Source organism: Novosphingobium sp., from assembly GCF_041905565.1.
Lineage (GTDB): Bacteria > Pseudomonadota > Alphaproteobacteria > Sphingomonadales > Sphingomonadaceae > Novosphingobium.
This window is the reverse complement of record NZ_JAYRKX010000010.1, coordinates 1-55,757: the sequence shown is the minus strand read 5'-3', so window position 1 is coordinate 55,757 and position 55,757 is coordinate 1. Positions and strand designations below refer to the sequence as shown.

Here is a 55,757-nt window from a genome sequence, read left to right as displayed (position 1 = left end):
TTCCTTGGACTTTTCGGGGTGGTTGCGGACGCGCTTGAAGGTGATGTCCTGCAGGGTGATGTTCTTGAACCGGGTGATGGCATAGGCCAGCTTTTCCGGCAGGAACTTGCGCAGCGTGTTGGCGATGGCATCGCGCGCCGGGCGGCTGACCATGTAGGTCGGGGTGCGCTGCAACTGGGTGACGTGGGCCGCGCCCGAATTGGCCATGGCCGGAACGATGGTTACCGCCGTGGCGCCCGATCCGATCACCACCACCTGCTTGCCGGTATGGTCGAAGTCCTTCGGCCAGAACTGGGGATGGATGATCGTGCCCTTGAACTTGTCGCGGCCGGGGAAGCCGGCGTCATAGGGATCGTCGTAATCGTAGTAGCCCGAACCCAGGAACAGGAACCGGCCCAGCACGCGCTGGCGGGTGCCATCGGCGGCTTCGGTGACCACGGTCCAGCGTGCGGTGGCGCTGTCCCAATCGGCCGAGACGACCTTCTGGCCGAAGCGCATCTTGTCGCGCAGGGCGTATTCGTCGGTGATGTCTTCAAGGTATTCGAGGATCGCCGGGCCGTCCGCGATCGACTTTTCGTGCTTCCACGGGGCAAAGGCAAAGCCCAGCGTGTGCATGTCGCTGTCGCTGCGGATGCCGGGATAGCGGAACAGGTCCCAGGTCCCGCCGACCTGGTCGCGCCGGTCGAGGATGACGAAGCGTTTGTCCGGGCAGTCATTGGTCAGGTGCACGGCCATGCCGATGCCGGAAATGCCCGCACCGACAATCACCATGTCCAGCACGTCCTCGATTGGCGCGATCGCGTTCATCCCATCTCTCTCCCAGTCCGGGCGCTTACACCCGTGTCAGTATCTGATCGCCTGCCTAGGCGATTCCATTCCCGATTGCCAGTATCATGCCGGTTTGGCACTGACTGGCAATGACCATTGTCGCTGCGCGCCGCTATTGTGGCGGGAAACTGATCGATCCCGAGCTGCCGGTGGACGGGGCAGAGCGTCCCGCGCTGCCGCCGCACAGCTTCGACTGGGTGGGCCTGGCCGAGCCGGACGCGGCGCAGATGGAGCTGGTGCGCCGCCAGTTCGGCCTGCATCCGCTGGCGGTCGAGGACGCGCTCAACCCGCTGCAGATGCCCAAGGTCGAGGTCTATGGCCCGACGCTGTTCATCGTTACCCGCACCGCGGCGATGCATAACGGCGAGAACATCGACTATGGCCAGACCGCGCTGTTCCTGGGCAAGGATTTCATCGTCTCGGTCCGCTTCGGTTCGACCCGCGCCCATACCGAGCTGCGCACCCGGCTGGAGGCTGATGACGAGCGGCTGGCCGAAGGTCCGGACTATGTCGCCCACGCGATCATGGATTTCGTGGTCGATGGCTATGTCCCGATCCTGGAAAAGCTGGAAAGCGGCGTGACCGCGATCGAGGAACGCGCGATCGACAGCTTTCCCGATCCGTCGACGATCCGCCGCATCTTCCGCCTGCGCCGCCAGCTGCGCCGCTTCCTGCGGGTGATCGGCCCGACCGACGAGATGGTCGAAAAGCTGGTGCAGCACGATTTTCCCGCGATCGATCCATCGGCGCGGGTGTGGTTCCGCGACGTGCTCGACCATGTCCGCCGCACCTTGCGCCGGGTCAACGGGCTGATGGAAACGCTGGCTAGCGTGGTTGAAACCGCCAGCATGCTCGAACAGCACCGCCAGGGCGAAATGACCCGCCAGCTGGCCAGCTGGGCCGCAATCCTGGCCGTGCCGACCGCGATTGCCGGGATCTACGGCATGAATTTCGATTACATGCCGGAACTGCGGATCAAGGGCGCCTATTTCGCCGTCTGGGGCGTGATCCTGGCGATCTGCGGCGGCCTGTACTGGCGGTTCCGGCGGATCGGCTGGCTGTAGGGGGAGGGGAGCTGATCTCCTCCGCCAGTTCGTCACCCCGGGCTTGACCCGGGGGCCAGCTGCCTTCGCTGAGCATTGCGCAGGCCCTGATGTTTGCAGGGACAAGCTGGACCCCGGGTCAAGCCCGGGGTGACGGTATGGTAGGGCAGGGCAGGGGCAGGGTGATTGGCTCTGGTCGAGCTTCAGGGCCGACCGATGCTGGTATAGGCAAACCCCTTGGCGCGCACTTCGGCGGGGTCATAGACGTTGCGCAGGTCGACCAGCACCGGGGCGTTCATCGCCGCCTTGACCCGGCCGAGGTCGAGCGCGCGGAAGGCGTCCCATTCGGTGACGATCACGGTCGCGTCCGCCCCGGCGATGGCGGCATAGGCGCTGTCGCACATCGTCACGTCGGGCATCAGCGGGCGGGCCAGCTCCATCCCTTCGGGGTCATAGGCGGTCACTGCCACCCCGGCGTCGGTCAGCGCCTGGGCAATCGCGATCGACGGGCTGTCGCGCATGTCGTCGGTGTTGGGTTTGAAGGTCAGGCCAAGCAGCGCCGCCTTCTTGCCGCGCGCCGCGTCGAGGCCGCCGAGCGCTTCGATCACCTTGCGGCCCATCGCGCGCTTGCGGGCATCGTTGACTTTGACCACCGCCTCGACGATCCGGGTCGGCGCCTCGTAATCCTCGGCGGTCTTGAGCAGGGCGAGCGTGTCCTTGGGAAAGCACGAGCCGCCATAGCCCGGCCCGGCATGCAGGAACTTGGCCCCAATCCGGCCGTCCATGCCGATCCCGCGCGCCACGTCCTGCACATCCGCGCCGACCTTTTCGCACAGGTCCGCCATTTCGTTGATGAACGTGATCTTCACCGCCAGGAAGGCGTTGGCGGCATACTTGATCAGCTCGCTCGACCGGCGGCTGGTGAACAGCAGCGGCGCCTTGTTGAGGAACAGCGGGCGGTAGACCTCGGTCATCACCTGGCGGGCCCAGTCATCCTCGGTGCCGATGACGATGCGGTCCGGGCGCTTGAAATCGCCGATTGCGGCGCCTTCGCGCAGGAATTCCGGGTTCGAGGCGACGGCGACGCGGACCGGCAGATTGGCGGCCTTGAGGATGCGTTCCACCTCGTCGCCGGTGCCCACGGGCACGGTGCTCTTGGTCACCACCACGGCGTCGTTGGCGAGGTTCTGGCCGATCTCCTCGGCCACGGCATAGACGAACGAAAGGTCGGCATGGCCATCGCCGCGGCGGCTGGGGGTGCCGACCGCGATGAAGATCGCGGCGGCATCGGCGATCCCTTCGGCAAGGTCGGTGGTGAAGCTCAGCCGCCCGGCGCGGACGTTGGACGAAACCAGTTCGGCCAGCCCCGGCTCATAAATCGGCATGATCCCGCCGCGCAGGCTGTCGATCTTGGCCGGGTCCTTGTCGATGCAGACCACGTCGTGTCCGAAATCGGCAAAGCACGCCCCCGAGACGAGGCCGACATAGCCCGAACCGACCATCGCGATCTTCATTCACAAGCTCCTTTGCGTGACGCGGATCGCGCCGTTTTCGTCGCGGGCTTCGATCAGCCAGCGGTCTTCGCCTTCCAGGCCCAGCGCGGTCAGGCAGCCAGAGCGGTAGGCGCCGGTATCGATGCCGATGCGGTTGGGACGCAGCTGCGGATCATCGGCAATGGTGTGGCCGTGGACCACCAGTGGCCCGTGGCTATCCGGGTGCGAGAGGAACGGTTCGCGGATCCAGCGCAGGTCCGACAGGGCCTGTTCTTCCAGCGGCACGCCCGGGCGGATCCCGGCGTGGACGAACAGATAGCCGCCCAGCTCGATCCGGTCCTCGAACTGGCGGATGAAGGCGATGTCCTCGGCCGGGATCGCGCGGTGCATCAGCGCGATCGTCTCGGCCAGGTCCGAGCGGGTATATTCCTCGGGATCGATCGGATAGCTGAGCAGGGTTTCCTTGCCGCCAAAGCGCAGGAAGTGGCGCAGCACGTCCTCCTTTTCCAGCGCGTCGAGGAACATCTCCTCGTGGTTGCCCATCAGGATCCGCACCGTGCGGCGGGTGGTCCAGGCGCGGGCCTGGGCGATCACGTCGGCGCTGTCCGGGCCGCGGTCGATCAGGTCGCCCAGCAGTACCACCGAGGTGTCGGCGGCGGTGCGGGCCGCGTCATCCGCCTCGATCGCATCGCGCAGCGCGGCGAACAGCGCGCCCATGCCGTGCACATCGCCCACCGCATAGGCGCGGGTTCCCGCCGGCAGTGCCGGGCGCGGGCCGCTCTCGGCGGGAGTGAATAACTTGCGCAATTTGTTGAACATGGGCTGATCCGTTGCCGCGCGGGTATAGCGGGCGCCCGATTAACGAACAATGGACTGCGCGCGCGGCGTTGCCGGAAAAGCACACAATGGACTGTTTACGCAATCGTCGGTCCGATTTGCTCTTGTGCAGCGCAACAAAAATGTGCTGCAACGCACCTGTCCATGGTGATTGCTCCCGAGAACGAGGGGCGACGGCATGACGCAGGTGGGACGAAGCACAACCAACCGCAAGGAAGATTGCCATGCTCACGTCCGTCCGCAGCCTGATGGCTGCTTCGCTTCTCGCCGGCTGCGCCCTCGCAGCTACTCCGGCTCTTGCCGATGAAACCGATGCCCCGTCCGAATTCACTGTCACCGGCAACGCCGCGCTGGTCACCGACTATCGCTTCCGCGGCATTTCGCTGAGCGCGGGCGATGTTGCCGTGCAGGGCTCGATCAACGTCAACCACGCCAGCGGCTTCTATGCCGGCGCCTGGGCGTCGAGCCTTGAGGATACGCCGGTCTATGGCAACATGGAACTGGACGTCTATGGCGGCTGGACCGGCGCCGTGGCCGATGGCCTGACCGCCGATGTCGGCCTGCTCTATTACGTCTATCCCAACGGCAACGTCGGCGATGCCAACGTGTTCGAACCCTATGCCTCGCTGACCAAGACGCTGGGCCCGGCCTCGGCCAAGGTCGGCGTTGCTTATGCCTGGAAGCAGGATTCGCTGGGCGGTGACGACAACCTGTATGTCTACACCGACTGGAGCCTGGGCGTTCCGCAAACCCCGATCAGCCTGTCGGCCCACCTGGGCTACACTGATGGCGCACTGTCGCCCAAGCTGCTGACCGGCAAGAGCACCGATGGCGGGTTCGATTACTCGCTGGGCGCCAGCGTCGCGGTCACCAAGAACCTGTCGCTGGGCGTCAGCTACATCGGCGTCGATGGCAATTCGATCGACAGCGTGTCGAACGATGCCGTGGTCGGCACGCTCAAGGCCTCGTTCTAAGGGGCAGCCACCGCTTCTGCATTCACCGGGTGCATGGCGCGACCCGCTTCGGCGCAAGCCGGAGCGGGTCGTTGGCCGTTCAGCGCAGCGAGAATTCGACCGTGGTGACCACCCGGACCTTCTTGTAGGGGGTGCTGGCCGCACCCCAGCCGCCGCCGCTGTCATCGCCGCTGGCCGTGTCGCGATCGAGGATCGAGAAATAGCCCTGCGTCGCGCTGCGGATCGCGCCGACCGAAGTGCCGCTGTCCTTGGCGAACTGTTCGGCCGAGGCGCGCGCGTCCCTGGTTGCCGCCGCGATCATTTCGGGCTTGATCGCATTCAGCTTGGTGAAGCTGTAGCTGATCGCCGACCCGTCCTCGAGCTCCACCCCGGCACGGACCAGGTCGAACTGGTGCCTGGCCGCGTCCTGGGCGCGCTTGATGTCCTGGGTGCGCAGGGTCATGCGCTGGCGCACGGTTACCTTGGGGTTGCCGTTCTCGGTATAGGTCGAGACGTTCACCCCCACCGGCTGCAATTCGCCCGCCGGAAAGCCGGCGTCCTTGAAGAAGGCGCGGATCGCGGCGGCATCGCGGTCGGCATCGGCCTGGGCACTGGCCAGGTCCGGCGCGCTGGCCGAAAAGCTGAGCGACCAGGTGGCAAGATCGGCGGTCACGTCCTTTTCCGCAAGGCCCCGCACGGTCACCGCGCGGTCCGCCTCGCGCGCGCGGACCAGGCCGTTGCCGAGGAGGTATCCGCCCGCGATCAGGCCAATGGTCAGCACCCCCGCCGTCGCCAGCCAGCGGCGGTTGAGCGGATCGTGCCAGAATTGGGTGGCAATGGTGGGGTCATCATGCGTAGAATCGGACATGGCCAATCTCCCTGCGATGGGCAGGGGATGCGCGCTTGATGCTGTCTGCACGATGAACCGTGCATATCCATCGATGAATTGAGTTGGAAAGACCCGATGCCCAAGTTTCTCCATTCCATGATCCGCGTCACCGATCCTGAAGCGACAATCGCCTTCTTCGAATTGATCGGCGTGAAGGAAGTGAAGCGATTTTCCAGCGAGCAGGGCCGCTTTACCCTGATCTTCCTGGCCGCGCCCGGCGATGAAGGGGTGGCCGAAGTGGAACTGACCTACAACTGGCCGCCCGAGGACGGCGCGGGGGAAAGCTATAGCGGGGGCCGCAATTTCGGCCACCTCGCCTACCGCGTGGACAATATCTACGAAACCTGCGCCGCGCTGATGGCGGCGGGGCACATCATCCACCGTCCGCCGCGCGATGGGCACATGGCCTTCGTCAAGACGCCGGACGGGATTTCGGTCGAACTGCTCCAGGACGGGCACCTGGCGCCGCAGGAGCCCTGGGCCAGCATGGAAAACACCGGAACCTGGTAAGTCAGCGCGCCGGGCGGGCCCAGCGCAGCACGGCGTAGCCCGCCAGAGCGGACAGCAGCGATCCCGCCAGCACGCCGAGCTTGGCTTCCTCGACCAGCATGGGCTGGCCGGGGAAAGCCAGTTGGCCGATGAACAGGCTCATCGTGAAGCCGATCCCGCACAGCAGGGCCATGCCCCACAGCTGGGTCCAGGTGGCCCCGGCGGGCGGATCGGCCAGACGCAGCCGCTGCGCCAGCCAGATCGCGCCGAGCACGCCGGTCTGCTTGCCGAGGAACAGGCCCAGCGCGACGCCCAGCGGCAGCGCGGCGGCCAAGCCATCGGGGCCGATCCCGGCCAGCGCCACCCCGGCATTGGCAAAGCCGAACAGCGGCACGATCAGATAGGCGCTCAAGGGCGCCAGCGCGTGTTCCATCCGCAGCAGCGGGCTATCGCCATGCCCGTCCAGCCGCAGCGGCACGCACAGCGCCGCCAGCACGCCCGCCACCGTGGCATGAACGCCCGAATGCAGCACTGCAAACCACAGCGCGGTGCCCAGCAGGGCATAGACCCAGCCGCTGGTCACCCCGCGCGCATTGCACAGCGCCAGCAGTGCCAGCACCGCGCCCGCACCGGCCAGCCACGGCAGGCTGATCCCGGCGGTATAGGCCAGCGCGATGATCGCCACCGCGCCCAGATCGTCGACAATCGCCACAGTCAGCAGGAACAGCCGCAGCGATGGCGGCACGCGGCTGCCCAGCAGCGCCAGCACTCCCAGGGCAAAGGCGATGTCGGTGGCGGCGGGAATTGCCCAGCCAGCGTGCAGGGCAGGCACATCGCGCGTCACCACAAGGTAGACCAGCGCGGGCATGGCCATGCCGGCCGCCGCCGCCAGCACCGGCAGCCGCCGCCGCGCCGGGCTGGACAGTTCGCCGTCCAGCACCTCGCGTTTGATCTCCAGCCCTACCACGAAGAAGAACAGCGCCATCAGCGCGTCGTTGATCCACAGATGCAGCGTGTTGAGCTTGGCCACCGGGCTCCACGCCCATTCGCTGTGGAACAGCGCGTGGTAGCCATGGGCCAGCGGCGAATTGGCCGCGATCATCGCTGCTGCGGCCACCGCGATCAGCAGCAGGCCCGCACCCGCCTCGCCATGGAGCAGGCGGGCGAGGGCGCTGGCAAGGCGGGAGAGCGGGTGGCGCGGCTTGGTCATGGCCCGAAGCATTTGCCGCAAGGCACGGCAAAGGCAACCGAAACCGGCGCTGCGCCGGTTCGCCGCGTGGCCGGAGCCGGGCTTACTCGGCGGCTTTGGCCAGCGGGTAGGGCAGCTTGCCTTCGTAGATCAGCCCTTCGCTCTCGCTTTCGATGTCGACCGCGCCGACAATGTCCAGCGCCGCGCGGGCGTCGGGCACGCTCAGGTGCCAGATGTCCTCCATCTTCGCCATCCAGATCGGCCCGCTCTGCCGCCCGATTGCCAGGCCGTGCTCGATGCATTCGATCACCTTGGGCCAGATCGCCGGATAGTGCAGCACCGAACGGGTCAGGATGCGGGTCATGCCGAAGATCGACAGGACGTTGATCTCGCCCACCAGTTCCTCGTTCTCGATGAAGCGGTGGATGCTGGCGAGGCGCATCCAGTAGGGCAGCAGTTCGCCGAGGTAATTGAAGCCCCCGCCGCACAGGATGTGTTCGAAATCGTGGGTCTGTCCGGCGCGCATGTTGAAGAACTGCCACTGGCTTTGCGGCTGGGTCCACGGCACGATCTGCAGCCCGTAATTGCCCGCCTTGCACGCGCCGTAGAGGATCCCGCCAACCGATTCGGGCGGCAGGTCGGCCATGTCTTCCAGCTTGTAGCTGGAGACGAAGCCTTCGCCGATCCACTGGTCGAGCCGGGCATTGGTGCGGCGTTCTTCGTGGAACAGGGCTTCGATCCGGTCAAAGTCGCGCAGCTCGTCGAGGATCGGCAGCAACTCGTACATCTCGGCCGGGCCGGGGAAATCGAGGCCGCCCTTCTTCAATTGCGAGCGCGCCACCCAGTCGCGCAGCTTGGGCGAATTGAGGTATTTCGACGATGATACCAGCACGCTGCTCATGGTCGGCAGCTGGTTCACGCCGCGATAAAGATAGGCGTCTTCGGCCATGTTCGCTCTCCCGTCAGACTCGCAGCCTTGCGCGGGGCGGGAAAGTGGTCATCATCCAAACGGGTGATGCCGGCCGCCGTCGTGCGTGGTGGCATTGGGCAAAGGATAATTGGAGAGGCAGGCGCATGGCGCAAGATACTTATCGCATTGGTGGCGGCGGCGGGTTCATGGTCGATTCGATCACCGCGGTGCCGCAGTTGCTGGCCGCCGGGGTCGATGCGATCATCATGGACTTCCTCGCGGAAGGGGCGATGGGCCTGTTCGGGCGGATGCGCGCGGCCGATCCGGCGATGGGCTATTCGGCGGATTTCATCACCCGCTATATCGGCCCCCACCTGGACGAGATCGCGCGGCGCGGGACGAAGATTGTCAGCAATGCCGGCGGGGTCAACCCGCTCGCTCTGGCAGCCCGCCTGCGCGAGGAGATCGCGAAGCGCGGCCTGAACCTGAAAGTCGCGGCGGTGGCCGGCGACTGCCTGATGGACCGGGTGGGCGAGTTCGCGGGCATGAAGGGCATCGAGGGCGATGACGTGCTGCCCGACAGCGGGGTGACCAGCATCAACGCCTACCTCGGCGGCTTCCCGATCGCGGCGGCGCTGGCCGGCGGGGCGGACATCGTGGTGACGGGCCGCGTGGTCGATTCTGCGCTGGCGCTGGGCCTGCTGATCAACCGGTTCGGCTGGAAGGAAGACCAGTGGGACCTGATTGCTGCGGGTACGCTGGTGGGCCACCTGATCGAATGCGGCGCCCAGGCGACCGGCGGGACCTATACCGACTGGGACCAGGTCGAAGGCTGGGACCGGATCGGCTTCCCGATTGCCGAATGCCGCGCCGATGGCACCTGCGTCATCACCAAGGGCGAAGGCACCGGCGGCCTGGTGACGGTGGGCACCGTGTCGGAACAGCTGCTTTATGAAACCAGCGATCCGCAGGCCTACATCGTGCCCGACGTGGTCTGCGATTTCACCCAGGTGACCATGACCCAGGAGGGCAAGGACCGCGTGCTGGTCCAGGGCATGAAGGGCCATCCGCGCACCCCCACGCTGAAGGTCTGCGCCACCTTCGACCAGGGCTGGCGGGTCACCTCCTACCAGCCGGTGATCGGCCCGCGCGCCATTGCCAAGGCGAAGAAGCAGGCCGAAGCGCACTTCGAACGCGGCGCCACCCTGCTGCGCGAGCGAAACATGCCGGGCTTCATTACCAAGGAAGCGATTCTGATCGGTTCGGGCGAAAGCGTTGGCGCCCGCGCGCCGGATCCTGACAGCGTGATGGAAATCCTCCTCAAGATCAGCGCCGATTTCGAAACGCAGCAAAGCGCGGGGCTGTTCGCCTATGAACTCCACGCGCAGATGTGCGGCATGGCGCCGGGCACCAGCATCGTGCCCTTCGCCGGGCTCAGCCCGGTGCTGCACATGGTCGCCTTCCTGATCCCGCGTGAAAGCGTGACAGCGCTGGTCGATCTGGATGGCACGCCGCAGGCTTGCCCGGATCGCGGCCCGGCGGGGGTGCCGCTGAGCATCACCAGCCGTCCCCCGGTGCCGGAACTGCCCGCGCCGGGCGGCGGCGTGGTGCCGCTCGAAAAGATCGCCTTCACCCGCAGCGGCGAAAAGGGCGAGACGGTCAACGTCGGGGTGATCGCGCGCGATCCGGCTTACCTTCCCGCAATCCGCGCCGCGCTGACCCCGCAGGCGCTGGCGGACTGGTTCGCCCACCTGTTCCGCGATCCGGCGCAGGCGCAGATCCAGATCTACGACCTGCCCGGGCTGAACGCGATCAACGTGGTGCTGGGCGGGGCGCTGCCGGGCGGGATCAACGCCAGCAGCCGGCTCGATTCCGCCGCCAAGAGCGTTGGCCAGCAATTGCTGCCGTTCCAGTTGCCCTGCGCGGCACTGGGGATGTGAACTTGGCCGTAACCACAGAACAGGCGTTGTAATGAATTACTAATCCTTTAAGGTTTTGGCGAAGAGGGTGACGAACGAGGGCTCTCGCCAGAATGACCCAGGACTGGATCTCGCAACTGCTGATTGCGCTTGCCGCGTGCGAGCGCGAGTTGCTGATCTTTGCGGCGTTCTGGTTCGTGGTCGGTCTGCTCGATGAACTGGCGATCGACCTGACCTGGCTGTGGCTGCGGCTGACCGGCCAGGCGCGAACCCAGCGCTTGCCGCAGGGCTATGGCGCCGATCCGCTGCATGGCCCGATCGCCGTGCTGATCCCGGCCTACCGCGAAGCCGGGGTGATCGGCACCACCATTGCCCACGCCCTGGCCGCCTGGCCGCAGCGCGAACTGCGGCTTTATGTCGGGTGCTACCGCAATGACAGCGTCACGCTGGCCGCCGCAATGGAAGGGGCGGGCAGCGATCCGCGCGTGCGGTTGGTGGTGCATGGCGTGGCCGGCCCCACGACCAAGGCCGATTGCCTCAACCGCCTTTACCGGGCGATGTGCGATGATGAAGTGCGCGGCGGCCAGCCCTTTCGCGGCGTGGTATTGCAGGACGCGGAAGACATGGTCCATCCGGCCGCCCTGCAGGCGATCGACGCGGCACTTGGCGCGGTCGATTTCGTGCAGCTGCCGGTCCACCCGCTGATCCAGGCCGATTCCCGCTGGATCGGCGGCCACTATGCCGATGAATTCGCCGAAAGCCACGCCAAGGCGTTGGTGGTCCGCAATGCGCTGGGCGCCCCGCTGCCGGCGGCCGGGGTCGGCTGCGGCTTTTCGCGCGGGGCAATGCAGCGTCTGGCCGAACGCCGCCTGGACGAAGGTGGCGAAGGGCCATTCGCGCCGGAATGCCTGACCGAGGATTACGAATTGGGGATCGAGCTGTCGCGGGAAGGGCGGGGCAGCGCCTTTTTGCGGCTGCGCGATGCCCAGGGCGGTCTGGTCGCAACGTCGAGCTATTTTCCCGCCACCCTGGCTTCGGCGGTGCGCCAGAAGACCCGCTGGGTCCACGGCATTGCCTTTCAGGGCTGGGACCGGCTTGGCTGGCAGTTCCGCCCGGTCGAATTGTGGATGGCCCTGCGTGACCGGCGCGGCCCGCTGACCGCGCTGGTGCTGGGTGCGGCCTATCTGCTGCTGGCAATCGATGCGGTCCTGATCCTGTGCCACTGGGCGCTGGGGATCGATGCGGTGCTGCCGCTGTCCGGGCCGATGCGCGTGATGCTGATTGCCAGTTCGGTCGGCTTTGTCTGGCGCGCCGCCAGCCGGGCGCTGTTCACCGGCCGCGAATATGGCGGGGCCGAGGCGCTGCGGTCGGTGCTGCGGATCCCGGTGGGCAATGTCATTGCGATCATGGCCGGGCGGCGCGCGCTGCTGGCCTATCTGCGCTCGCTGCTGGGCGGCCAGGTGGTCTGGGACAAGACCGAACACGCCGGCCATCCGGCCCGTGCCGTCCTGCAGGAGGTCCGGGCATGAAGCGGACCGGATCGCGCGGCCAGCCCGTCATCACTCTGGCGCTTCTGCTGGTCACCTGGGTTGGCGCGCGCACCTGGATGCTGGAATCGGCGGCAACCGCCAGGACTGCCGCGGATGCGCCCGGACTTGCCGGGGGGCCATCGCGGCTGCCGGCCGATGCGACTGCGGCCGAACTGATCGCGCAGGGCTTTGCCCCCGCGCCCGCCGCGCCTGCCCCATCGGCAATTGCCGCACCACGTGCCGTTTCCGCGCTGCCTGCCGGGGAAGCCGGGGCCGGGCGGCACGGCGATCTGCCCCAGCGGCCGCTTGCACCGGCGCCGATTGCCGAACCCACGCCGCAGATCGATCCGATCGCGCCGCCGGCCGATCCCCGTTTCGGCAATCCGCGCCTGGCCGGAGGACACCAGATGCTGTGGCTGGCGGCGCTGGCGCAGTTGCCGCTGCCGCCCGAAGCGCGGCTTGCCGCGCCCGCCGGGCCGGTCCCGGCAGTCCCGCCCAAGTCGCCCGAGGCAAAGTCCGCGCGTTTCTCCGCCGATGGCTGGCTGCTGCTGCGGCGCGGCGGCAGCGGCGCGGTGGCTGTGGGCGGCGCGCCGGCCAGTTACGGCGCCAGCCAGGCCGGGGCCGTGATCCGCTATCGCCTCGCCCCGTCCTCCGCGCTGCGCCCGGCGGCCTACCTGCGCGTCAGCGCTGCCGTGCGCGCGCCGCATGACGAGGAAGTGGCCGCCGGCCTGTCGCTGCGCCCGGTCAAGGGACTGCCGGTGGCGGCCATGGCGGAACTGCGGGTCACCCGGCTGGCCAGCGGCACCGCGCTGCGCCCGGCCGCGCTGCTGGTCAGCGAATTTGCGCCTTTGCCCCTGCCGGGCGGGTTCCGGGCCGAAAGCTATGCCGCCGCCGGCTATGTCGGCGGACGGTTCGCCACGCCGTTCGCCGAAGGCCAGGTGCGCGTCGAACGGCCGATTGCCCGGATCGGCCGGGCCGAACTGCGCGCCGGAGGCGGGGCCTGGGGCGGGGCGCAGCAGGGAGCAAGCCGGATCGATGCCGGACCCAGCGCCACGCTGGGTTTTCCGCTGGGGACCGGCGGCGCACGGCTGTCGGCGGACTGGCGTTTTCGCATCGCGGGCGGGGCCGCGCCGGAAAGTGGCCCGGCGCTGACCGTTTCCGCAGGTTTCTAGCCCCCGCGCCCTTTCCCCGCGCGCCGCGCTGGGCTAGGCCGGATGCTGCACATGGACGTCTATCTGCCCATCGCCAACCTGTCGGTGAACGGCCTGGTGATCGTCGCGCTTGGCGCGCTGACGGGCATCCTGTCGGGCATGTTCGGGGTCGGCGGCGGGTTCCTGACCACGCCGCTGATGATCTTCTATGGCATCCCGCCCACGGTCGCCGCCGCATCGGCCGCCAGCCAGGTTACCGGGGCCAGCGTGTCCGGCGTCTTCGCCCATTCGCGCCGCAGCGGGGTGGATTACCAGATGGGCGGGGTGATGGTGGCCGGGGGGATCATCGGCACCGGCATCGGGGCAGTGCTGTTCCGCCTGCTTCAGCAGCTTGGCCAGATCGATATCGTCATCAACGTGCTCTATGTCGTGCTGCTCGGCTCGATCGGGACAATCATGGCGCGGGAAAGCTGGCAGGCGCTGCAGGCGCAGAAGGCCGGCGTGCCGCTGCCCGCGCGCAAGCGGCGGCATCACCCGATGGTTGCCAGCCTGCCGCTGCGCTGGCGGTTCTATCGCTCGGGCCTGTACATCTCGCCGCTCGCGCCGCTGCTGCTGGGGGTGTTCACCGGCATCCTGACCATGCTGATGGGGATCGGCGGCGGCTTCGTGCTGGTCCCGGCGATGCTCTACATCCTGGGGATGAGCGCGAACGTGGTGGTCGGCACCTCGCTGTTCCAGATCCTGTTCGTCACCATGGCCACGACCATGATGCATGCGCTGACCACCAAGGCGGTCGACATCGTCCTGGCGGTGCTGCTGCTGATCGGTTCGGTGTCGGGCGCGCAGATCGGGGCGCAGCTGGCGCAGAAGCTGCCGGCGGAACGGCTGCGCTTCATCCTGGCGGCGATCGTGCTGGTGATCGCGCTGCGCATGGCGCTGGGCCTGGGTTGGCGCCCGGACGAAATCTATACGGTGGACCTGCTGTGAAGCGCCTGCTGCTGATTCTGGCGCTGCTGTTCCTGACCGGCGCGCGCGATCCGATCCTGGTGCCGGAAGTGTCGCAGCACGAAATCCAGGTGCGCCAGGGATTCAAGGGCGCGGAACTGCTGCTGTTCGGCGCGATCCTGACGCCCGAAGGGCAGCGCGCCGGCCAGGACTATGACATTGTCGTGGTGCTGAAGGGGCCGACCCAGTCGATCGTGCTGCGCGAAAAGCAGCGGATCGCCGGGATCTGGGTCAATGCCGTCAGCACCGAATTCCGTTCTGCCCCCAGCTTCTTCGCGGTGGCTTCGTCGCGCCCGATCGACAAGCTGGTCGATGACAAGACCGCTGCGATCTATGAGCTGGGCCTCGATTGGCTGCAGCTGTCGCCGGTCGGGACTTACGAGCCCAAGGAACAGGCCCGCTTTTCGGCCGGGCTGGTCGATCTGATGCGCCGGGGTGGGCTGTACCAGGACGATCCGCGCGGGGTGAAAGTATCCGAACAGGTGCTCTACCAGGCGCGCATTGCCCTGCCGTCCAGCGTCCAGACCGGCACTTACACTGCCGAAACCTTTGCCATCACCCAGGGCCGCGTGGTCGCCTCCGCGCTCAGCCGGGTCGAGGTGAAGAAGACCGGCTTCGAACGGGCAACGGCCCAGTTCGCCGATCACTATGGCTTCCTTTATGGCCTGCTGGCGGTGGTGATCTCGGTGGCGATGGGCTTCCTGGCGGGGCGGTTGTTCGCGCTGGTTTAGTAAGCGGATCCGCGCAAATTTAGCACGATGTTAACCGTCCCGGTCTTAACCCCCACGCTGCCAATCCTGAATTGGCGCAAGGGATTAGACGCGCAATGGACAACATGAGCCACAAGGGCTTCGGGGCTGGGCACGCGGCCCAAGCGGATGCGGCAGCGGCAGAGGCTGCCGCGCAGGACTTTGACAATGCCCGCGAACCGATTGGCATCGTGCTGGAAATCGCCGGTTCCGGTTCCGCCATCGCACTTGATCTGCAGCGCCTGCAGGAATGTTCGGGCGATCACGACCCCTCGGTCGCGCTGGCCGGGCAGGTCGGCAGCCAGGTCAAGATCCGGGTCGGCAAGGGCTGGCTGCTGGCCAGCGTGCGCACCCAGAAGCAGGACAGCAAGACCCCCGGCGGGATCATGGCCAACATCGACTTCCTGGGCGAAGGCGACGAGGAACGCCTGACCGGCCGCATCCACAGCTTCCGCCGCGGCGTGACGCGCTATCCGATTCCCGGCGCGCTGATCTATCCGGCCACGTCCAACGACCTGCGCCAGATCTACGCCAGCGACGGGCGCAGCTCGATCCAGGTCGGCACCGTGTTCCCCACGCGCGACATCCGCGCCGGGCTGTACATCGATTCGATGCTGGGCAAGCACTTCGCGCTGCTCGGCTCCACCGGCACCGGCAAATCGACCAGCGCCGCGTTGATCCTGCACCGGATCTGCGAACATGCCCCCGAAGGGCATATCGTGATGATCGACCCCCACGGCGAATACAGCGCCGCGTTCAAGCAGACCGGCATGATCTTCGACGTGTCGAACCTGCAGATGCCGTACTGGCTGATGAATTTCGAGGAGCACTGCGAAGTGTTCTTGACCACCACCGGCAACGACCGCCAGGAGGATTCGGACATCCTCTCGAAGTGCCTGCTCCAGGCACGGTCGAAGAACCGGCTGGCCGAAAGCATGGGCAAGATCACGGTCGACAGCCCGATCCCCTACCTGCTGTCGGACCTGACCAACCTGATCCAGACCGAAATGGGCAAGCTCGACAAGGCGACGAGCAGTGCGCCCTACATGCGGATCAAGACCAAGATCGACGAGTTGAAGGCCGATCCGCGCTTCCAGTTCATGTTCTCAGGGATGCTGGTCGGCGATACGATGGCCGAATTCATCACCAAGATCTTCCGCATGCCCAGCAAGGGCAAGCCGATCTCGATCATCGACGTTTCGGGTGTGCCCTCGGACATCACGTCCACCGTGGTCGCGGTGCTCAGCCGCATGGTGTTCGACTTCGCGATCTGGTCGCGCGATGAAAAGACCCGCCCCGTGCTGCTGGTCTGCGAAGAAGCGCACCGCTATGTGCCGAGCGAGAAGAACGCCGATGGTTCCTCGGTCGGCAAGATCCTCAGCCGGATCGCCAAGGAAGGGCGTAAGTACGGGGTCAGCCTGGGGCTGATCACGCAGCGCCCGTCGGACCTGGCCGAAGGCGTGCTGTCGCAGTGCGGCACGATCATCTCGATGCGCCTCAACAACGACCGCGACCAGGCCTTCGTGAAAGCGGCGATGCCCGAAGGGGCGCGCGGCTTCCTCGATTCGATTCCGGCGCTGCGCAACCGCGAATGCATCATCTGCGGCGAAGGCGTGTCGATCCCGATCCGCGTCGCGTTTGACGAGCTGGAGGAATTCAAACGCCCGGCCAGCGCCGACCCGTCGATCAGCCAGCTCTGGTCGAACTCGGGCGGCGAGGAGGAAATGGTCCTGCGCACCGTCCAGCGCTGGCGCGCGCAGGGCCGATAAGAGACCTTGCCGGGTGCGGAAAAGCCATCCGGCCAGGCCAAGCTGATCGCGGAGGCGGCCCGCTCCCCCGGCTTATCCCCCCGCGGCAACCCGTTGCAGCATGGGCCTGCGCCACGGTGCGTAAAGGTAGGCGGCCAGGGTCAGCAGCATCGACAGGAACGAGCTGACCAGCAGCGAATACCACAGCGCGTCGGCGCCCAGGTGCGGGTGCAGCAGGTAGTAGCAGCCATAGCGCACCAGATACATCGAGGTGAGCAGCACCGCGATCTGCGTCCAGACCACGCCGTAGGCGCGCAGCGTGCCGAACAGGACGATGGTGATGCCGAACGGCAGGTAGGTCCAGATCGCCAGGTCCTGAACATGCAGCGCGGCCGCGACCGAGGGGCTGTCCGCGCCCAGGAACAGCCGCAGCAGCGGCCCGTCGAACAGCAGCAGCACCACGGTCAGCGCGCCGGTCATCAGCAGGTTGGCGGCAGAGCCGGCGCGGCTGATCGCATCGACGCGGGCTTCGCGCGCCGCGCCGATATGCTGGGCAACCATCGCGCTGACCGCCGCGCCAATCGCCATGGCCGGCATGCCCATGTAGTTCCAGATCTGCAGCAGCGCGCCATAGGCCGCCGCCAGCACCAGCCCTTCGCGGTTGACCAGCCCGATCATGATCACGCCTGCGCCGCTGATGACCAGCATCTGCGTGCCCATCGGCAGGCCCTTACCCAGGATGAAGGCCAACTCGTCACGGCGGGGTTTGAGCCAGGCCAGCTCCGCCCCGCGCAGTCGCAGCGGCAGGTCGCGGGCATAGATGAAGGCCAGAAGGCCGATCAGGCCGATCGCCGTGGCGATCACCGTGGCCCAGGCAGATCCGGCAATGCCCAGCGGCGGGATCGGGCCAAACCCCAGGATCAGCAGCGGGTTCAGTGCCACGTCGATCACGCTGGTCAGGATCATGAAGCGCAGCGGCGTGCCCGCATCGCCCGCGCCGCGCAGGCCCATGGCGATCATCGTGGTGATCGTGGCCAGCGGGTTGGCGATGAACACCACCCGCAGATAGGCCAGCGCTTCGCCCCGGCTGGCGCCCGGCGTGGCCAGCCAGTCGAGCAATTGCGGGGCAAACACAATGCCGCCCACGGTCGTCACCATGGCAATGCCGGTGGTCAGGCCAATCGCCGTGCCCAGTGCGCGCCGCGCCGCAACCACGTCCTGCCGGCCCCAGGCCTGCCCGATCCGCACCGTCGCCGCCATGCCGAAGCCGAACACCAGCGCGAACAGCAGGAACATGATGATGTTGGCATTGGCCGTGGCGGCCAGCGCGGCATCGCCCAAGAGCTGCCCGATCCACACGGCGTTGATCGACCCGTTGAGGTTCTGCAGCACGTTGCCGATCATCTGCGGAACGGCAAACAGGATCAGCGTTTTCAGCAGCGGGCCCTGGGTCAGGTCGCCGCGCAGTGGGGGGGCTTTGGGCGCGCTCATGTCCCGCGGGTGTCGCCGTAAAGGTGGATGTGCAGCCGGTCGGTAAAGCGCAGGCCGTGCTCCAGCGCCAGCGGCGCGAGCCAGCGGGCGCGGGCGCGGATCACGTCGCTGCCGGTCCCTTCCGGCATCAGCATGATCCGCGCGCCGGGGATGGCGTAGCGCGTCTGGAGCGCGAGCACTTCGGCCAGGTCCTCCGGCTCGGCAATCACGAACTTGAACCAGGCTTGAGGTTTGGAGGCCCAGTCCGCCAGCCGTTCGGGAATCAGTGCTGAATCAACGGGATTGCCCGAATGCTTCAACTTCGGACTGACATTGTACTGGCTGACCAGCGGGTCCAGATCGGGATGCGGGGCAACCGTGCCGTTGGTTTCCACTTCCACGCTGATGCCATGCAGCAGGGCGATCATCCGGGCCAGCGCCGCGCCTTGCAGCAGCGGTTCCCCGCCGGTCACCACCAGCCGGTCCTGCCCCAGCGCCATGATTCGCGCGGCAACGTCGGCCTCGTCCAGCACCAGCTGGTTGGCCTTGCGTTCGAAGGCGCGGTCGTCGCGGTGGGGGCGGTTATCGCCCTCGAACCGCCAGGTATAGGCCGTGTCGCACCAGGTGCAGGCCAGGTTGCAGCGGCTCAGCCGCACGAAGGCGCAGGGGCGGCCGATGCTCGCCCCTTCGCCTTGCAGCGAGGCAAAGATCTCCGGCTCGCCGGGCGTGGTGGTGGCGAGGGTAAGGCTCACCCCAGCCGCGCCAGCGCCGCCGCCAGCCGTTCGGCTTCGGCCGCATGCATGGCATGGTCGGCACGGGCCTTTTCGACCGCTTCGGGCTTGGCCTTTTCGACGAAGGCGGGGTTGGACAAGCGGCCTTCGAGGCTCTTGGCTTCCTTGGTCGCCACTTCCAGCGCCTTGGTCAGCCGGGCCTGTTCGGCGGCAATGTCGATCACGCCTTCCAGCGGCACGACGATATTGGCATCGCCTGCGCCAACCTGCATCGCCGCGCCCGCCGGGGCCGGTTCGAAGCGGATGCCGTTAAGCCGCGCCAGCCGGTCGATCGCGCCGGGGTTGCGCTCGATGATCCCGCGGGTCTGCGCCGAAGGATCGGGCAGATAGGCGTCGAGCTTTGCGCCCGGCGCAATGCCCAGCTCGTTCTTGGCGGTGCGCAGGTTGCCGATCAGCGCGATCAGCCAGTCGACCTCAGCCTTGGCCGCCGCATCGACGCCGGTGCCCGGCTGCGGCCAGCGTGCGGTGATCAGCGGCGTGCCCGCCCGGTCACCCAGCGCGTTCCACAGTTCCTCGGTGACGAAGGGCATGAACGGATGCAGCATGACCAGAATCTGGTCGAGCACCCAGCCAGCCACGGCCTTGGTTTCCTCGTCGAACGAACCCTTGATCAGTTCGATGTACCAATCGCAGAACTGGTCCCAGACGAAGTGGTAGACCGCATTGGCCGCTGCGTCGAAGCGCAGGTCGGCGAACGCCTTGTCCAGTTCGGCCAGCGTTTCGACGACTTCGCCGATGATCCACTTGTTGACCGCAGCTGTCGCGGCCGGGGCTTCGAGCGAAGTGCTCGCGCCGATGCCGTTCGACTGGCAGAAGCGCGCCGCGTTCCACAGCTTGGTGGCGAAGTTGCGGTAACCTTCGACGCGCTTTTCATCCATCTTCACGTCGCGGCCCTGGCTTTCCATGGCGCACATGAAGAAGCGCAGCGCATCGGCCCCGTACTTGTCGATCAGGCCCAGGGGGTCGACCACGTTGCCCTTGCTCTTGGACATCTTCTGGCCATCGGCGGCGCGCACCAGGCCATGCAGGTAGAGCCGCTTCCACGGCACTTCCTTCATGAAATGAAGGCCTTGCATCGCCATCCTCGCATCCCAGAAGAACAGGATGTCGAAGCCGGAAATCAGCAGGTCGTTGGGATAGTGGCGCTGGACGAGCGTGGTGTCGTCCGGCCAGCCGAGCGTTGCGACAGGCCACAGCGCGGAGGAGAACCAGGTGTCGAGGACGTCGGGGTCGCGTTCCAGCGTGACGCCCGCACCGGCCTTGGCCTGCGCCTCTTCCTCGGTTTCGGCGACATAGCACTGGCCGTCGGAGCCATACCACGCCGGGATCCGGTGGCCCCACCACAGCTGGCGCGACACGCACCACGGCTGGATGTTTTCCATCCAGTTGAAGAAGGTCTTTTCCCAGGTCTTGGGGACAATTTCGATCGCACCCGAACGCACGGCTTCGAGCGGGGCCTTGGCCAGTGCCTCGGCGTTGACGTACCACTGGTCGGTCAGCCAGGGTTCGATCACCACCCCGCCGCGATCCCCGAACGGGGTCTGGATGGTGCGGGGTTCGGCGTCGTGTTCGGTCTCGTTGCCGTCCTTGTCCTTGGTGACATGGGGGATCAGCATCCCCGCCGCCTTCATGTCGGCCACGATCATCTCGCGCACCACGAAGCGGTCGAGACCCACATACTTGTCCGGCACCAGTCCATCGGCGGTCTGCACCACCTTGGCCTCGGCATCGAACATGTTGAGCATCTGGGCCGGCTTGATCCCGGCGCGCTTGCCCACTTCGAAGTCGTTGAAATCGTGGCCCGGCGTGATCTTCACCGCGCCGCTGCCCAGTTCCGGGTCGGCGTGTTCGTCGGCCACCACCTTGAACCGGCGGCCGGTCAGCGGCTGGAGAATCTCCTTGCCGATCACCGACTGGTAGCGCGGGTCGTCCGGGTGGACGGCGACGGCCATGTCGGCCAGCATGGTTTCGGGGCGGGTGGTGGCGACCTCGATGTAATCCAGCCCGTCGGCGCGCTTGACCCCGTCGGCCAGCGGATACTTGAAGTGCCAGAAGCCGCCCTTGACCTCGCGCGTTTCGACCTCAAGGTCCGAAATCGCGGTCTTGAGCTTGGGGTCCCAGTTGACCAGCCGCTTGTCGCGGTAGATCAGCCCCTGATTGTAAAGGTCGACGAACACCTTGACCACGGCGCGGGTGAAGTGCGGGTCCATGGTGAACTGCTCGCGGCTCCAGTCCATCGAACAGCCCAGGCGGCGCAGCTGGCGGGTGATCGTGCCGCCGCTTTCGGCCTTCCACTCCCAGACCTTCTCGACGAAGGCTTCGCGGGTGTAATTGGTGCGCTTGTCCTGCTGCTGTTCCAGCTGGCGCTCGACCACCATCTGCGTCGCGATCCCCGCGTGGTCGGTGCCGACCACCCACAGCGCATCCTTGCCGCGCAGTCGCTCGTACCGGATCACCACGTCCTGCAAGGTGTTGTCGAGCGCATGGCCGATGTGGAGGCTGCCCGTAACGTTCGGCGGCGGGTTGACGATGGTGAAGGGCTGCGCGTCCGGCCGTTCCGGACGGAACAGGCCGTTCGTTTCCCAATGTTCATACCACTTCGCCTCGATCGCGGCGGGGTCGAAAGTCTTGTCGAGTGCTTGTCCGGTCATAAGCAGCGGCCTTTGCCAGCGGCGCGGCGCCGGCGCAAGCATTGCGGGGCCATGGCGCGCCTTGCCCCGGACGCATTTTTCGCCCACACCACCAGCGATGCGCGAATGGGCCGACTACCGCGAGGACGAGGACGAGCAGGGCGCGGTGACCGTGGCCCTGACCGGCCCGCTGCTGGTATCCTCGATTGGCGAGCTTGACCGCGCGCTGCGCAAGGTTGACGGGCCGGTGACGCGGGTAGACCTGTCTGAAGTCACCGAAATCGACACGGTTGGGGCCTGGGTGGCCTGGCGGCTGGCGCGCGATCATGATGCCGTCATCGTCGGCAGCAGCGACAAGGCCGCCCGGCTGATCGCGGCCGTGCACCGCTCGAGCGGGCAGGGCGCGGTCACCCCGCCCGAATATCCGATGTTCGAACGGGTTGCCGCCACGGTCGGCGGCTATGTGCTGGGCCTGTTCGACGGGGTGCAGCGGTTCCTGGGCTTCCTGGGCGCGATGCTGGTGGCGCTGTGGCACCTGGCGCGCAATCCGGCCGAATTCCGCTGGAAAGCCTTCGTCCGCCAGCTCGAATTGGTCGGGGTCAACGCGCTGGGGATCATCGGCTTGATGAGTTTCCTGGTCGGCATCGTCATCGCCCAGCAGGGCGCGATACAGCTGGAGCAGTTCGGCGCGGAAATCTACACGATCAACCTCACCGGGCGGCTCAGCTTTCGCGAGCTTGGCGTGCTGATGACCGCGATCATGGTCGCGGGCCGGTCGGGCAGCGCCTTTGCCGCGCAAATCGGGACGATGAAGCTGACCGAGGAAGTGGACGCGATGCGCACCATCGGCGTTTCCCCGGTCGAGGCGCTGATCATCCCCCGGGTGCTGGCCTGCACGCTGATGATGGTGCTGCTGGGCTTCTATGCCGCGCTGCTGTCGATCCTGGGCGGGGCGTTCATTTCCACGATGACGCTGGAAATCCCGTTCTGGACCTTCCTGACCCGCATCCAGGAAGTGGTGCCGCTGCACGACCTGTGGGTTGGCCTGATCAAGGCCCCGGTGTTCGGCGCAATCGTCGCGCTGGCGGGTTGCTACCAGGGGATGCAGGTCGAGGGCAATTCGGAGGAAGTGGGCCTGCGCACCACCATTGCGGTGGTCCAGGCGATCTTTGTCGTGATCGTGCTCGACGCGTTCTTCGCGGTGTTCTTCAGCGAGGTGGGCTGGGGATGAGCACCCATCAACCCGGCCAGGTCGAGCATTATACCGGCGACTACCCGATCGTCGTCGAAGGGGTGCGCAACCAGTTCGGCGAACACGTGATCCATGACAACCTGTCGCTGAAGGTGCGGCGAGGCGAAATCCTGGGCGTGGTCGGCGGCTCGGGCACCGGCAAGTCGGTGCTGATGCGCTCGATCATCGGGCTGCAGGTGCCAAGCGCGGGCGAGATCACCGTGCTGGGCCAGTCGATCACCGATGCGCGCGGCGACGAGGAATTCGACATTCGCAGCCGCTGGGGCGTGCTGTTTCAGGGCGGGGCGCTGTTTTCGACGCTGACCGTGGCGGAAAACGTCGAAGTGCCGCTGCGCGAATTCTATCCCGAGATCAGCGACGCGCTGCGCCATGAGATCGCGCTGTACAAGGTCATGCTGTCGGGCCTTCCGGCCGAAGCGGCGGCGAAGTTCCCGTCCGAGCTGTCAGGCGGGATGCGCAAGCGCGCGGGGCTGGCGCGGGCGCTGGCGCTCGACCCGGAACTGCTGTTCCTCGACGAGCCGACCGCCGGGCTCGACCCGATCGGCGCGGCCGCGTTCGACCGGCTGACCCGCGAGCTGACCGATACCCTGGGGCTGACCGTGTTCCTGATTACTCACGATCTCGACACTCTGCACGAGATCTGCGACCGGGTGGCGGTGATCGCCGACCGGCAGGTGATTGCGGTTGGGACAATCCCCGAATTGCTGGCGCTGGACCATCCGTGGATCCAGGAATACTTCAACGGTCCGCGCGGCCGGGCAGCCGAGGCGGCGCAGGCGCGCACCAAGGCGATGGACAAGCCGCAAGGCGGAAAGGCATAAGGCTTCGCGATGGAGACGAGGGCCAATAACGTCTGGGTGGGTGCTGTGACCCTGGCCTTGCTGGCCCTGGTCGTGGCGTTCATCGTCTGGATCGCCCGGCTGGGGCAGGGCGACCGGCACGAATACGACATCTTCTTCAAGCAGGCGGTCGATGGCCTGTCCAAGGGATCGGCGGTCAATTTCTCGGGCGTGCCGGTGGGGCAGGTCAAGACGATCGAGCTGTGGAAGAAGGACCCCAGCTTCGTGCGGGTGCGGATTGCGGTGGAACCTGACGTGCCGATCCTGGTCGGCACCACGGCGACGATCCAAGGCAGCTTTACCGGTGTGTCCAACCTGCAACTGGAAGGCGCGATGAAGGGCGCCCCGCCAATCGAATGTCCCAAGGACAATCCCCGCGCCGGCTGCCCCGAAGGCGTGCCTGTGATCCCGACCAAGCGCGGGGGCCTGGGCGAACTGCTCAACAGCGCGCCGGTGCTGATGGAACGGCTGGCAACGCTGACCGAGCGGATGACCATGGTCTTTTCCGACAAGAACCAGCAGTCGATCGAGAACATCCTGGCCAATACCGACCGGATGACCGGGCAGCTGGCCAATGCCTCGCCCGAAGTACAGCGGACCATGGTGGAGCTGCAGAAGACCCTGGCCGATGCGCAAGTGGCGGTGCAGGCGTTCCAGCAGGCCGCGGTCAACACCGATGCGACGCTCAACACCGAAGGCAAGCAGATGCTGGTGCAGTTCCGCCAGTCGCTGAAATCGGTCGAGCGTTCGTCGGACGAATTCAACAAGATGATTGCCGATGCCCGTCCGGCCACGCGCCAGCTCAATGAAACCACGCTGCCCCAGGCCGAAGCCGCGATCCGCGACTTGCGGGCAACCACCCGGGCGCTGCGCGACATCACCGAAAAGGTCCAGGACCAGGGTGCCGGATCGCTGATCGGCGGCAGCCAGAAGCTGCCGGATTACAAGCCATGACCGGGCAGAAGGAAACCGCCATGATGCGCCACACCATGCCCGCCCGCGGCGCCTTCGTTGCCATGCTGGCGCTGGCCCTGTCGGGCTGCTTCGGCCTTGGCGGGGGCAAACCGCCGCCGGTGCTGTTCAACCTGTCCGCGGCCGCGGCCGTGCCGGCCGGGGCCGTCAGCATGGGCAAGCCCGGCAGCGACGCGGTGATGGTGATGGAGCCGGAAACCGACCGCCGCCTGGCGGTGCAGCGCGTGCCGGTGCAGCTCAGCGCCAGCGGCGTCGCCTATCTCCAGAACGCGCTGTGGGTGGAACGCCCGGCGCGGCTGTTCCGCAGCTTGCTGGCCGAAACCCTGCGCGCGCAGGGCGGGCGGCTGGTGCTGGAAGACGATCAGGCCGTGCCGCTGGTCGCGCAGCGCCTGTCTGGCCGCCTGCTCGACATGGGCTACGATGCTCAGCGCCAGGCCGTGGTCGTGCGGTTCGATGCCTTGCGCAGCGATGCCAGCGGGGTGCTGGCCAGCAAGCGTTTCGAAGCCGTGGTGCCCGGGGTTTCGGCCAAGCCGGAGTCGGTTGGGCCAGCGCTGAACAAGGCGGCGAATGAGGTCGCCGCGCAAGTCGCCGACTGGCTGAAGGCCGGTTAACCCCGCGCCAGCGCGGCAAACCGCATCGCGCTGGCAAAGGCGCCGAGGCGGCGCGCCCGGCGGTCCTCGGCTTCGGCGTCCTTGCCCCACTGTTCGGCCTGCCAGTCGCCTTCCAGTTCGGCGGCGGCCCACAGCGCCTCGGCTTCCGCATCTGGTGCCAGCGCCGCCAAGCCGATCACCAGCGAGGCCGCGAGCGAGGTCAGCGTGTTGAGCGCGGCCAGGCCAAAGGGGCCTTCCGCTTGCAGGACGGTTTCCAGGCGCTTGATCGTGGCAGCGGGCTGGGGGCGGTGGATGATCCCGCCGATCCGTTCGAAATGCACGTCCCAGCGCGCCTCGGCGGCGGTCAGCAGCGGTTCCCACACCGCCTCCTGCCGCTCAAGCAAGGGTTCCCCGGCTTCGGCGCGGTAGCACAGCGTGTCGGTTTCGGCGTAGCCCAGCAGCGTGGCGATCACGTCGCCGCGCTCGGCGGCAACCACGTCGATCGCATAGTCGGCCATGTCGCGCAGCATGAAGCGCGCGGGATCGATCGTTTCACCCTGTTCGGCCCATTCCTGCGCCATCGCTTCGGCCAGGGCCTGGGTCGGCACCAGCTGCGCCGCGCCGCGCGCGGTGCGAATGCCGCGCCTGTCCAAGGTTACGCGCCAGCCGCCAGCCTCAGATGTGACGGCAACTTCCTTGTAGAACCGCTTCATTGATCAGTGCTTTTCCAGCGTTTTGCCAGCATCCATGGGAGAAAGAAGAATTCGGCCACCCCGGCCAGCGCCAGGACCAGGCCGATCCATTCCGGCCAGCCCAGTTTGCCCGCAGCGATAGTCACCCCGAACAGCACCAGCGCCAGCGCGCCCAGGCGGATCAGGTTGAGGAACAGGAACCGGGTGCGCGCCAGATCGTCGTTCATGCCAGTAGCTCCAGCAGGTGCGCCGGGCTGGTGGCCACGGCCAGGGCCCCGGCATCGCGCAGTTCGGCAGTGGTGTGATAACCCCAGTCGACTCCCAGTCCGCGCACCCCGGCGTTGACCGCCATGGCCATGTCGTACTGGGTATCGCCGATCATCACCGCCTGTTCGGGCAAGGCCAGAGCATCGGCTAGCGCCGCGTCGAGCATTGACGGATGCGGCTTTGACGGGTGGCGGTCGGCGGTCTGCAGGGTCAGGAAATGACGCGACAGGCCGTGGCTCGCCAGGCAGTGCTCCAGCCCCCGGTCGCTCTTGCCGGTGGCGACGCCCAGCGTCCAGCCATCGGCCAGCAGCGCATCGAGCAATTCGCGGATGCCGTCATAAAGTGGCTCGACCAGTTGTCCGGCCTCGCGCGCGGCGCGGAAGATGACGCGGTATTGCCGGTCGATCTCGGCGCGCAGGTCCTCGTCGGCCTGCGGGGCGAGCAGGCGGATCGCCTGCGGCAGGCTCAGCCCGACGATCCGGCGCACCTGGTGCCGGTCGGGCGCGGGCAGGCCGGTTTCGACAAAGGCCTGCTCCATCGCGTGGCACACCCCGGCCTGGCCATCGACCAGGGTGCCGTCGCAATCGAACACCGCCAGCCGGACGGTCATGGCGCCAGGCTCCGCATGATCGACGCAATCGCCGGGCTGCCTTCGCTTTCCAGCCCATCGGCCAGCCGGGCGCGTTCATCGGCCGGCTTGTTCTGGCTGAGCTTGAGCGTTTCGCGCCAGACCTGCACTTCCAGTTCGAAGCCGACGATCCCCGCGAGCATGGCGCGCAGCTTGTCCGGCGGCAGCTTGTCGAGCGTCCAGGGCTCGCCTTCCTCGATCCGGTCCTCGTGGCGGGTCGAAAGGTCCTCCAGCAAGGCGGTCAGCGCTTCGCTGCCCAGCCGCCGCACCCGTCCTTCAAGTTCCAGCGTGACGTAGTTCCAGGTCGGCACCTCCTGCGGATCGGCATACCAGCGCGGGCTGACATAACCGTCAGGGCCGTTGATCACGGCCAGGACGGTCATCCCGTCCAGATACTTGGCCATGGCGTTGCCGCGCGACAGGTGGAATTGCACCGCGCCGTCGCCGGTGGAGATCAACGGCGTGTGCGCCACCCGCGGGCCATCCGGCGTCTGGGCGAAGATCATGCCGAAGCTGATCTCGTCCAGCATGGTTTCCAGCAGCTCGCGCCGCTCAGCCTCGGTGCCGGAAAAGCGGAAGGACTGGCTGGGATGCATCAGCGCGGTTTCGGCTTGCCGGGTGGACGCTTGGCAGGCGGGCGTTTGGCTGCGGGCACGGGCGAGCCTTTGCCCTTGGTCGGGCCGCGCTTCTTGGCGGGCGGCTTGCCCGGGCCCTTGGGCGCGTCCGACTTGCCCCGGCTGCGGCGTTCGCCCCGGTTTTCCTTGCGCAGCTGCTTCGAATGGGCCTTGGCCGCCTGTTTCGCGGCGGTGCGAGGATCCAGCTTGGGCGGATCGGGCAATTCCGCGCCCAGTTCCTCGTCAAAACCGAGCTGCGCCATGCTGGCGGCGAAATGTTCGGGCAGTTCCGCCACCACGTCGAGCGGGGAGCCGTCCGGATGGTCGATGATCAGGCGGCGCGCGTGCAGGTGCATCTTGCGGCTGATGCTGCCCGACAGGAAGGCATCGGGGCCGCCATACTTGCCATCGCCGACGATCGGATGGCCGATCGCCGCCATGTGCACGCGCAGCTGGTGGGTGCGCCCGGTCAGCGGTTGCAGTTCAACCCAGGCGCAGCGGTTGCCAGCCCGGTCGAGCACGCGGTAGCGGGTGCGGGCGGTTTGCCCATGCTCGCTCTGGTCGACCATCATCTTTTCGCCGCCGCTGCCGGGCTGCTTGCCCAGCGGCAGGTCGATCAGCCCGTCCTCGATCGAGGGGACGCCGACGATCAGCGCCCAATAGATCTTGCGCGCCGAACGCCCGGAGAAGTGCCGGGAAAAGTATGCCGCGCTGCCCGGGGTGCGCGCGATCAGCAGCACGCCGGATGTATCCTTGTCGAGCCGGTGGACCAGGCGCGGGCGGGGGCCATCGGGCGCGAAGGCATCAAGCAGCCCGTCGACATGTTCGTAAGTGCCGCTGCCGCCCTGGGTCGCCAGGCCCGGCGGCTTGTTCAGCACGATTGCGGCGGGATCCTGGGTGATCACCATGCTTTCGGCCAAGGCAATCTGCGCTTCGGTCAGCGGCTTGCGCGCGCGGGCCTTGCGCTCGGGGGCATCGCCGCCGGGGGGCACGCGCACGACCTGGCCCTTGGCCAGCCGGTCGGCCACGTCGGCGCGCTTGCCATCGACCCGGATCTGCCCGGTGCGCGCCCAGCGGCTGACCGTGGCAAAGCCGACTTGCGGCAGATGGCGCTTGAACCAGCGGTCAAGCCGCACGCCGTCATCATCGGCGCCCACGGTGAACTGGCGGACGTTCTCGCTCATGCCGCCACCCGCATCATTGTCAGGCCGGCGAACAGCCCGGCCACCCCGCCCACCAGCGAAACCAGCGCATAGCCTGCCGCCATGCCCAGCGCGCCGCGCTGCGCCATGCCGGCCAGTTCTAGGCTGAAGGCGGAAAAGGTGGTGAAGCCGCCCAGCACGCCGACGCCCAGCAGTAGCCGCCAGCCTTCGCCGTAGGTGCCGAACCGCGCCAGCCAGCCGGCCAGCAGCCCCATGGCGAAGCTGCCGATCAGGTTCACGCTCAGCGTTGCCCAGGGGAATGCGCTGGCCGCGACCGGGCCGATCGCCTGGGTCCAGACCCGGCCGGTCAGAAAGCGCAGCCAGGCTCCGATCCCGCCGCCAAGGGCGACGTAGAGGGAACTGGCCAGAAAGGGTGGGGGATTGCTCATCGTCCGGGCCTTAGCCGCTTGTTGCGCCGCGCGCCACTCCCTTGCCCGGCGCGGCGGCGCAAACCAGCGCGGCGACCATGGTGCCCGCCACCAGCTGCCACGGGAAGGCGATGCCCCTGAGGGCGGCGGGCAGGCCGGCCAGGTCGATGACATAAGGCTGGAACGCCAGCACGGTCAGGAACCCGGCGACAAAGGCGGCAATCGCGCTGGCCGAACTGCCGCGCGCAGTGAACAGCGCCACGCCGTAGACCCCGATCAGCCCGGAATAGGCAAAGGCCATCACCCCCAGCACGAATTCCAGCAGCGAGGCATCGGAATAGTGCTGCCAGTAGAAGGACAGGATCGCCATGCCGAACAGCGCCAGTCCCAGCAGCACCGAGGCGATGCGCCCGGCGCGGACGTAGTGTGCCTCGCCGTGACCGCCGCGCGCCTCGCTCCACGGACGGTAGAGGTCGTTGACCAGGACCGAGGCCATGCTGATCAGCCCGGAATTGATCGCGGCCGCCGCGATCACTCCCACCGTCACCAGCCCGCGCAGGCCGGGGGGCAGTTCGGTCAGGATGAAGTGCATGAACACGGTGACCTTTTCGCCCTGGAAAGTTCCCGCCGGGCCGTGCCCGCCCGCGTAATAGAGATGGAGCAGCGCGCCGATCAGCAGGAACAGCGCGATCACCGGCAGGCTGACCCAGTTGGCGAGGTAAAGCGCGGCATTGCCTTGTTTCGCATCGCGGCAGGAGATCAGGCGCTGGGTGATGTCCTGATCCAGCCCCGAGGAGCCGACGTTGAGCAGGGTCACCCCGGTCAGCACCGCGAAAATGCCGAATGGGGCGGACAGGTTGGGTGTCCAGTCGATCACGGTCAGCTTGTCGCCGCCGGGGGCATGGCGCAGCGCCTCGACCGACTGCGCGAAGTCGAGCGGAATCAGCTGCCAAAGGTAGACCGCCACCACCAGCGCCGCCCCGACATAAAGCACGACCTGCACCAGATCGCTCCAGATGATCGATTGCAGCCCGCCCATGAAGGTGAACACCAGCCCGAACAGCAGCAGCACGAAAGCCGCCATGGCAATGTGCGGGGCGGAGACATCGAGGAACAGGATCATCGAGACCGCGATCGCTGCAAGGTACAGCCGTGCCCCGCTCGCCAGGATGCGCCCCACCAGGTACATCAGCGCCGCCGCCCGCCGCGCGCGCGCATCGAACCGGGTTTCGAGCAGCTCGTAAACGGTCGTCACCCCCAGTGCGTAGAAGCGCGGGATCAGCACCTGCGCGACGATCCATGCGGCCAGCAGCGCGCCGATCACCCCAGACAGGTAGGTGAAGTTGCCGCGATAGCTCGAATCCGGCGCGCCCAGGAACGTCGCCGCCGATTGTACCGTGGACAGCACCGAAACCGCCACCAGCCAGGTCGGGGCGTGGTGCCCGGCCAGGAAATAATCGTCACGGCTGGCGAGGCCGCGCTTGGTCGATAGCCAGCCAGCCAGCGCCAGCAAGGCAACATAAAGGCCCAGCACGGCCCAGTCGGCCGCGGTAAAACTGGTATGCATCGGCTGGCTCAGCCCCCTTCCGGCGCGGCACTGACCACAGATCGCTGCGGGTGGCAATTGGCGCTGGCAGACAAGAAGGGCGGCGGCACGGGCGGGTGCGGTGCGGGGGGACGAGCCAGTGCCGCCGCCAGCCGGGGGTCAGGTGTCGGGCATGGCCGGCTGCGGGCGCAGCGCCAGCAGGGCTTCCAGCTGGGCGCGCAGGCGTTCGTTTTCCTGGCGCAGCCGGGCCAGTTCTGTTTGGTGTCCGGGGGCGGGGCGCTCCGGTCCGGACAGGGAATCCAGCAGCCGGGACAAGGCGCGGGCGCGGCCTTGGAGCCACCAGGCGATTTGCGCGGCCATTCCGGCCGGACGCCTGGAAGCAAGAGCGCAGCGCTGCGGTAGGGCAATGACCGGCGGCGTGGCGATGGGGCGCCCGGATGGCCGGGGTCCGTGGCGGTCTGACACGGCGCGGCGGTTGCGGCTGTTATGCATCGGCAATCTCTCCCAAGGGATTGCGGCTTGTCGCAGGATACTCCACTAGGGCGCCCCGAAAGAAGCTTTGTCGCTTCCGATCCGGTGCTGGTTTCATGCAGCATTGGCGGGGCCTGCGGGGCAAAAGTGCCCCCGCCTCCGGAACTTCCCGGCTTGCCATGGTCCCGACTCTCTGCTAGCCGCCCGCCGGTTCGCGCCGATCCGTGTGGATTCGGTCCGTCTTTCTGTTGCTGATCTAAAGGGTGCTCCCCCGCACAGGCATAACGCGGGGTTCTGGCCTTTTTGTATGTGAGGTGTGTCGGTTTATGCAAATTCTCGTCCGCGACAACAATGTCGAACAGGCTCTGCGTGCGCTCAAGAAGAAGCTGCAGCGCGAGGGCGTGTACCGCGAGATGAAGCTGCGCCGTCACTTCGAAAAGCCGTCGGAAAAGCGCGCCCGTGAAAAGGCTGCTGCCGTGCGCCGCGCCCGCAAGATGGAGCGCAAGCGGATGGAACGCGACGGCGTCAAGTAAGGCAGGCCGATTAAGGCGGAAACCGTGTTTTCGCCTTACCGGAATGCTTGAACGCCAAAGCGTGATAAGCCATGAGGGCGCGGACGAATCCGCGCCCTTTTCGCATCCGGCGCGTCAAGGAAGGCCAGCATGACCGAAATTACCCGCGTTCCCCTGCAGCCCATCGCCAAGGGCGCCCTTGCAAAGCTGTGGATCGGCATCGCCGCCGCCGCGCTCGCCGCCGGCGGTCTCGCCTATGCGACCAAGCCCGCCAATGTCGCGGTCGAAGTGGTCAAGGCCGGTGCCGGCGCTTCGCCGACCGTGGCCGACGTGGTGCTGATCAAGTACAAGGGCACGCTGGCCAACGGCAAGGTGTTCGATCAGCAGGAACAGGCCGCATTCCCGGTCGAAGGCGTGATCCCCGGTTTCACCAAGGCGCTCGAACAGATGCAGCGCGGCGGCAAGTACAAGGTCTTCATCCCGGCCTCGCTGGGCTATGGCGACAAGGCCGCCGGCGACATTCCGCCCAATTCCGACCTGACCTTCGAAATCGAACTGATCGATTTCAAGAGCCGTGCCGAGATCGAGGCGCAGCAGCGCATGATGCAGCAGCTTCAACAGATGCAGCAGCAGGGCGGCAAGGGTGGTCAGGGCGCCGCGCCCGGCGAACCGCCGCTGCCCGAAGGCGTCCTGCCCGCCGGCCCGCCGCGCTGAGGCACCGCCCCGGCGCCAGATGTTGAAGCCCGCGCTGGCCGGTGCTAGCGCGGGGCTGAACCCGTAACGCAAAGGAACGCCATGTCGGTCGATACCGCAACCGTGGCCAAGATCGCTTCGCTGGCCCGCATCAAGGTGAGCGAGGCTGAGCTTGATGCGATGGTCCCCGAACTCAACGGCATTCTCGCCTGGGTGGAACAGCTCGGCGAAGTGGACGTGAGCGGGATCGAACCGATGACCGCGGTGATCGAGAACAAACTGCGCCTGCGCGATGACGTGATTGACGCCGATCCGCTGACGGGCGGCGGACGCCGCGATGCGGTGCTGGCCAATGCCCCCGCAGCCGAACACGGCTTCTTCGGCGTGCCCAAGGTGATCGAATAATGACTGACCTGACTGACCTGGGGATTGCCGCGATCCGCGATGGCGTGGCCAATGGCGATTTCACCGCCGTTGAAGTGGCCGAAGCGTTCAACGCCAATGTTGCCGCCGCGCAGGATGCGCTCAACGCGTTCATCGTCACCACGCCCGAAGCCGCGCTTGAAGCGGCCCGCGCTACCGACGCGCGCCGCGCCGCCGGGCAGCCGCTGGGCAAGATGGGCGGCGTGCCGATCGGGATGAAGGACCTGTTCGCCACCAAGGGCGTGCAGACCACCGCGGCCAGCCACATCCTAGAAGGGTTCAGGCCCGAATACGAAAGCACCGTCAGCCAGAAGCTGTGGGATGCCGGCGCCGGCATGCTGGGCAAGCTCAACCTTGACCAGTTCGCGATGGGTTCGTCGAACGAGACGAGTTATTTCGGCAACGTGATTTCGCCCTGGCGGCGCAATGACGGCGGCAATGCGCCGATGGCCCCGGGTGGCAGCTCGGGCGGCAGCTCGGCGGCCGTGGCCGCGCGGCTCTGCCCGGCGGCGACGGGGACCGATACTGGCGGCTCGATCCGCCAGCCCGCCGCCTTTACCGGCATTTCCGGGATCAAGCCGACCTACGGGCGGTGCAGCCGCTGGGGCATCGTTGCTTTCGCCAGCTCGCTCGATCAGGCCGGGCCGATGGCCCGCGACGTGCGCGACTGCGCGATCATGCTGGAGGCAATGGCCGGGTTCGACCTCAAGGATTCGACCAGCCTCGACCTGCCGGTGCCCGAATGGGAAGCGGGTCTCAGCGCTGATCTCAAGGGCAAGAAGGTGGGCATCCCGCGCGAATACCGGGTCGACGGCCTGGATGCCGATGTCGCGGCCAGCTGGGACCGCGGGATCGAATGGTTGAAGGACGCGGGCGCGGAAGTGGTCGATGTGTCGCTGCCGCACACCAAGTATGCGCTGCCGACCTATTACATCATCGCCCCGGCGGAAGCCTCGTCGAACCTCGCTCGCTATGATGGGGTGCGCTACGGCCTGCGCGATCTGCCCGAAGGGGCTGGCCTGCAGGACATGTACGCCGCCACCCGCGCCGCCGGTTTCGGGGCCGAGGTCAAGCGCCGCATCCTGATCGGCACTTATGTGCTGAGCGCCGGGTTCTACGACGCCTATTACACCCAGGCGCAGAAGGTCCGCACGCTGATCAGCCACGATTTCAAGAATGCCTTCACCCAGTGCGACGTGATCCTGGCGCCGACCGCGCCGACCGCCGCGTTCGGTCTGGGCGAAATGGTCTCCGATCCGTTGGCGATGTACCTGAACGACGTGTTCGCCGTGCCGGCGAGCCTGGCCGGGCTGCCGGCCATGTCGGTGCCCGCTGGCCTGAACCGCGAAGGGTTGCCGCTCGGGCTGCAGATCGTCGGCAAGCCGTTTGATGAACAGGGTGTGCTCAACGCTGGCCTCGCGATCGAGCAGCGCGCCGGCTTCGCTGCCCGGCCTCAGCGGTGGTGGTAAAAAATATGCAATAATGCGTAGCGGCCCGACATTCCGGCTGATACTGCCTACCCTCCTGGGTCGAAGCTGGATCGAACGGGGCACCTGCGGGTGTCATTGGTGGGCTGTCGAATGACAAGGCGAGTAGTGCAAAAGGTCTTGCCGGCGCTGGTGGCGCTGCGCACCCGGCTGCGCCCGGTGGACGGCAGCAACTGGCGGGCCACCGGCTTTGCCGTACTGCTGCTGATTGCTCTGCCGACGCTGGTCTACAAGGCGCTTTCAACCCGGTTCGGGTTTACCGGACCGTGGTTCGACCTCGATTTCGTGCTCGCCTACGTGTTGATGCTGCTGGGCGCGCGGATTGGCAATATCTGGCTGATCCGGCTTGGCTTCCTGGCGATCATCGCGTCGTTTTCAGTCCAGGTGCTGGTCGGCATCGGGGTAATCTACCTGGTCGATCCGGTGCTGGTCGCAGACTATCTGGCCTTTGCGTCCTATTGGCCGTGGGGCACGATCCTGAAATGGGCCGTGCTGGGCTTGGGGGCCATGTTCCTGGTCTACCTGCTGGTCCGGCCAGTCCGGCTGGACCGGGCCCGGATCTGGCCGGTGCTGCTGGTCACCCTGGTGGTGGTTGGCGCCGAAAAGCTGGGATCGTCCAATGAACGGCGCAATGCGTTGAGCATCAACGTGGCGACCAGCGGAGCGCTGAGCCTATATCACCTCGGCCAGGCCTGGATCAACTATCAGGGGTTTCGCGCCGAACCGGTCGATTTTCCCGCCATGCAGCAGCGCGTGCTTGACCTGCCTGCGGCGCAGCGCCCGGCGCGGATCCTCTCGCTGTCGGTCGAAGCGCTGGGCCTGTTCAAGGATCCGGCGGCGAACGCAGTGGTCTTTGCGCCGCTCGAGCGGGCCGTGGGCCAGGTCTATACCGTCGAAATGGGGCGTCATCCGTTCAAGGGCGCAACCCTGTCCGGCGAACTGCGCGAACTGTGCGGGCTGCGCACGCTGGGTACGCCGGGGAAGGAATCGATCGTCAGAATCGGGCCGAACTGCCTACCGGCGCAGCTGCGCAAACAGGGTTACCAAACCATCGGGCTGCACGGCAACACCGGCTATTTCTACAATCGTGTCCAGATCTATCCCGGGATCGGGTTTGACGAGACCATGTTCGGGGACGATTTCCATCGCCACAATCCCGGCGTGACCGTGTGCGAGGACAACACCTTCGTCGGGACCTGCGACGGCACCGTGGTCGAAGCCGCTCTGGAATTCCTTTCGGCCCGGCACAAGGCGATGGCCCATGTGATGACCCTGCAAAGCCACTTTCCGCTGGGCGTTTCCAGCCTGGGGGACGATCGCTGCGGAGCCATTGCCGGCGTGACCGATCCTGACCTGTGCCTTTATGCCAACACCATGTCGAACCTGCTCGCCCGGCTGGGCAAGCAGATTGCCGAGGCGCCGGTGCCGCCGGACGTGGTCTATATCTATGGTGACCATGCCCCGCCCTTTGCCATGGTCGACAAGCGCGAGGCGTTCGAGCGCGGACAGGTGCCGTTCATCGTGCTGACGCGCAAGTCCGGGCCGACTGTTCCCTGAACTGGCGCGCAGGGCCAATGGGAAATCCCGCAGCCCCCGCGCCGCACCGTTTCCAGGCGCTGGATTCGCTGCGCGGCGTGGCTGCGTTGATCGTCGCGATCGAGCACCTGGGCGCGCAGGGGCCGGTGCTCGGGCAGCGCTTCTTCTGGCTCGGCAGCCTGTGGGTCGATTTCTTCTTTGTCCTGTCGGGGTTCGTCATCGCCTCGGCCTATGGCGAGCGCTTGCTCGCGGGCTATCCGCCGCGCCGGTTCCTGTGGTTGCGGGTGGGACGGATCTGGCCGGTGCACCTGATCGTGCTGCTGGCCTACCTGAGCATCGAACTCTTTGTCTGGGCGAGCGGGAGCGCGGCCTTGACCGGGCGCGCGGCCTTTGGTGCCACGCGCGGGCCGGAGGATTTCGCGGTGCAGCTGCTGCTGCTCCAGGCGCTGGTGCCTGCGGCGATCATGACCTGGTCGATCCAGAGCTGGTCGATCTCGGTTGAAATGCTCCTCTATGTCCTGGCCGCGCTGGGCTGGCGGCGGCTGGGCCGGGGATGGTGGGTGGCCAGCCTGGGCATCGCGCTGCTGGCGGGCTGGCTGATGACCTGGACCGAATTGATCGGCGGTTATCACAAGCTGCTGCGCGGGCTGTGCGGGTTCGGACTGGGGGTTGCTGCCTGGCGCGCCTGGACCTGGCTTGAACCCTGGGCGCGAAAGCCGACCGGCGCGGCGCTGAGCGCGGCCGAGCTGGGACTGTCGGCCCTGCTGGTCTGGGCGATCCTGCGCGCTGGCTTCCTGCCGTTCACGCTGGGGTTCGACCTGCTGTTCGCCCTGCTCGTACTGGTCTTCGCGGCGCAGCGCGGCGTGGTTTCGCACCTGCTGCTGGGGCGGCCGTTCGTCTGGCTGGGGGCGGTGTCCTACTCGCTTTACATGGTCCATACCTTGGCCGAAAGTGCGGCGATGTCGGCCTTGGTCCGGCTTGCCGGGGCGCTGGGCTGGCAGGGCCTGTTCGTGGCGGGAACCGGGGCGAACCGCCCGGCCCTGTCGGGGGCGCTGGGGCTGTACGCCGATCTGGCCGGACTGGCCGCGCTGCTGGTCGCCGTATTGGCCGCGGGGGTGATGTACGCCCTGGTCGAGCGCCCGCTGCGCGAATGGTCGCGGCGGATCGCGCCGAGGATTGGATAGCGCGGCGCTTTTCCCCCTTTTCACAGGCGCGAGGCGGCCCTATCGGCTGGGGTCATGAGCACTTATCGCATCCAGGGCGCCACGGGCGAATGGGAGGTCGTGATCGGCCTTGAAGTCCACGCGCAGGTCACTTCCAACTCCAAGCTGTTTTCGGGCGCGGCAACCGCGTTCGGGGCCGAGCCGAACAGCCAGGTCAGCCTGGTCGATGCGGCGATGCCCGGCATGTTGCCGGTGCCGAACCGCGAATGCATCCGCCAGGCGGTGCGCACCGGCATGGCGATCAACGCCCAGATCAACAAGTGGTCGCGGTTTGACCGCAAGAACTACTTCTACGCCGATCTGCCGCAGGGCTACCAGATCAGCCAGCTGTACCACCCGCTGGTGGGCGAGGGCGAGATCGAGGTGATCCTCGACGAGAAGGACCCCGAAGGCAGCACCAAGACGATCGGGATCGAGCGCATCCACGTGGAGCAGGACGCGGGCAAGCTGATGCACGATCAGCACCCGACCATGTCCTACGTCGATCTCAACCGCTCGGGCGTGGCGCTGATGGAAATCGTCAGCCGCCCGGACATGCGCTCGCCCGCGGAGGCCGGGGCCTACCTTGCCAAGCTGCGCCAGATCGTCCGCTACGTCGGTTCCTGCGACGGCAACATGGATCAGGGCTCGATGCGCGCCGACGTCAACGTCTCGGTCCGCCGGCCGGGCGAAGCGTTCGGCACCCGCACCGAAACCAAGAACGTCAACTCGGTCCGCTTCGTCATGGCCGTGGTCGAAAGCGAGGCACGGCGCCAGGTCGACCTGATCGAGGACGGCGGCACGGTGGTGCAGGAAACCCGGCTCTACGATCCGGACAAGAACACCACCCGTTCGATGCGCAGCAAGGAAGATGCGCACGATTACCGCTATTTCCCGGACCCGGACCTGCTGCCGCTGGTGCTGGACGATGCGTTCCTTGAAGAATGCCGCGCGTCCTTGCCGGAACTGCCCGATGCCAAGCGCCACCGCTATGAAACCGCGCTGGGCCTGTCGGCCTACAACGCCGGGGTGCTGACCTCGGACGTCGAAACCGCGCGCTGGTTCGAAGTGCTGCTGGCCGCCACCGCCGCCAAGGCCGGCAAGCCCGAAGCTGACGTCGCCAAGCAGGCGGCGAACTGGCTGATCTCGGAACTGTTCGGCGCGCTCAACAAGTTGGGCCGGGGGCTGGACGACAGCCCGGTCAGCCCGGAAAGCGGGGCGGAACTGCTGGCGCTGGTGGCCGATGGCACGATTTCGGGCAGCATTGCCAAGCAGGTGCTGGAAAAGATGCTCGAAACCGGCGACGGCGCCGCCGCCATCGTCGAACGCGAAGGGCTGAAGCAGACCACCGACACCGGCGCGATCGAAGCTGCGGTGGACGCGGTGCTGGCCGCCAACCAGGACAAGGTCGAACAGTACAAGGGCGGCAAGGAAGCCCTGTTCGGCTTCTTCGTCGGCCAGACGATGAAGGCCATGCAGGGCAAGGGCAACCCGCAGCTGGTCAACCAGGTGCTGAAGGCCAAGCTGGGCTAACGGCCAGCGGGGCAGGCTTCCCGCTGGTTCCCACGCCCAGCACAAAGGGCGCCGGATCGCTCCGGCGCCCTTCCTGTTTCTGGCAATGCCGCCTGAAAATCAGGCCTTGCGGGTGCCGCTCATCGGGAACGAGCCGAAGGCACCGGCCTTGACCGAGCCGGTCAGGCTGTCGCCATCAACGGTGGCGGTGCCTTCCAGGGTCATCGGCATCGGCACGGTCATCTTCATCGACCAGGTCAGCGTGTTGCCATCGACCTTGCCGTTTTCCAGTTCCATCGAGCCCATCGCGCCGATGTTGGTGCCGGTGAAGGTGTCGCCGTCGACCACGATGGTCACGTCGCTCTTCTGGTCACCCATCGGGGTCTTGGTCACGCATTCGTAGGTTCCGGCAACAGACATTGTCACTCTCCTCGGTCGTTGGGGGTAAACTTACAAAGGGGTAAGTAGCGCTATCACTTGCCTGATGCGCCGCCGCTGTCAACCGGGGAGGCGATCTCGACCGGCAGGCCAAGGCCCTTGAGCTGCGGTTCGACCAGCTTGCGATCGCCGACCACGACGAATACCAGCCCCTGCGGGTGCAGGAACTCCCCGGCCATGGCGTCGATCGCCTTGGCGTCGATCTTGCGATAGCGGCTGGCAAGCGTGGCGATGTAATCATCCGGGCGGCCCAGCCGCTGCCCGGCCACCACCGCGCCCAGCACCTGGGCGTTGGTCTGGAAGCGGTTGGGCAGGCCGCGCACATTGCCATCGGTCACCCGCGCCAGTTCCACCGGATCCACCGGCTTCTTGCCGGGGAAAGCGGCCATCTGCGCCATGATCAGCTTGATCGAATCGCCGGTGCGGTCCGCCTGCACCGGGGCAGTGACGGTCAGTGCGCGCGCGCCGATCGGGCTGGAAACACTTGACCGCACGCCATAGGACCAGCCCTTGTCCTCGCGCAGGTCCATGTTGAGGCGGCTGAGGAAGCCGTTGCCCAGCACCTCGTTGGCCAGGTCAAGGGCTTCCTTGTCCTGATCGGTACCCTTCAGCGGCAGCACCCGCCCGCCCATGATCACCGATTGCGGCGAATTCGGGCGATCGATCAGCACGATGCGCGGCTGCGGCGCGGGAACCGGGCGATCGATGCTGACGAAGGGGTAGGCCGAAGCCTTGATTCCCCAGTTGCCGAAGCTCTGGTTCAAGAGCGGCAGCAACTGCGCCATGGTTGCATCGCCGACCACGGTGATCTTCAGCCCATCGGCGCGGAACCAGTGCTCGTGCGCGCTGCGCAGGCTGTCCGGCGTCATCGCCTTGACCGCCTCGGCGGTACCCAGCCCGTCGCTGGGCAGGCCGTAAGGGTGATCCTTGCCATACAGGATCGGCGCCATGGCCCGCGCGGCCAGTGCGCGGGGATTGGCTTCGGCCTGGGCGATCTCGGCCAGGCGCTGGTCGCGCACGCGGGCGACGTCCTCGGCGCGGAAGGCCGGGCGACGCACCACTTCGGACAGCAGATCGAGCGAGGGGGCAAGGTTGGCGCTGAGCGCGTCGAGCGTGACCGCGCTGGCGTCCAGCCCGGCTGCGGCCGTGATCGTCGCGCCCAGCCGTTCCTGTGCTTCGGCAATCTGAACCGAATTCTTGTCGGCTGTGCCTTCATCAAGCAGCGCCAGCATCAGCGACTGGGTGCCAGGTGCATCGCCAGAATCCGCCGCCGTGCCCGATGCGAAGCTGAGGTTGACCATCACCTTGGGCACGCCGATGCGGCGCACCAGCGCCACCGGAATGCCGTTGTCCAGCCGCGCGCGCTCGATCCCCGGAAATGCCAGGTCGCCCACCGGGGCGACCGGCGGAGGGGTGCGCTTGGGCCCGCTGGCCAGCTTGGGGGCGGGCTTCTTCGCATCGGCCTTCGGAGCCGGGCGCTGTGCCTCGTCGCCCCAGCCGCCCATCGCTTCGCCCTGTTCGGTGCGCAGGCCGGGCAGGGTGTTGACCGCCAGCACCGGGCGGCTCAGCCAGCGGTTCAGCGCGGCCTTGATGTCAGCCGGGGTCAGCGCGGCGATGCGGGCCAGGCGCGCCTTGTACTGCGCCGGATCGTCCGAATAGAGCTGCCCTTCGGCCAGCGTCATGCCCTTGCCCCCGAAATCGCCGACCACTTCGAGTTGTCCGATTTCCTGGCTGACCAGCCGGGTGGCGCTGCGGCGCACTTCGTCCTCGCTCGGGCCTTCTCCAAGATACTTGGCAATCACGCCGTCCAGCGCGGCCTCGGCCTCGCCGCGCAGCACGCCTTCGCGCACCATCATCGCCACTTGCAGCATGCTCGTCTGTTCGTGCTGCTGGGCGCTGGCGCTGACCGAGACGGCCTGCTTGCCGCCGCGCACCAGCGCGTTGTCGAGCCGCGAACTGGACAGCCCGCCAAGGATGTCCATGCCCACTTCCAGCGCTGCGGCATCCGCATCGTTCAGCCCCGGCCCGCTCCACACCCGGGTCAGCCGCAGGTTGGGGACCTGGTCGGCCATGTCGCGCTTGACCGGGGCGGCAAGGTCAACCGGACCCGCCGTCACCTTGGCCACAGCCGGGCCGGCGGGGATCTGGCCGAACCACTTTTCCACCAGCGGGCGGGCGGTGGCCGCGTCGATATCGCCGGTCAGCGCCAGCACGGCGTTGTTCGGGCCGTAATTGTCGGTGAACCACTTGCGCACGTCGGACAGGCTTGCGGCATTGAGGTCGGCCATCGAACCGATGGTCGAATGGCGATAGGGGTGGCCGACCGGGAACAGCCCTTCGCCGACCGCATAGTCTTCCAGGCCATAGGGCTGGTTGTCGCCCTGGCGCTTTTCGTTCTGGACCACGCCGCGCTGCTTATCGAGCTTGTCCTGCGTCACCGCGCCGAGCAGGTGGCCCATGCGGTCGCTTTCCATGAACAGCGCCAGGTCGAGCGCGCCCTTGGGCACGGTTTCGACATAGTTGGTGCGGTCGTACCAGGTCGATCCGTTGGTGCTGGTCGAGCCTGCGCCTTCCAGCGGAATGTCGAAGTTGGGGACGTTTTCCGATCCGCCGAACATCAGGTGTTCGAACAGGTGAGCAAAGCCGGTGCGCCCGCGCGGCTCGTGCTTGGAACCGACGCGGTAGTAGGTGGTTACCCCCACGATCGGCGCCTTGCGATCGGTGTGAACGATTACCGTCAGCCCGTTGGCCAGCTTGAACGTCTCGAACGGAATGTCGACCGCCTTGACCAGTTCGGCCAGCGGCGCTGGCGCCGGGGGTGGGGCAGGAACCGGGATGACCAGCGCTTCGGTCACTGGCGGGGTGGGGGGCGGCGCGGCGGCGCGCCGCGGCGCGAAAATCGAGCAGCCGCTGAGCGACAGGGCAATCATGGAAACGGCGGCAATACGGCGCATGACGGTTCGATCCCGGTTACGGTTTGGCATGGTCAATCATGCCGGTTTTATCGCCCGATACAACAATTCGACGAACCGCGTGTCCGGGCATACCGGCGTACGCGCGGCGGGACCGGCAGGTTGGCGCTTCGACGGGGGCGGAACCCGGTTGCGGCCCCGCCTGTTTCGCCTTCGGGGGTTCACCTTGCGGACAGGGCAAGTGTGTGACACCGTGGCATAAATTACGCAGGAGGAACCCGTGTCGCAGAGGGAATTTCCGATCAAACGCCGCATGTTGCTGCTGGGTCTGGCGGCGCTGCCATTTGCCGCCGGGGCGCAGGCGCAGGTGCTCGGCAGCGGCCTGACCGGCCTGCTGGGCAAGGCCAGCGACTCCGCGCTCGACAAGCTGGCGGTGCCGGGCGCGTTCTATGCCGATCCGGCGGTGCGGATCATGCTGCCGCTGGTGGGCGGGGCGGGCGGCCTGCTGGGACAGGTGCTGAATCAGGGCAGCAAGCTGGGGCTGACCGATGGGCTGACCCGCAAGCTCAACGATGCCGCCGGCCTTGCCGCGAAAGAGGCCAAGCCCGTGTTCCGCGCCGCGATCGGCAGGCTGACCCTGGCCGACGTGCCGGGCATTGCCACCCAGAACGACGGGGCGAGCCAGTATCTGCGCCGCAGCGCGGCGAGCGAGCTGACCGCAAAGCTGCGCCCGCTGGTCGATTCCGGGCTGGTCAAGGTCGGGGCCTATGGCGCGCTCGACAAGCTGGCGAAGAAGGGGGCGCTGGCCCAATTGGCCGGGATCAGCCACGAAAAACTGGGCGCATCGGTGACCGATCAGGTGCTGAACGGCATCTTCAAATACATGGGCACCGAGGAAGCTAAACTGCGCACAAACCCGCTCAAGCCCGCAGAGAGCCTGCTGAAAGGCATTCTGGGCAACTGATCCTGCGCTGGATCAAGGACGGGCGGCGCGGGCGGTGCGATGAAAATTGCATTGGCACCCCTTGTGTTGCCGATGGGCAACACTACCTCTGGGTGTAACAGGAGGCTGATACACCTATGAACCTCGAAAAATTCACCGACCGCGCCAAGGGTTTCCTGCAGAGCGCGCAGACCGTGGCGATCCGCCTGAACCACCAGCGGATCACGCCGGAACATATCCTCAAGGCATTGCTGGAAGACAACGAAGGCATGGCCGCCGGGCTGATCAGCCGCGCGGGCGGCAATGTCGGCACGGCGCAGGCCGAGGTCGACAAGGCGCTGGCCAAGATCGCGGCCGTGACCGGCGGGGGCGCGCAGCAGACGCCGGGGCTGGAAAGCGATTCCGTCCGCGTGCTGGATCAGGCCGAACAGCTCGCCGCCAAGGCGGGGGACAGCTATGTTTCGGTCCAGCGGATGCTCCAGGCGCTGGCCATGGGCACCACCAATGCCGCGGGCCAGGCGCTGAAGGCGGCGGGCGTTGATGTGAAGGCGCTGGAAAAGGCGATCCAGGAGCTGACCGGCGGGCGCACCGCCGACAATGCCAGCGCCGAAAACGCCTATGACGCGATGAAGAAGTATGCCCGCGACCTGACGCAGGCCGCGCGCGATGGCAAGCTGGACCCGGTGATCGGCCGCGACGAGGAAATCCGCCGCACCGTGCAGATCCTGGCCCGCCGGACCAAGAACAACCCGGCGCTGATCGGCGAACCGGGCGTGGGCAAGACCGCGATTGCGGAAGGGCTCGCGCTGCGCATCGCCAATGGCGACGTGCCCGACAGCCTGCGCGACCGGCGCCTGATGTCGCTCGACATGGGCAGCCTGATCGCGGGCGCGAAGTATCGCGGCGAGTTCGAGGAACGGCTCAAGGCCGTGCTCGACGAGGTCAAGGGCGCCGAGGGCGAGATCATCCTGTTCATCGACGAGATGCACACCCTGATCGGGGCGGGCAAGTCGGAAGGGGCGATGGACGCCGGCAACCTGCTCAAGCCCGCGCTGGCGCGCGGCGAGCTGCACTGCATCGGCGCGACCACGCTGGATGAATACCAGAAGTACGTCGAAAAGGACCCCGCGTTGCAGCGGCGGTTCCAGCCGGTGTTCGTGGGCGAACCGACGGTCGAGGACACGATCTCGATCCTGCGCGGCCTCAAGGAAAAGTACGAGCTGCACCACGGCGTGCGGATTGCCGATAACGCGATCGTCGCGGCGGCGACCCTGTCCAACCGCTACATCGCCGACCGCTTCCTGCCCGACAAGGCGATCGACCTGATGGACGAGGCCGCCAGCCGCATCCGCATGGAAGTGGAGAGCAAGCCCGAGGAAATCGAGGTGCTCGACCGGCGGATCATCCAGCTCAAGATCGAGGAACTGGCCCTGGCCAAGGAGACCGATCAGGCGAGCAAGGACCGCCTGGCCGCGCTGAAGGAAGAGCTGGCCAACCTTGAGGAACAGAGCGCCGCGCTGACCACCCGCTGGCAGGGCGAACGCGACAAGATCGCCGCCGAAGGCAAGATCAAGGAAGCGCTCGACGCGGCGCGCGTGGAACTGGAACAGGCCCAGCGCCAGGGCGATCTCGCCAAGGCGGGCGAGCTGTCCTACGGCCGCATTCCGGAGCTGGAAAAGCAGCTGGCCGAAGCGCAGGGCGCGGACACTTCCAACATGCTGCTGCGCGAAGAAGTGACCGCCGACGACATCGCCGCCGTGGTCAGCCGCTGGACCGGGGTCCCGGTTGACCGGATGCTGGAAGGCGAGCGTGAGAAGCTGCTCAAGATGGAGCAGGTGATCGGCCAACGCGTGATCGGCCAGCAGGACGCGGTGGTCGCGGTGTCGAAGGCGGTGCGGCGTGCCCGCGCCGGCTTGCAGGACCCGAACCGCCCGCTCGGCAGCTTCCTGTTCCTCGGCCCCACGGGCGTCGGCAAGACCGAGCTGACCAAGGCGCTGGCGGGTTTCCTGTTCGATGACGACAACGCGATGGTCCGCATCGACATGTCGGAATTCATGGAAAAGCACGCGGTCAGCCGCCTGATCGGCGCCCCTCCGGGCTATGTCGGGTACGACGAGGGCGGGGTGCTGACCGAAGCGGTGCGGCGCCGGCCCTACCAGGTCGTGCTGTTCGACGAGGTCGAGAAGGCGCACCCGGACGTGTTCAACGTGCTGCTGCAAGTGCTCGACGATGGCCGCCTGACCGACGGGCAGGGCCGCGTGGTGGACTTCACCAACACGCTGATCATCCTGACCAGCAACCTGGGCAGCCAGTACCTGGCGAACCTGGAGGAAGGGCAGAACGTGGAAAGCGTCGAGCCGCAGGTGATGGAAGTGGTCCGGGCGCATTTCCGCCCCGAATTCCTCAACCGGCTGGACGAGATCATCCTGTTCCACCGCCTGGGCGTTGAGCACATGGCCCCGATCGTCGACATCCAGGTCGGCCGGGTGCAGAAGCTGCTCAAGGACCGCAAGATCGTGCTGGACCTGACCGATGCGGCCAAGCGCTGGCTGGGCCGGGTCGGCTACGATCCGATCTATGGCGCGCGGCCCTTGAAGCGGGCGGTGCAGCGCTATGTCCAGGATCCGCTGGCCGAACAGCTGCTGGGCGGGAGCATCCCCGATGGCAGCACCGTGCGGATCGACGAAGGCGACGGCGAGTTGAAGATCGCCGTGGCCTGATCCGGCGGCCCGCGCGGGCACAAAAAGGGGCGGCGTGGCCAGTGCCACGCCGCCCCTTTTTGTGCCTGTCCGGGCGGAATGCTCAGAAGGTCTTCGACACGCTCAGCGAGAAGCGGCGGCCGAAAGGATCGTTGATCGCCCCCGGGATGTAGTAGCCATAATACTTCTGGCCGATCCGGTTGAACACATTGGTGGCCGACAGGGTCAGGCGGTAGCCGCCTTCGACCTTGAAGAACACCGAGGCATCGACCGTGGTGTAGGGATCGTAGTGATCGAACTCGCGCGTGTCGTTCGGGCTGGGCCCGCGATTGGTGCGCGAAATCAGCTGCTGGCCAACATAGTTGATGTTGGTGCTGAAGCCCCAGCGCTTGTTCGAATAGCGCAGGCGCAGCTGGCCCTGCCATGCCGGATCGCCCACGGTCCCATGGTTGGGGCTGGGCGCAACGCCGGTGATGTCGGTCAGGCGATTGCGGACGTGGAACAGGTCCAGGCCCAGGTCCAGCGTGCCCTTGATCCCCAGCTTGTCGAGGCTGGTTTCATAGTCGACCACGGCCTGCACGCCGCTGAAGCGGATCTGCTTGCCGTTGACGAAGCCGGTCACCACCCCCGGGTTCAGCGCATCGACCACCACCTGGCCGGAGGGATCGCGGCGGATGAACGAGCAGAACTGGTTGCCGTTGGCCGGATCGGCGGTGTTGAAGTCGGTGTTGTCGAAGCAGCCCTGGGCGATGTTGGTGGCGGTCAGCGAGCTGATCGGATCGGTCAGCTTGATGCTCAGGTAATCGACCGCCACGCTCAGCCCCGGGATGAACCGGGGCCGCAGAATCACGCCATAGGTGAAGCTGTCGGCCTTTTCGTTGGCCAGGTTCGGGTTGCCGCCCGACAGGCCCGGCACGGTCGCCAGCGAGGCGGCCAGCGGGGTGGCGGTCGGGTACTTGGCCAGGAACGCCGCGCAGTTGGCGCTGCGCACCGTCGGCACCGGCCCTGCGTTGATGTTCGCGGTTGAACACAGGTCGGGTACGGTCACGAAGGTGTTGGTGCGCGGGGCGAACAGCTCGGTAATCGCGGGCGCGCGGAACGAGCGGGTGAAGTTGCCGCGGAATTCCACGTCCGCAATCGGGGCGAAAGCACCGCCGGCCGCCCACGACGTGAAGCCGCCGTTGACCGTGTTGTCGACATAGCGGATCCGGCCGAAGGCGTTCAGCTTGCTGAAGATGAACTCGTTCTGCGGGGTGATGATCGGCACCAGCACTTCGCCGAACACTTCGTCCAGGTTGTACTGCCCGCCGGTCGGCGCGATCGCCACCGAACGGCCCAGGCCCGCCTGCTGGAACGCGTCGGGCGTGAACTGCGACTTTTCGAGGCGGTGTTCGTAGCCCACGTTGAAGCCAACCGGGTTGCCGAACAGGTCGAACGGCGATCCGCCCAGGTTGGCGTTGACCACCCACTGTTCCATCCGGCTCTTGGCGGTAACATCGGCCAGGATGTACTTCAGCGCGGCGGCGCTGGGCGCGCCTTCGCCGAACAGGTTCAGCGGCACGCAGCCCGCGTCGGCCACCGGCGCGGTCGGGGTGCCGGTCACGGTCGGGGTGGTGGTGCAGGTGATCTGCCCGCCGACCAGCGCGACGTTGATCGCGTTGACGAACTTCTGCTGGTCGATGTTCTGGCCAAAGTCGGTGAAGTCGTTGCGGCCATAGGTGGTGCTGACTTCGAAGTTGAAGGTGCGGCCGCCCATGTCGAAATCGCCGTCCACACCGATCACGCCGCGCTTCAGCTCGTTCTTCGAATAGCCGGTCAGGTCGGCCAGGTCGACGTTCGAACGGCTGAGGCGGAAGGTGGTGGTGTAACCATTGGCCGCCAGGGTGCTGCGCGCCTGGCTGGACAGGAACGGGTTGTCGGTGCGGAAGGTCAGCGGCCCCGACACGCCGGCGAACAGCGTCGAATTGAAGGTCGGCTGCTGGACCAGCTCGTTGCCCTGGCCGCGGAAGTACATGCCTTCGGCGAACAGGCGGATCTTGTCGGTCAGCTCGAAGTTGAAGAACAGGTTGGCGTTGATACGCTCGATGTCGCTGGTGATCTGGCTGTAGTCGTTGAAGGTAAAGCCGTCACCGCCCGAGGCGCGCGCCGCCGAACTGGTGATGGCCCCGCCATACAGCACGCCCCGGTTGAAGGGCACCAGGTTGCCATTGGGATCGAACATCAGGCTGTAGGCCTGGCTGCCGGTGGTGATCAGCCCGCCGCGCGTCAGCGAGGGGATGGTCACGCCGCGCACCAGCACCGAGCCGGGGAAGCCGTCGGTGGTGGTGTCGTTGAAGCCGATGCCGGGATTGATCCGGCCGTCGTTGGCCGGGGTGCGCCCGGCCGGGCCGAAGCTGGCGGCCTGCGCGCTGGTCGGGTTGGTCAGGTTGCCCAGGTTTAGGTTGTAATAGTCGCGGGCGCTGAACAGCATCCCGGCGACCTTTTCATAGCCCACCGCCGCGGTCAGGTTGGCGCGGCCATCGGCAAAGTTGAAGCCGCCGGCACCCTGGATGTTGTAGCGGAAGTTGTCGCCTTCGCCGGTCAGGCCGGTGGTGGCGAGCAGGCGCAGCCCTTCGTACTTGCGCTTGAGCACGATGTTGACCGTGCCGGCGATCGCGTCCGAACCATAGACCGGCGCGCCGCCGATGCTGACGCGGTCGGTGCGGTCGATCAGGATGGTCGGGATGACGTTAAGGTCAACCTGCGTGCCGAACGAGGCGTTGTTGAACACCGACGAGACGTTCGAGGTGACCACGCGGCGCCCGTTGAGCAGGGTCAGCGTGCGGTTCGAGCCCATGCCGAACGAGTTGATGAAGTTCACCCCCTGGCCGAACGAGCCCTGGGCGCCGTTCGGGGTGACCGCACCGCGATAGCCGGGCACTTCGTTCAGCGCGTCGGCCACGTTGGTGATCCCGCGGTCTTCGAGATACTGCGCGGAAAGCGACACGGTGGGTTCGGGATTGGTCAGGTTCGGCAGCTTGATGCGCGAACCGGTGACCACGATCACGTCGGTTTCCTCACTGTCGCAGGTGCCGTTCTTGTCGGCATCCTCGCAGGCGGCGGGCTGCGGGGCAGGATCCTTGTCCTGCGCCATGGCGGGGGCCGCCTGGCCCAGTGCGAGCAGCGCGATCGCCAGCGCCGCCCCATTCAGACAGGTCGCGCTGTTGAGCGCCGACTTGCGGATGAAGTTCATCTGTTTGCCCCTTGATCAATTCCCCGGCAGGACGCCGGGGGCTAACCCATGTCCGGTCACTTGGTTTGGTTCCGGAGGACCATCATGCCGGGAAGACCGGATGGCGCGCATCCTGAACAAACGTTCATAAAGGCGCAATTGAGACTTGCGCCCGGGCGCAACTTCGGGCCGCAATGTGGTCATCTTACAACATCGCCGCGCCCAGCGTGACGCCAGCGCTTGACCTCCTTGCGGCCAGTCCTTAATCGATCGATTAAATCACACCTTGCCAATGGGAGTCGGATCATGGCGACAGCCTATATCGTTGATGCATTTCGCACCGCCGGCGGGCGCCGCAACGGCCGCCTTGCCGGGGTTCACCCGGTTGACCTTGCCGCCGCCACGCTTGACGCGCTGGTTGCCCGCACCGGGATCGACCCGAGTGCGGTCGAAGACGTGATCATGGGCTGCGTCACCCAGGCCGGGCAGCAGGCCGGGCAGGTCGGCCGCAACTCGGTCCTGGCTAGCAAGCTCCTGCCGCAGAGCACCCCGGCGGTGACGATCGACCGCCAGTGCGGTTCCTCGCAGCAGGCGGTCCAGTTCGCCGCGCAGGCCGTGATGAGCGGCGTGCAGGACGTGGTGATCGCTGCCGGCGTCGAAAGCATGACCCGCGTGCCGATGGGTTCCAGCGCGATGTTCCACATGAAGGAAGGCCTGGGCAACTACAAGTCGCCGGGGCTGGAAGCCAAGTATCCGGGCGTGATGTGGTCGCAGTTCATGGGCGCGGAAATGATCGTCAAGAAGCACGGCTTCACCAAGGACGATCTCGACCGTTTCGCCCTGACCAGCCACGAACGCGCGATTGCCGCGACCAAGGCCGGGGCTTTCAACGCTGAAATCGTGCCGATCGACATCGAGACTCCGGAAGGCCCGGCGCAGCACACCGTGGACGAAGGTATCCGCTGGGACGCCACGCTGGAAAGCATCGCCGGGGTCAAGCTGCTGCAGGAAGGCGGCGCGCTGACCGCCGCGACCTCGAGCCAGATCTGCGACGGTTCCTCGGCCGCGCTGATCGTCTCGGAAGCCGCGCTCAAGCGCTACAACCTCACCCCGCTGGCCCGCGTCCACACCCTGACGGTGACCGCCGGCGATCCGATCATCATGCTCGAAGAACCGCTGTTCGCGACCGACAAGGCGCTGGCCAAGGCCGGCCTGAAGATCGGCGACATCGACCTCTACGAAGTCAACGAAGCCTTCGCTTCGGTGCCGATGGCCTGGCTCAAGCACACCGGCGCGGACCCGGAAAAGCTCAACGTCAATGGCGGCGCGATCGCGCTGGGCCACCCGCTGGGCGCCTCGGGTACCAAGCTGATGTCCACGCTGCTCCACGCGCTCAAGGCGCGCGGCGGCAAGTACGGCCTGCAGACGATGTGCGAAGGCGGCGGCGTCGCCAACGTGACCATCGTGGAAATGGTCTGAACAACCCCAGATTCTGAACCGGAGTATTTGAAATGAAGCTCGACAACACTGTTGCCGCCGTCGTCACCGGCGGCGCCTCGGGCCTTGGTGCCGCTACCGCCCGCGCGCTGGCCGCCAAGGGCGTCAAGGTCGCGATTTTCGACCTGCAGGAAGAAAAGGGCAAAGCGGTCGCGGCCGAAATCGGCGGCGTGTTCTGCGAATGCAACGTGACCTCGGATGAAAGCGTCGACGCCGCTTTCGCCAAGGCCCGCGAAGCCCACGGCCAGGAACGCATCCTGGTCAACTGCGCCGGCACCGGCAACGCGATCAAGACCGCCAGCCGCAGCAAGGAAGACGGCAGCATCAAGCACTTCCCGCTCGATGCGTTCAACTGGATCGTCCAGATCAACCTGGTCGGCACTTTCCGCTGCATCGCCAAGTCGGCGGCCGGCATGCTGACGCTGGAACCGCAGGAAGGTGGCGGCCGCGGCGCGATCGTCAACACCGCGTCGGTTGCGGCGGAAGACGGCCAGATGGGCCAGGCCGCCTATTCGGCCTCGAAGGGCGGCGTGGTCGGCATGACCCTGCCGATCGCCCGCGACCTCGCCAGCGAAGGCATCCGCGTCAACACCATCCTGCCGGGCATCTTCGATACCCCGCTGCTGGCCGGTGCGCCGCAGAACGTGCGCGATGCGCTGGGCGCGACCGTGCTCAACCCCAAGCGCCTGGGCCAGCCGGAAGAATACGCCAACCTCGCCATGTGCATGATCGAGAACGGCTACTTCAACGGCGAGGACGTGCGCCTCGACGGCGGTATCCGCATGGCGCCGCGCTAAGTTTGCGCCGCCTTCCGGCCCAGGGCGGGCTGCGAATGGCAGCTTTCTGCGCTTCCGGTGCTCACGACCCGCAAGGTCGCTGCGCGCCGGTTCTCGAAAGCCACCATTCTCGCTCCCCCCTGAGCCGGAATCCGGCACAAACTTTTCAATAACGAACAAGGGAGAAGGCAATGGGTTATTCGCAGATCGATCTGCACATCAGCGAAGGCATCGCCACGCTGACGCTGAACCGTCCGGACAAGCTCAATGCCTTCACCGGCACGATGATGAACGAGATCATCGATGCGATGGACCGCACCGACGCCGATGACAGCGTGCGGGCGGTGATCTTCACCGGCGCGGGCGAACGCGCCTTCTGCGCCGGGGCCGACCTCACCCCGGAAGATGGCCGCGCGGTTTTTGCCAGCGGCGAAGCGGTCGACAGCCTGTCCGATCCGCGCGTGCGCGATGGCGGCGGGCTGACCACGCTGCGCCTGTTCAATTCGAAGAAGCCGCTGATTTCGGCCTGCAACGGCGTTGCCGTTGGCGTGGGCGTGACCATGCAGCTGCCGATGGACATCCGCCTGGCCAGCGAAAACGCGCGCTACGGCTTCGTCTTTGCCCGGCGCGGGATCGTGCCGGAAGCCTGCTCCAGCTGGTTCCTGCCGCGCCTGGTCGGTGTTTCGCAGGCGATGGAATGGTGCATGACCGGCCGCATCTTCGACGCCGAGGAAGCGCAGCGCGGCGGCCTCGTCCGTTCGATCCACCCCCAGGGGCAGCTGATCGACGCCGCGCGTGGCCTGGCCCGCGAAATTGCCGACAACACTTCGGCCGTGTCGGTCTCGATGACCCGCGCGATGCTGTGGCGCGTGCCTTCGGGCGCGCACCCGATGGATGCGCACAAGGTGGACAGCCGCGCGATCTATCGCCTGTCGAAGGGCGTCGATGCCAAGGAAGGTGTGCAAAGCTTCCTCGAGAAGCGCCCGCCCGCCTTCCCGGGCAAGGTTTCTGCCGATATGCCAGACTTCTACCCGTGGTGGGAGGAGCCGACCTACGAATGACCCAGGCCGCGCCGCAAGGAGCCAGTGATGCGCCCCCGGGCGCGCGCGAACTGCTGTTGCAGACCGCGTCGGACATCATGCGCGAAGGCGACATTGTCGACATTTCGCTGTCGGAACTGTCACTGCGCTCGGGGCTGAACTCGGCACTGGTCAAGTATTACTTCGGCAACAAGGCCGGCCTGATGCGCGCGCTGCTCGATCGCGACATGATCGACATCGTCCATTCGGTCGACGCGCTGATGGCCAAGGACATGAGCCCCGAAACCCGGCTGCGCCGGCACATCGGGGCCATGGTCGATTGCTATTACCAGACCCCCTACCTCAACCGCCTGCTGATGCGGCTGGTGCGCGAAAGCGACCCCGATGAGGCCAAGCGGATCGCGGACACCTATCTCGCGCCGCTCAGCCGGGCCTATGACAAGCTGATCAAGGACGGGGTTGCGCAGGGCGTGTTCCGCAACGTCGATCCGCAGCTGTTCTATTTCACGGCCACCGGCGCGGCGGACCGGTTCTTTTCGACCCGGCTGGTGCTGAAGCACTGCTTCGATACCGATTCGCTGACCGAAGACCTGCGCGATGCCTATCGCGCCCATTGCATCGACTTCATCATGGCGGGTATCCTCGCTCACAAATGAGCGACACCTTTCATATCGGCGTGATCGGCGGTTCGGGCCTGGCAGCGGGCATCGGGCTGGACGAAGCGCAGGACATCGCGGTTTCCAGCCCGTTTGGCGAACCGTCGGCCCCCGTTACCACCGGGCGGCTGTCCGGCGTGCGGTTCACCTTCCTGCCGCGCCACGGCCCCGGGCACCGCATTCCGCCGCACCTGGTCAATTACCGCGCCAACATCGACGTGCTGAAGCGCTGCGGGGTGACCGATGTGATCGCGCTCTCCGCCGTCGGTTCACTGGACGAAGCGCGCCGGCCGGGGCATTTCGTGGCGGTCGACCAGTTCATCGACCGCACCACCAGCCGCGAGAACAGCTTCTTCGGTCCCGGCCTCGTCGCCCATGTCAGCCTGGCCGATCCGGTCTGCCCGCGCCTGTCCGCCGCGCTGGCCGATGCGGCGGCGGGGGAAGGGGCCACGGTCCACCGCGGCGGGACCTATCTGGCGATGGAAGGGCCGCAGTTTTCAACCCGCGCCGAAAGCCGGCTGTACCGCCAGTGGGGCGCCCACGTGATCGGGATGACCGCCATGCCCGAAGCCCGCCTCGCGCGCGAGGCGGAGCTGCCCTATGCCCTGCTTGGCATGGTCACCGACTATGATAGCTGGCGCGAGGAAGCCGAGGCGGTCGATGCCGCCGAAGTGCTGGCGGTGATGCACCGCAATGTCGCGCTGGCCAACCAGGTCGTCCGGCGCTTTGCCGCCAGCCTGCCGGCGCGGCGCAGTGCCAGCCCGATCGACACGGCGCTGGACCACGCGGTGATGACCGCGCCCGCAGCGCGTGACCGGGCCCTGATTGCCCGGCTGCACGCGGTGGCCGGGCGCGTGCTGGGATGAACCGGCCGGTCCTGTACGATTACTGGCGCAGCAGCGCGGCCTACCGGGTGCGGATCGCGCTGGCGCTGAAGGGGGTGGACTGGGAAAGCCGCCCGATCGACCTGGCCGCCGGGGAGCAGGCCGGGGCTGCCTACCGCGCGGTCAATCCGCAGGGGCTGGTGCCCGCGCTGGCAGTGGACGGGGTGCTGCTGACGCAGAGCCTGGCGATCATCGACTATATCGACGCGCGCTGGCCCGAGCCGCGCCTGATCCCCGCCGATCCCGCCGCCCGCGCCCTGGCGATGGCCCGCGCGCTGGTGATCGCCGCCGATATTCACCCGATCGCCAACCTGCGGGTGCTCAAGGCCCTGCGCGGCGATTTCGCGGCAAGCGAGCCGCAGGTCACCGCCTGGATCCACCGCTGGATCGCTGCCGGGTTTGCGACGCTGGAGGCGCAGGCCCCGGCGCAGGGCATGCTGGGCGGCGCCGCGCCTGATATTTCCGATCTGTGCCTGGTCCCGCAGGTCTATAATGCGCGGCGCTTTGGCCTGCCGCTCGATCCCTTTCCGCGGCTGGTGCGGATCGATGCGGCGCTGCGCGAGTTGCCCGCCTTTGCCGCTGCCGCGCCCGAAACGGTGAAGCCCGCGTAAGCGCTTGCGCTGGTGCCGGATCGGTCCTAGCAAACTGGTTGCAACAGGAACCAGTTAGCCATGCCAGCCGCAAAATCCCGCCTTTCGGATTTCCTGCCCTACCTGATGAGCGTCACGACCAATGCGGTCAGCGACATCCTGGCGCAGCAATACCACGCGCGTTTCGGCCTCAAGATCCCGGAATGGCGGGTCATGGCCGTGCTGGGCGATGCCGGGGCGCTCACGCAGCGCCGGCTGGTCAGTTCGACGCGGATGGACAAGGTTGCGGTCAACCGTGCGTGCAAGGCGCTGGAGGAGCGCGGCCTCGTCCAGCGCAGCCCCAACGCGCGCGATGGGCGCTCGCACCATCTGGAGCTGACTTCGGCCGGGCGGCAGATGCATGGCGAAATCATGCCGCTGGCGCTGGACATCGAACAGCGCCTGTTCGCCGTCTTCTCCGCGCAGGAACGCAAGGACTTCAAGGCCACGTTGGCCCGGATCAACGAACAGGTGCGCGTGCTGGAAAGCGCGGGTGCCGCAGACAGGGATGACCAAGCATGAAACTTGCCTCGCTTTCGGGTGGCCGCGACGGGCGGCTGGTGGTCGTCTCGGCGGACCTGGCCTGGTATGCGGACGCGGGGCACCTGGTGCCGACCTTGCAGGCCGCGCTGGATGACTGGGACCGGCACGAACCGGCGCTGCGCGCGCTGGCGACCGAACTGGAACACGGCGCGATCCCGCGCGAGCGGTTCCACGAACGCGCCGCGCTGGCGCCGCTGCCGCGCGCCTATCAGTGGGCCGATGGCTCGGCCTACGTCAATCACGTCGAACTGGTGCGCAAGGCGCGGGGGAGCGAGCTGCCGGACAGCTTCTGGCACGATCCGCTGATGTACCAGGGCGGCAGCGACGACCTGCGCGGTGCGCGCGCGCCGATCACCCTGGCGGACGAGGCCTGGGGCTGCGACATGGAGGCCGAGATCTGCGTGGTCACCGGCGATGTCCCGCAGGGGATCGATCCGGTCGCCGCACTCGATCACGTCCGGCTGGTCGGGCTGGTCAATGACGTGTCCCTGCGCAACCTGATCCCCGGCGAACTGGCCAAGGGCTTCGGCTTCGTCCAGTCCAAGCCGGCGACGCATTTCTCGCCCGTGTTCGTCACCCCGGACGAGCTGGGCGCGGCCTGGCAGGGCGGGCGGCTGAGCCACGTGCTGGCGGTGGACCTCAACGGCCAGGCCTTTGGCCGGGCCGAGGCGGGCGAGGAATGCACTTTCGATTTCGGCACACTGATCGCCCACCTGGCGAAGACGCGGCGGATCGGGGCGGGGTCGATCATCGGCTCGGGCACGGTGTCGAACCGCGATCCCGATGGTTCGCCCGGCCGCCCATGCAGCGCGGGCGGGCGCGGCTATTCGTGCATTGCCGAACAGCGCATGGTCGAAACCATCGCCACCGGCGCGCCGAGCACCCCGTTCCTGCGCCACGGCGACGTGGTGCGGATCGAGATGCGCGATGCCAAGGGCCACAGCATCTTCGGCGCGATCGAGGGGGAAGTGGTGCCGGGCTAGGGAGTCCTTGTCGGGTGCGCCCTTTGCATCCGCAAAGGGCTTTGCAACACCGGCCCGCTCCCCCGGCCCAACCACCCACAGGGTACCTTAAACGGGTGGTTGGGCCGGGGGAGCGGG

The 55,757-nt window shown here is 66.9% G+C and carries 50 protein-coding genes (1 of these 50 running past the window's edge); 30 read left to right on the top strand and 20 right to left on the bottom strand.

What is annotated here, in order from left to right; genetic code table 11:
- Positions 1 to 807: the 5' portion of a flavin-containing monooxygenase gene (locus tag ACE3N9_RS09725; RefSeq protein WP_374283299.1), read on the bottom strand. Its footprint begins 687 nt before the window's first position; the window shows 807 of its 1,494 coding nt (coding positions 1-807); its start codon is at positions 805 to 807; its stop codon lies off the left edge, out of view.
- Positions 808 to 917: 110 nt separating this feature from the next.
- Here ACE3N9_RS09725 and ACE3N9_RS09720 point away from each other — a divergent pair, with 110 nt between their 5' ends.
- The gene (locus ACE3N9_RS09720; protein WP_374283297.1) at positions 918 to 1,892 is read left to right on the top strand and encodes a magnesium and cobalt transport protein CorA; all 975 of its coding nucleotides are present in this window, start codon (positions 918 to 920) and stop codon (positions 1,890 to 1,892) included.
- Positions 1,893 to 2,074: 182 nt separating this feature from the next.
- Here ACE3N9_RS09720 and ACE3N9_RS09715 read toward each other — a convergent pair whose 3' ends face one another.
- Together ACE3N9_RS09715 and ACE3N9_RS09710 are read right to left on the bottom strand one after the other, a co-directional pair.
- A complete protein-coding gene (locus tag ACE3N9_RS09715; RefSeq protein WP_374283295.1) occupies positions 2,075 to 3,385 on the bottom strand; it encodes a UDP-glucose/GDP-mannose dehydrogenase family protein in 1,311 nt (436 codons plus the stop codon).
- Entirely contained in the window at positions 3,386 to 4,183 is a 798-nt protein-coding gene (locus ACE3N9_RS09710; RefSeq protein ID WP_374283293.1) for a metallophosphoesterase, read from the bottom strand.
- Between the two features lie 266 nt (positions 4,184 to 4,449).
- On the opposite strand from ACE3N9_RS09710, the gene ACE3N9_RS09705 reads away from it, so the two are divergent.
- The gene (locus ACE3N9_RS09705; RefSeq protein ID WP_374283291.1) at positions 4,450 to 5,175 is read left to right on the top strand and encodes a TorF family putative porin; all 726 of its coding nucleotides are present in this window, start codon (positions 4,450 to 4,452) and stop codon (positions 5,173 to 5,175) included.
- 79 nt (positions 5,176 to 5,254) lie between these two features.
- On the opposite strand, the gene ACE3N9_RS09700 is transcribed toward ACE3N9_RS09705, so the two are convergent.
- On the bottom strand, positions 5,255 to 6,022 hold the full coding sequence (locus ACE3N9_RS09700) for an SIMPL domain-containing protein (RefSeq protein ID WP_374283289.1): 768 nt from the start codon (positions 6,020 to 6,022) through the stop codon (positions 5,255 to 5,257).
- A gap of 96 nt (positions 6,023 to 6,118) precedes the next feature.
- On the opposite strand from ACE3N9_RS09700, the gene ACE3N9_RS09695 reads away from it, so the two are divergent.
- Entirely contained in the window at positions 6,119 to 6,553 is a 435-nt protein-coding gene (locus ACE3N9_RS09695) for a VOC family protein (protein ID WP_374283287.1), read from the top strand.
- Between the two features lies 1 nt (position 6,554).
- On the opposite strand, the gene nhaA is transcribed toward ACE3N9_RS09695, so the two are convergent.
- Both nhaA and ACE3N9_RS09685 read right to left on the bottom strand, forming a co-directional pair.
- Positions 6,555 to 7,742, bottom strand: a complete 1,188-nt coding sequence (nhaA, locus tag ACE3N9_RS09690) for a Na+/H+ antiporter NhaA (RefSeq protein ID WP_374283285.1) — start codon at positions 7,740 to 7,742, stop codon at positions 6,555 to 6,557.
- Positions 7,743 to 7,824: 82 nt separating this feature from the next.
- Positions 7,825 to 8,670 (bottom strand): hypothetical protein, encoded by an 846-nt coding sequence (locus ACE3N9_RS09685; RefSeq protein ID WP_374283282.1) that lies wholly within the window; start codon positions 8,668 to 8,670, stop codon positions 7,825 to 7,827.
- A 125-nt stretch (positions 8,671 to 8,795) separates the two neighbouring features.
- Here ACE3N9_RS09685 and ACE3N9_RS09680 point away from each other — a divergent pair, with 125 nt between their 5' ends.
- From ACE3N9_RS09680 to ACE3N9_RS09655, 6 genes are all read left to right on the top strand, one after another.
- Complete coding sequence (locus ACE3N9_RS09680) at positions 8,796 to 10,571, top strand: acyclic terpene utilization AtuA family protein (RefSeq protein WP_374283280.1); 1,776 nt, start codon at positions 8,796 to 8,798, stop codon at positions 10,569 to 10,571.
- 92 nt (positions 10,572 to 10,663) lie between these two features.
- On the top strand, positions 10,664 to 12,079 hold the full coding sequence (locus ACE3N9_RS09675) for a glycosyl transferase family protein (protein ID WP_374283278.1): 1,416 nt from the start codon (positions 10,664 to 10,666) through the stop codon (positions 12,077 to 12,079).
- Positions 12,076 to 13,251, top strand: coding sequence for a hypothetical protein (locus tag ACE3N9_RS09670; protein ID WP_374283276.1), 1,176 nt, complete (start codon positions 12,076 to 12,078; stop codon positions 13,249 to 13,251). The genes ACE3N9_RS09675 and ACE3N9_RS09670 overlap by 4 nt, the downstream gene beginning before the upstream one ends.
- 51 nt (positions 13,252 to 13,302) lie before the next feature.
- Complete coding sequence (locus ACE3N9_RS09665) at positions 13,303 to 14,217, top strand: sulfite exporter TauE/SafE family protein (protein WP_374283274.1); 915 nt, start codon at positions 13,303 to 13,305, stop codon at positions 14,215 to 14,217.
- On the top strand, positions 14,214 to 14,966 hold the full coding sequence (locus ACE3N9_RS09660; protein WP_374283272.1) for a TIGR02186 family protein: 753 nt from the start codon (positions 14,214 to 14,216) through the stop codon (positions 14,964 to 14,966). Before ACE3N9_RS09665 ends, ACE3N9_RS09660 begins: the two co-directional genes overlap by 4 nt.
- Positions 14,967 to 15,061: 95 nt before the next feature.
- Positions 15,062 to 16,753, top strand: a complete 1,692-nt coding sequence (locus ACE3N9_RS09655; protein ID WP_374283270.1) for an ATP-binding protein — start codon at positions 15,062 to 15,064, stop codon at positions 16,751 to 16,753.
- Positions 16,754 to 16,825: 72 nt separating this feature from the next.
- On the opposite strand, the gene ACE3N9_RS09650 is transcribed toward ACE3N9_RS09655, so the two are convergent.
- The 3 genes from ACE3N9_RS09650 to ACE3N9_RS09640 are packed head-to-tail and all read right to left on the bottom strand — an operon-like array spanning position 16,826 to position 21,644.
- Complete coding sequence (locus tag ACE3N9_RS09650) at positions 16,826 to 18,223, bottom strand: MATE family efflux transporter (RefSeq protein WP_374283267.1); 1,398 nt, start codon at positions 18,221 to 18,223, stop codon at positions 16,826 to 16,828.
- Positions 18,220 to 18,954 carry a 7-carboxy-7-deazaguanine synthase QueE gene (locus tag ACE3N9_RS09645; protein ID WP_374283265.1) on the bottom strand — a complete coding sequence of 245 codons (735 nt, stop codon included), beginning with the start codon at positions 18,952 to 18,954 and terminating at the stop codon, positions 18,220 to 18,222. Before ACE3N9_RS09645 ends, ACE3N9_RS09650 begins: the two co-directional genes overlap by 4 nt.
- Entirely contained in the window at positions 18,951 to 21,644 is a 2,694-nt protein-coding gene (locus ACE3N9_RS09640) for a valine--tRNA ligase (RefSeq protein WP_374283262.1), read from the bottom strand. Before ACE3N9_RS09640 ends, ACE3N9_RS09645 begins: the two co-directional genes overlap by 4 nt.
- Positions 21,645 to 21,741: 97 nt before the next feature.
- On the opposite strand from ACE3N9_RS09640, the gene ACE3N9_RS09635 reads away from it, so the two are divergent.
- Genes ACE3N9_RS09635 through ACE3N9_RS09620 form a run of 4 tightly spaced genes read left to right on the top strand, consistent with a single transcriptional unit; the run spans position 21,742 to position 25,297 of the window.
- Positions 21,742 to 22,854 carry an ABC transporter permease gene (locus ACE3N9_RS09635; protein WP_374283260.1) on the top strand — a complete coding sequence of 371 codons (1,113 nt, stop codon included), beginning with the start codon at positions 21,742 to 21,744 and terminating at the stop codon, positions 22,852 to 22,854.
- A complete protein-coding gene (locus ACE3N9_RS09630; protein WP_374283258.1) occupies positions 22,851 to 23,696 on the top strand; it encodes an ABC transporter ATP-binding protein in 846 nt (281 codons plus the stop codon). The genes ACE3N9_RS09635 and ACE3N9_RS09630 overlap by 4 nt, the downstream gene beginning before the upstream one ends.
- A 9-nt stretch (positions 23,697 to 23,705) precedes the next feature.
- Entirely contained in the window at positions 23,706 to 24,668 is a 963-nt protein-coding gene (locus tag ACE3N9_RS09625) for an MlaD family protein (RefSeq protein ID WP_374283257.1), read from the top strand.
- Positions 24,665 to 25,297, top strand: coding sequence for an ABC-type transport auxiliary lipoprotein family protein (locus ACE3N9_RS09620; RefSeq protein WP_374283255.1), 633 nt, complete (start codon positions 24,665 to 24,667; stop codon positions 25,295 to 25,297). The genes ACE3N9_RS09625 and ACE3N9_RS09620 overlap by 4 nt, the downstream gene beginning before the upstream one ends.
- Here ACE3N9_RS09620 and ACE3N9_RS09615 read toward each other — a convergent pair.
- The 8 genes from ACE3N9_RS09615 to ACE3N9_RS09580 all read right to left on the bottom strand — a co-directional run bounded on the left by ACE3N9_RS09615 (position 25,294) and on the right by ACE3N9_RS09580 (position 30,953).
- Positions 25,294 to 25,989, bottom strand: coding sequence for an ATP12 family chaperone protein (locus ACE3N9_RS09615; protein ID WP_374283253.1), 696 nt, complete (start codon positions 25,987 to 25,989; stop codon positions 25,294 to 25,296). The genes ACE3N9_RS09620 and ACE3N9_RS09615 overlap by 4 nt on opposite strands.
- Positions 25,986 to 26,195, bottom strand: a complete 210-nt coding sequence (locus tag ACE3N9_RS09610; RefSeq protein WP_374283251.1) for a hypothetical protein — start codon at positions 26,193 to 26,195, stop codon at positions 25,986 to 25,988. Before ACE3N9_RS09610 ends, ACE3N9_RS09615 begins: the two co-directional genes overlap by 4 nt.
- Complete coding sequence (locus tag ACE3N9_RS09605; RefSeq protein ID WP_374283249.1) at positions 26,192 to 26,845, bottom strand: HAD-IA family hydrolase; 654 nt, start codon at positions 26,843 to 26,845, stop codon at positions 26,192 to 26,194. The genes ACE3N9_RS09610 and ACE3N9_RS09605 overlap by 4 nt, the downstream gene beginning before the upstream one ends.
- Positions 26,842 to 27,459, bottom strand: coding sequence for an FMN-binding negative transcriptional regulator (locus tag ACE3N9_RS09600; RefSeq protein WP_374283247.1), 618 nt, complete (start codon positions 27,457 to 27,459; stop codon positions 26,842 to 26,844). The genes ACE3N9_RS09605 and ACE3N9_RS09600 overlap by 4 nt, the downstream gene beginning before the upstream one ends.
- Complete coding sequence (locus ACE3N9_RS09595) at positions 27,459 to 28,661, bottom strand: RluA family pseudouridine synthase (protein WP_374283245.1); 1,203 nt, start codon at positions 28,659 to 28,661, stop codon at positions 27,459 to 27,461. The genes ACE3N9_RS09600 and ACE3N9_RS09595 overlap by 1 nt, the downstream gene beginning before the upstream one ends.
- Positions 28,658 to 29,068, bottom strand: a complete 411-nt coding sequence (gene crcB / locus ACE3N9_RS09590; protein WP_374283242.1) for a fluoride efflux transporter CrcB — start codon at positions 29,066 to 29,068, stop codon at positions 28,658 to 28,660. Before crcB ends, ACE3N9_RS09595 begins: the two co-directional genes overlap by 4 nt.
- Positions 29,069 to 29,078: 10 nt before the next feature.
- Positions 29,079 to 30,614 carry a sodium:solute symporter gene (locus tag ACE3N9_RS09585; protein WP_374283240.1) on the bottom strand — a complete coding sequence of 512 codons (1,536 nt, stop codon included), beginning with the start codon at positions 30,612 to 30,614 and terminating at the stop codon, positions 29,079 to 29,081.
- Between the two features lie 138 nt (positions 30,615 to 30,752).
- Entirely contained in the window at positions 30,753 to 30,953 is a 201-nt protein-coding gene (locus tag ACE3N9_RS09580) for a hypothetical protein (RefSeq protein WP_374283238.1), read from the bottom strand.
- A 437-nt stretch (positions 30,954 to 31,390) separates the two neighbouring features.
- Here ACE3N9_RS09580 and rpsU point away from each other — a divergent pair, with 437 nt between their 5' ends.
- The 7 genes from rpsU (at position 31,391) to gatB (ending at position 38,450) form a co-directional block, all read left to right on the top strand.
- On the top strand, positions 31,391 to 31,597 hold the full coding sequence (gene rpsU, locus ACE3N9_RS09575) for a 30S ribosomal protein S21 (protein WP_147088947.1): 207 nt from the start codon (positions 31,391 to 31,393) through the stop codon (positions 31,595 to 31,597).
- Between the two features lie 129 nt (positions 31,598 to 31,726).
- On the top strand, positions 31,727 to 32,290 hold the full coding sequence (locus ACE3N9_RS09570) for an FKBP-type peptidyl-prolyl cis-trans isomerase (RefSeq protein ID WP_374283236.1): 564 nt from the start codon (positions 31,727 to 31,729) through the stop codon (positions 32,288 to 32,290).
- Between the two features lie 81 nt (positions 32,291 to 32,371).
- Complete coding sequence (gene gatC, locus ACE3N9_RS09565) at positions 32,372 to 32,674, top strand: Asp-tRNA(Asn)/Glu-tRNA(Gln) amidotransferase subunit GatC (RefSeq protein ID WP_374283234.1); 303 nt, start codon at positions 32,372 to 32,374, stop codon at positions 32,672 to 32,674.
- Positions 32,674 to 34,161, top strand: coding sequence for an Asp-tRNA(Asn)/Glu-tRNA(Gln) amidotransferase subunit GatA (gatA, locus tag ACE3N9_RS09560; protein WP_374283232.1), 1,488 nt, complete (start codon positions 32,674 to 32,676; stop codon positions 34,159 to 34,161). Before gatC ends, gatA begins: the two co-directional genes overlap by 1 nt.
- Positions 34,162 to 34,287: 126 nt before the next feature.
- On the top strand, positions 34,288 to 35,736 hold the full coding sequence (locus ACE3N9_RS09555; RefSeq protein WP_374283230.1) for a sulfatase-like hydrolase/transferase: 1,449 nt from the start codon (positions 34,288 to 34,290) through the stop codon (positions 35,734 to 35,736).
- Between the two features lie 17 nt (positions 35,737 to 35,753).
- A complete protein-coding gene (locus tag ACE3N9_RS09550; protein WP_374283228.1) occupies positions 35,754 to 36,899 on the top strand; it encodes an acyltransferase family protein in 1,146 nt (381 codons plus the stop codon).
- Between the two features lie 54 nt (positions 36,900 to 36,953).
- Positions 36,954 to 38,450: an Asp-tRNA(Asn)/Glu-tRNA(Gln) amidotransferase subunit GatB gene (gene gatB / locus ACE3N9_RS09545; protein WP_374283226.1), complete on the top strand. Its 1,497-nt coding sequence runs from the start codon at positions 36,954 to 36,956 to the stop codon at positions 38,448 to 38,450.
- Positions 38,451 to 38,549: 99 nt separating this feature from the next.
- Here the strand turns inward: gatB and ACE3N9_RS09540 are convergent, their stop codons facing one another.
- Together ACE3N9_RS09540 and ACE3N9_RS09535 are read right to left on the bottom strand one after the other, a co-directional pair.
- Positions 38,550 to 38,849: a hypothetical protein gene (locus ACE3N9_RS09540; RefSeq protein WP_374283224.1), complete on the bottom strand. Its 300-nt coding sequence runs from the start codon at positions 38,847 to 38,849 to the stop codon at positions 38,550 to 38,552.
- 53 nt (positions 38,850 to 38,902) lie between these two features.
- Positions 38,903 to 41,821 carry a M16 family metallopeptidase gene (locus ACE3N9_RS09535; protein WP_374283222.1) on the bottom strand — a complete coding sequence of 973 codons (2,919 nt, stop codon included), beginning with the start codon at positions 41,819 to 41,821 and terminating at the stop codon, positions 38,903 to 38,905.
- A gap of 238 nt (positions 41,822 to 42,059) precedes the next feature.
- Here ACE3N9_RS09535 and ACE3N9_RS09530 point away from each other — a divergent pair, with 238 nt between their 5' ends.
- Both ACE3N9_RS09530 and clpB read left to right on the top strand, forming a co-directional pair.
- A complete protein-coding gene (locus tag ACE3N9_RS09530) occupies positions 42,060 to 42,743 on the top strand; it encodes a DUF4197 domain-containing protein (RefSeq protein ID WP_374283220.1) in 684 nt (227 codons plus the stop codon).
- A 116-nt stretch (positions 42,744 to 42,859) separates the two neighbouring features.
- Positions 42,860 to 45,442 carry an ATP-dependent chaperone ClpB gene (gene clpB / locus ACE3N9_RS09525; RefSeq protein ID WP_374283218.1) on the top strand — a complete coding sequence of 861 codons (2,583 nt, stop codon included), beginning with the start codon at positions 42,860 to 42,862 and terminating at the stop codon, positions 45,440 to 45,442.
- An 82-nt stretch (positions 45,443 to 45,524) separates the two neighbouring features.
- Here clpB and ACE3N9_RS09520 read toward each other — a convergent pair whose 3' ends face one another.
- The gene (locus ACE3N9_RS09520) at positions 45,525 to 48,653 is read right to left on the bottom strand and encodes a TonB-dependent receptor domain-containing protein (protein ID WP_374283216.1); all 3,129 of its coding nucleotides are present in this window, start codon (positions 48,651 to 48,653) and stop codon (positions 45,525 to 45,527) included.
- A gap of 285 nt (positions 48,654 to 48,938) precedes the next feature.
- Between ACE3N9_RS09520 and ACE3N9_RS09515 the strand changes: the two genes are divergently transcribed.
- The 8 genes from ACE3N9_RS09515 (at position 48,939) to ACE3N9_RS09480 (ending at position 55,640) form a co-directional block, all read left to right on the top strand.
- Positions 48,939 to 50,111: an acetyl-CoA C-acetyltransferase gene (locus ACE3N9_RS09515; protein WP_374283214.1), complete on the top strand. Its 1,173-nt coding sequence runs from the start codon at positions 48,939 to 48,941 to the stop codon at positions 50,109 to 50,111.
- A gap of 32 nt (positions 50,112 to 50,143) precedes the next feature.
- A complete protein-coding gene (locus ACE3N9_RS09510) occupies positions 50,144 to 50,926 on the top strand; it encodes an SDR family NAD(P)-dependent oxidoreductase (RefSeq protein ID WP_374283213.1) in 783 nt (260 codons plus the stop codon).
- 170 nt (positions 50,927 to 51,096) lie between these two features.
- Entirely contained in the window at positions 51,097 to 51,966 is an 870-nt protein-coding gene (locus ACE3N9_RS09505; RefSeq protein ID WP_374283211.1) for a crotonase/enoyl-CoA hydratase family protein, read from the top strand.
- Entirely contained in the window at positions 51,963 to 52,601 is a 639-nt protein-coding gene (locus ACE3N9_RS09500; protein ID WP_374283209.1) for a TetR family transcriptional regulator, read from the top strand. The genes ACE3N9_RS09505 and ACE3N9_RS09500 overlap by 4 nt, the downstream gene beginning before the upstream one ends.
- Positions 52,598 to 53,467 carry an S-methyl-5'-thioadenosine phosphorylase gene (gene mtnP, locus ACE3N9_RS09495; protein ID WP_374283207.1) on the top strand — a complete coding sequence of 290 codons (870 nt, stop codon included), beginning with the start codon at positions 52,598 to 52,600 and terminating at the stop codon, positions 53,465 to 53,467. The genes ACE3N9_RS09500 and mtnP overlap by 4 nt, the downstream gene beginning before the upstream one ends.
- Complete coding sequence (gene maiA / locus ACE3N9_RS09490; RefSeq protein ID WP_374283205.1) at positions 53,464 to 54,096, top strand: maleylacetoacetate isomerase; 633 nt, start codon at positions 53,464 to 53,466, stop codon at positions 54,094 to 54,096. Before mtnP ends, maiA begins: the two co-directional genes overlap by 4 nt.
- A gap of 60 nt (positions 54,097 to 54,156) precedes the next feature.
- Positions 54,157 to 54,636 (top strand): MarR family winged helix-turn-helix transcriptional regulator, encoded by a 480-nt coding sequence (locus ACE3N9_RS09485; protein WP_374283203.1) that lies wholly within the window; start codon positions 54,157 to 54,159, stop codon positions 54,634 to 54,636.
- Complete coding sequence (locus ACE3N9_RS09480) at positions 54,633 to 55,640, top strand: fumarylacetoacetate hydrolase family protein (RefSeq protein WP_374283201.1); 1,008 nt, start codon at positions 54,633 to 54,635, stop codon at positions 55,638 to 55,640. Before ACE3N9_RS09485 ends, ACE3N9_RS09480 begins: the two co-directional genes overlap by 4 nt.
- The last annotated feature ends 117 nt before the right edge of the window (positions 55,641 to 55,757 follow it).

Excerpts from the sequence above, each read along its gene's own strand:
- ACE3N9_RS09505 (WP_374283211.1), top strand. The coding sequence starts at position 51,097 with ATGGGTTATTCGCAGATCGATCTGCACATCAGCGAAGGCATCGCCACG.
- ACE3N9_RS09670 (WP_374283276.1), top strand. The coding sequence starts at position 12,076 with ATGAAGCGGACCGGATCGCGCGGCCAGCCCGTCATCACTCTGGCGCTT.
- ACE3N9_RS09515 (WP_374283214.1), top strand. The coding sequence starts at position 48,939 with ATGGCGACAGCCTATATCGTTGATGCATTTCGCACCGCCGGCGGGCGC.
- ACE3N9_RS09715 (WP_374283295.1), bottom strand. The coding sequence starts at position 3,385 with ATGAAGATCGCGATGGTCGGTTCGGGCTATGTCGGCCTCGTCTCGGGG.
- rpsU (WP_147088947.1), top strand. The coding sequence starts at position 31,391 with ATGCAAATTCTCGTCCGCGACAACAATGTCGAACAGGCTCTGCGTGCG.
- ACE3N9_RS09600 (WP_374283247.1), bottom strand. The coding sequence starts at position 27,459 with ATGCATCCCAGCCAGTCCTTCCGCTTTTCCGGCACCGAGGCTGAGCGG.
- ACE3N9_RS09585 (WP_374283240.1), bottom strand. The coding sequence starts at position 30,614 with ATGCATACCAGTTTTACCGCGGCCGACTGGGCCGTGCTGGGCCTTTAT.
- ACE3N9_RS09620 (WP_374283255.1), top strand. The coding sequence starts at position 24,665 with ATGACCGGGCAGAAGGAAACCGCCATGATGCGCCACACCATGCCCGCC.
- maiA (WP_374283205.1), top strand. The coding sequence starts at position 53,464 with ATGAACCGGCCGGTCCTGTACGATTACTGGCGCAGCAGCGCGGCCTAC.
- ACE3N9_RS09625 (WP_374283257.1), top strand. The coding sequence starts at position 23,706 with ATGGAGACGAGGGCCAATAACGTCTGGGTGGGTGCTGTGACCCTGGCC.
- ACE3N9_RS09615 (WP_374283253.1), bottom strand. The coding sequence starts at position 25,989 with ATGAAGCGGTTCTACAAGGAAGTTGCCGTCACATCTGAGGCTGGCGGC.
- ACE3N9_RS09675 (WP_374283278.1), top strand. The coding sequence starts at position 10,664 with ATGACCCAGGACTGGATCTCGCAACTGCTGATTGCGCTTGCCGCGTGC.
- ACE3N9_RS09635 (WP_374283260.1), top strand. The coding sequence starts at position 21,742 with ATGCGCGAATGGGCCGACTACCGCGAGGACGAGGACGAGCAGGGCGCG.
- ACE3N9_RS09610 (WP_374283251.1), bottom strand. The coding sequence starts at position 26,195 with ATGAACGACGATCTGGCGCGCACCCGGTTCCTGTTCCTCAACCTGATC.
- ACE3N9_RS09570 (WP_374283236.1), top strand. The coding sequence starts at position 31,727 with ATGACCGAAATTACCCGCGTTCCCCTGCAGCCCATCGCCAAGGGCGCC.
- clpB (WP_374283218.1), top strand. The coding sequence starts at position 42,860 with ATGAACCTCGAAAAATTCACCGACCGCGCCAAGGGTTTCCTGCAGAGC.
- nhaA (WP_374283285.1), bottom strand. The coding sequence starts at position 7,742 with ATGACCAAGCCGCGCCACCCGCTCTCCCGCCTTGCCAGCGCCCTCGCC.
- gatC (WP_374283234.1), top strand. The coding sequence starts at position 32,372 with ATGTCGGTCGATACCGCAACCGTGGCCAAGATCGCTTCGCTGGCCCGC.
- ACE3N9_RS09685 (WP_374283282.1), bottom strand. The coding sequence starts at position 8,670 with ATGGCCGAAGACGCCTATCTTTATCGCGGCGTGAACCAGCTGCCGACC.
- ACE3N9_RS09695 (WP_374283287.1), top strand. The coding sequence starts at position 6,119 with ATGCCCAAGTTTCTCCATTCCATGATCCGCGTCACCGATCCTGAAGCG.
- ACE3N9_RS09520 (WP_374283216.1), bottom strand. The coding sequence starts at position 48,653 with ATGAACTTCATCCGCAAGTCGGCGCTCAACAGCGCGACCTGTCTGAAT.
- ACE3N9_RS09665 (WP_374283274.1), top strand. The coding sequence starts at position 13,303 with ATGGACGTCTATCTGCCCATCGCCAACCTGTCGGTGAACGGCCTGGTG.
- mtnP (WP_374283207.1), top strand. The coding sequence starts at position 52,598 with ATGAGCGACACCTTTCATATCGGCGTGATCGGCGGTTCGGGCCTGGCA.
- ACE3N9_RS09535 (WP_374283222.1), bottom strand. The coding sequence starts at position 41,821 with ATGCGCCGTATTGCCGCCGTTTCCATGATTGCCCTGTCGCTCAGCGGC.
- ACE3N9_RS09720 (WP_374283297.1), top strand. The coding sequence starts at position 918 with ATGACCATTGTCGCTGCGCGCCGCTATTGTGGCGGGAAACTGATCGAT.
- ACE3N9_RS09680 (WP_374283280.1), top strand. The coding sequence starts at position 8,796 with ATGGCGCAAGATACTTATCGCATTGGTGGCGGCGGCGGGTTCATGGTC.
- ACE3N9_RS09580 (WP_374283238.1), bottom strand. The coding sequence starts at position 30,953 with ATGGCCGCGCAAATCGCCTGGTGGCTCCAAGGCCGCGCCCGCGCCTTG.
- ACE3N9_RS09640 (WP_374283262.1), bottom strand. The coding sequence starts at position 21,644 with ATGACCGGACAAGCACTCGACAAGACTTTCGACCCCGCCGCGATCGAG.
- ACE3N9_RS09630 (WP_374283258.1), top strand. The coding sequence starts at position 22,851 with ATGAGCACCCATCAACCCGGCCAGGTCGAGCATTATACCGGCGACTAC.
- ACE3N9_RS09485 (WP_374283203.1), top strand. The coding sequence starts at position 54,157 with ATGCCAGCCGCAAAATCCCGCCTTTCGGATTTCCTGCCCTACCTGATG.
- ACE3N9_RS09710 (WP_374283293.1), bottom strand. The coding sequence starts at position 4,183 with ATGTTCAACAAATTGCGCAAGTTATTCACTCCCGCCGAGAGCGGCCCG.
- ACE3N9_RS09500 (WP_374283209.1), top strand. The coding sequence starts at position 51,963 with ATGACCCAGGCCGCGCCGCAAGGAGCCAGTGATGCGCCCCCGGGCGCG.
- ACE3N9_RS09510 (WP_374283213.1), top strand. The coding sequence starts at position 50,144 with ATGAAGCTCGACAACACTGTTGCCGCCGTCGTCACCGGCGGCGCCTCG.
- ACE3N9_RS09480 (WP_374283201.1), top strand. The coding sequence starts at position 54,633 with ATGAAACTTGCCTCGCTTTCGGGTGGCCGCGACGGGCGGCTGGTGGTC.
- ACE3N9_RS09605 (WP_374283249.1), bottom strand. The coding sequence starts at position 26,845 with ATGACCGTCCGGCTGGCGGTGTTCGATTGCGACGGCACCCTGGTCGAT.
- ACE3N9_RS09705 (WP_374283291.1), top strand. The coding sequence starts at position 4,450 with ATGGCTGCTTCGCTTCTCGCCGGCTGCGCCCTCGCAGCTACTCCGGCT.
- gatA (WP_374283232.1), top strand. The coding sequence starts at position 32,674 with ATGACTGACCTGACTGACCTGGGGATTGCCGCGATCCGCGATGGCGTG.
- ACE3N9_RS09540 (WP_374283224.1), bottom strand. The coding sequence starts at position 38,849 with ATGTCTGTTGCCGGAACCTACGAATGCGTGACCAAGACCCCGATGGGT.
- ACE3N9_RS09550 (WP_374283228.1), top strand. The coding sequence starts at position 35,754 with ATGGGAAATCCCGCAGCCCCCGCGCCGCACCGTTTCCAGGCGCTGGAT.
- ACE3N9_RS09595 (WP_374283245.1), bottom strand. The coding sequence starts at position 28,661 with ATGAGCGAGAACGTCCGCCAGTTCACCGTGGGCGCCGATGATGACGGC.
- ACE3N9_RS09655 (WP_374283270.1), top strand. The coding sequence starts at position 15,062 with ATGGACAACATGAGCCACAAGGGCTTCGGGGCTGGGCACGCGGCCCAA.
- gatB (WP_374283226.1), top strand. The coding sequence starts at position 36,954 with ATGAGCACTTATCGCATCCAGGGCGCCACGGGCGAATGGGAGGTCGTG.
- ACE3N9_RS09700 (WP_374283289.1), bottom strand. The coding sequence starts at position 6,022 with ATGTCCGATTCTACGCATGATGACCCCACCATTGCCACCCAATTCTGG.
- crcB (WP_374283242.1), bottom strand. The coding sequence starts at position 29,068 with ATGAGCAATCCCCCACCCTTTCTGGCCAGTTCCCTCTACGTCGCCCTT.
- ACE3N9_RS09650 (WP_374283267.1), bottom strand. The coding sequence starts at position 18,223 with ATGAGCGCGCCCAAAGCCCCCCCACTGCGCGGCGACCTGACCCAGGGC.